Annotated in this window: 50 protein-coding genes and 5 pseudogenes (2 of these 55 only partly in view); 30 read left to right on the top strand and 25 right to left on the bottom strand. The window is 61.4% G+C overall.

Annotated elements, in window-relative coordinates; genetic code table 11:
* Both RMET_RS30495 and RMET_RS30490 read left to right on the top strand, forming a co-directional pair.
* Positions 1-911: the 3' portion of an efflux RND transporter periplasmic adaptor subunit gene (locus RMET_RS30495; protein ID WP_011229392.1), read on the top strand. It extends 655 nt beyond the left edge of the window; the window shows 911 of its 1,566 coding nt (coding positions 656-1,566); the start codon falls outside the window, past its left edge; it ends in the stop codon at positions 909-911.
* Positions 908-4,078, top strand: a complete 3,171-nt coding sequence (locus RMET_RS30490; protein WP_011229391.1) for an efflux RND transporter permease subunit — start codon at positions 908-910, stop codon at positions 4,076-4,078. The genes RMET_RS30495 and RMET_RS30490 overlap by 4 nt, the downstream gene beginning before the upstream one ends.
* Positions 4,079-4,814: 736 nt before the next feature.
* Here the strand turns inward: RMET_RS30490 and RMET_RS30480 are convergent.
* On the bottom strand, positions 4,815-5,657 hold the full coding sequence (locus RMET_RS30480) for a class I SAM-dependent methyltransferase (RefSeq protein ID WP_223277385.1): 843 nt from the start codon (positions 5,655-5,657) through the stop codon (positions 4,815-4,817).
* Positions 5,658-6,170: 513 nt separating this feature from the next.
* On the opposite strand from RMET_RS30480, the gene RMET_RS30475 reads away from it, so the two are divergent.
* A complete protein-coding gene (locus RMET_RS30475) occupies positions 6,171-7,451 on the top strand; it encodes an MFS transporter (protein ID WP_008642705.1) in 1,281 nt (426 codons plus the stop codon).
* A 96-nt stretch (positions 7,452-7,547) separates the two neighbouring features.
* On the opposite strand, the gene RMET_RS30470 is transcribed toward RMET_RS30475, so the two are convergent.
* From RMET_RS30470 to flgB, 3 genes are all read right to left on the bottom strand, one after another.
* On the bottom strand, positions 7,548-9,665 hold the full coding sequence (locus RMET_RS30470) for a putative bifunctional diguanylate cyclase/phosphodiesterase (RefSeq protein WP_011229389.1): 2,118 nt from the start codon (positions 9,663-9,665) through the stop codon (positions 7,548-7,550).
* A 9-nt stretch (positions 9,666-9,674) separates the two neighbouring features.
* The gene (locus RMET_RS30465) at positions 9,675-10,010 is read right to left on the bottom strand and encodes a hypothetical protein (RefSeq protein WP_008642702.1); all 336 of its coding nucleotides are present in this window, start codon (positions 10,008-10,010) and stop codon (positions 9,675-9,677) included.
* Positions 10,011-10,204: 194 nt separating this feature from the next.
* Positions 10,205-10,627, bottom strand: coding sequence for a flagellar basal body rod protein FlgB (gene flgB / locus RMET_RS30460; protein ID WP_008642701.1), 423 nt, complete (start codon positions 10,625-10,627; stop codon positions 10,205-10,207).
* Between the two features lie 272 nt (positions 10,628-10,899).
* Between flgB and RMET_RS30455 the strand changes: the two genes are divergently transcribed.
* Positions 10,900-11,145 (top strand): hypothetical protein, encoded by a 246-nt coding sequence (locus RMET_RS30455; protein ID WP_008642700.1) that lies wholly within the window; start codon positions 10,900-10,902, stop codon positions 11,143-11,145.
* Between the two features lie 652 nt (positions 11,146-11,797).
* On the opposite strand, the gene RMET_RS30450 is transcribed toward RMET_RS30455, so the two are convergent.
* From RMET_RS30450 to RMET_RS30430, 6 genes and pseudogenes are all read right to left on the bottom strand, one after another.
* Entirely contained in the window at positions 11,798-13,024 is a 1,227-nt protein-coding gene (locus tag RMET_RS30450) for an MFS transporter (protein ID WP_008642699.1), read from the bottom strand.
* A gap of 8 nt (positions 13,025-13,032) precedes the next feature.
* Entirely contained in the window at positions 13,033-16,263 is a 3,231-nt protein-coding gene (locus RMET_RS30445) for a CusA/CzcA family heavy metal efflux RND transporter (RefSeq protein WP_008642698.1), read from the bottom strand.
* Positions 16,260-17,150: pseudogene (locus tag RMET_RS30440) on the bottom strand (efflux RND transporter periplasmic adaptor subunit); the annotation flags it as partial. The gene RMET_RS30445 and the pseudogene RMET_RS30440, both read right to left, overlap by 4 nt.
* A gap of 21 nt (positions 17,151-17,171) precedes the next feature.
* Positions 17,172-17,453, bottom strand: coding sequence for a hypothetical protein (locus RMET_RS34480; RefSeq protein ID WP_051069083.1), 282 nt, complete (start codon positions 17,451-17,453; stop codon positions 17,172-17,174).
* Positions 17,450-18,706, bottom strand: a complete 1,257-nt coding sequence (locus RMET_RS30435) for a TolC family protein (protein WP_011229386.1) — start codon at positions 18,704-18,706, stop codon at positions 17,450-17,452. Before RMET_RS30435 ends, RMET_RS34480 begins: the two co-directional genes overlap by 4 nt.
* A gap of 120 nt (positions 18,707-18,826) precedes the next feature.
* On the bottom strand, positions 18,827-19,825 hold the full coding sequence (locus RMET_RS30430; protein WP_198162177.1) for a tripartite tricarboxylate transporter substrate binding protein: 999 nt from the start codon (positions 19,823-19,825) through the stop codon (positions 18,827-18,829).
* Between the two features lie 362 nt (positions 19,826-20,187).
* Between RMET_RS30430 and RMET_RS30425 the strand changes: the two genes are divergently transcribed.
* The 3 genes and pseudogenes from RMET_RS30425 to RMET_RS30420 all read left to right on the top strand — a co-directional run bounded on the left by RMET_RS30425 (position 20,188) and on the right by RMET_RS30420 (position 23,391).
* Positions 20,188-21,066: an alpha/beta fold hydrolase gene (locus RMET_RS30425; protein ID WP_011229384.1), complete on the top strand. Its 879-nt coding sequence runs from the start codon at positions 20,188-20,190 to the stop codon at positions 21,064-21,066.
* Between the two features lie 717 nt (positions 21,067-21,783).
* A pseudogene (locus RMET_RS34335) lies at positions 21,784-21,983 on the top strand (WYL domain-containing protein); the annotation flags it as partial.
* A 130-nt stretch (positions 21,984-22,113) separates the two neighbouring features.
* The gene (locus RMET_RS30420) at positions 22,114-23,391 is read left to right on the top strand and encodes a P-loop ATPase, Sll1717 family (RefSeq protein WP_231138523.1); all 1,278 of its coding nucleotides are present in this window, start codon (positions 22,114-22,116) and stop codon (positions 23,389-23,391) included.
* Positions 23,392-23,399: 8 nt separating this feature from the next.
* On the opposite strand, the pseudogene RMET_RS30415 reads toward RMET_RS30420, so the two are convergent.
* Together RMET_RS30415 and RMET_RS34620 are read right to left on the bottom strand one after the other, a co-directional pair.
* Positions 23,400-23,921, bottom strand: a pseudogene (locus tag RMET_RS30415) (IS3 family transposase); the annotation flags it as partial.
* On the bottom strand, positions 23,810-24,136 hold the full coding sequence (locus RMET_RS34620; RefSeq protein ID WP_011229381.1) for a hypothetical protein: 327 nt from the start codon (positions 24,134-24,136) through the stop codon (positions 23,810-23,812). The pseudogene RMET_RS30415 and the gene RMET_RS34620, both read right to left, overlap by 112 nt.
* A gap of 311 nt (positions 24,137-24,447) precedes the next feature.
* Here RMET_RS34620 and RMET_RS30405 point away from each other — a divergent pair, with 311 nt between their 5' ends.
* Together RMET_RS30405 and RMET_RS30400 are read left to right on the top strand one after the other, a co-directional pair.
* Positions 24,448-24,852 (top strand): hypothetical protein, encoded by a 405-nt coding sequence (locus tag RMET_RS30405; RefSeq protein WP_227874024.1) that lies wholly within the window; start codon positions 24,448-24,450, stop codon positions 24,850-24,852.
* A 120-nt stretch (positions 24,853-24,972) separates the two neighbouring features.
* Complete coding sequence (locus tag RMET_RS30400; protein WP_017513085.1) at positions 24,973-25,284, top strand: hypothetical protein; 312 nt, start codon at positions 24,973-24,975, stop codon at positions 25,282-25,284.
* A 423-nt stretch (positions 25,285-25,707) separates the two neighbouring features.
* Here RMET_RS30400 and RMET_RS33300 read toward each other — a convergent pair whose 3' ends face one another.
* A complete protein-coding gene (locus tag RMET_RS33300) occupies positions 25,708-26,016 on the bottom strand; it encodes a helix-turn-helix domain-containing protein (protein WP_104669951.1) in 309 nt (102 codons plus the stop codon).
* Positions 26,017-26,103: 87 nt separating this feature from the next.
* Here RMET_RS33300 and RMET_RS33295 point away from each other — a divergent pair, with 87 nt between their 5' ends.
* The 3 genes from RMET_RS33295 to RMET_RS30390 all read left to right on the top strand — a co-directional run bounded on the left by RMET_RS33295 (position 26,104) and on the right by RMET_RS30390 (position 28,906).
* On the top strand, positions 26,104-26,544 hold the full coding sequence (locus RMET_RS33295) for a hypothetical protein (RefSeq protein WP_128646586.1): 441 nt from the start codon (positions 26,104-26,106) through the stop codon (positions 26,542-26,544).
* 1,502 nt (positions 26,545-28,046) lie between these two features.
* Positions 28,047-28,244, top strand: coding sequence for a type II toxin-antitoxin system VapB family antitoxin (locus RMET_RS30395; RefSeq protein ID WP_011229380.1), 198 nt, complete (start codon positions 28,047-28,049; stop codon positions 28,242-28,244).
* 404 nt (positions 28,245-28,648) lie between these two features.
* Entirely contained in the window at positions 28,649-28,906 is a 258-nt protein-coding gene (locus RMET_RS30390) for a type II toxin-antitoxin system Phd/YefM family antitoxin (protein WP_011229379.1), read from the top strand.
* A gap of 185 nt (positions 28,907-29,091) precedes the next feature.
* Here the strand turns inward: RMET_RS30390 and RMET_RS33860 are convergent, their stop codons facing one another.
* On the bottom strand, positions 29,092-29,244 hold the full coding sequence (locus RMET_RS33860) for a hypothetical protein (protein WP_011229378.1): 153 nt from the start codon (positions 29,242-29,244) through the stop codon (positions 29,092-29,094).
* Positions 29,245-29,781: 537 nt separating this feature from the next.
* Here RMET_RS33860 and RMET_RS30385 point away from each other — a divergent pair.
* Entirely contained in the window at positions 29,782-30,405 is a 624-nt protein-coding gene (locus RMET_RS30385) for a helix-turn-helix domain-containing protein (protein WP_011514827.1), read from the top strand.
* A gap of 57 nt (positions 30,406-30,462) precedes the next feature.
* Here RMET_RS30385 and RMET_RS30380 read toward each other — a convergent pair whose 3' ends face one another.
* Entirely contained in the window at positions 30,463-31,530 is a 1,068-nt protein-coding gene (locus tag RMET_RS30380; RefSeq protein ID WP_011229377.1) for a DUF3150 domain-containing protein, read from the bottom strand.
* A 228-nt stretch (positions 31,531-31,758) separates the two neighbouring features.
* Here RMET_RS30380 and RMET_RS30375 point away from each other — a divergent pair, with 228 nt between their 5' ends.
* Positions 31,759-32,205 carry a hypothetical protein gene (locus RMET_RS30375; RefSeq protein ID WP_049799862.1) on the top strand — a complete coding sequence of 149 codons (447 nt, stop codon included), beginning with the start codon at positions 31,759-31,761 and terminating at the stop codon, positions 32,203-32,205.
* Positions 32,174-32,422 carry a hypothetical protein gene (locus RMET_RS33855; protein WP_017512257.1) on the top strand — a complete coding sequence of 83 codons (249 nt, stop codon included), beginning with the start codon at positions 32,174-32,176 and terminating at the stop codon, positions 32,420-32,422. Before RMET_RS30375 ends, RMET_RS33855 begins: the two co-directional genes overlap by 32 nt.
* Before the next feature lie 77 nt (positions 32,423-32,499).
* On the opposite strand, the gene RMET_RS30370 is transcribed toward RMET_RS33855, so the two are convergent.
* The 5 genes from RMET_RS30370 to RMET_RS30350 all read right to left on the bottom strand — a co-directional run bounded on the left by RMET_RS30370 (position 32,500) and on the right by RMET_RS30350 (position 36,543).
* A complete protein-coding gene (locus RMET_RS30370) occupies positions 32,500-33,273 on the bottom strand; it encodes a hypothetical protein (RefSeq protein ID WP_011229376.1) in 774 nt (257 codons plus the stop codon).
* A 103-nt stretch (positions 33,274-33,376) separates the two neighbouring features.
* The gene (gene trbC / locus RMET_RS30365; RefSeq protein ID WP_011514826.1) at positions 33,377-33,994 is read right to left on the bottom strand and encodes a type-F conjugative transfer system pilin assembly protein TrbC; all 618 of its coding nucleotides are present in this window, start codon (positions 33,992-33,994) and stop codon (positions 33,377-33,379) included.
* 67 nt (positions 33,995-34,061) lie between these two features.
* Positions 34,062-35,096, bottom strand: coding sequence for a TraU family protein (locus tag RMET_RS30360; protein ID WP_011229374.1), 1,035 nt, complete (start codon positions 35,094-35,096; stop codon positions 34,062-34,064).
* A complete protein-coding gene (gene traW / locus RMET_RS30355; RefSeq protein ID WP_011229373.1) occupies positions 35,093-35,725 on the bottom strand; it encodes a type-F conjugative transfer system protein TraW in 633 nt (210 codons plus the stop codon). Before traW ends, RMET_RS30360 begins: the two co-directional genes overlap by 4 nt.
* Before the next feature lie 101 nt (positions 35,726-35,826).
* Positions 35,827-36,543, bottom strand: coding sequence for a DsbC family protein (locus tag RMET_RS30350; RefSeq protein ID WP_011229372.1), 717 nt, complete (start codon positions 36,541-36,543; stop codon positions 35,827-35,829).
* 358 nt (positions 36,544-36,901) lie between these two features.
* On the opposite strand from RMET_RS30350, the gene RMET_RS31930 reads away from it, so the two are divergent.
* Entirely contained in the window at positions 36,902-37,555 is a 654-nt protein-coding gene (locus RMET_RS31930; RefSeq protein ID WP_049799861.1) for a hypothetical protein, read from the top strand.
* Here the strand turns inward: RMET_RS31930 and RMET_RS30340 are convergent.
* Complete coding sequence (locus tag RMET_RS30340) at positions 37,552-37,986, bottom strand: mercury resistance transcriptional regulator MerR (protein WP_003131969.1); 435 nt, start codon at positions 37,984-37,986, stop codon at positions 37,552-37,554. The genes RMET_RS31930 and RMET_RS30340 overlap by 4 nt on opposite strands.
* 71 nt (positions 37,987-38,057) lie before the next feature.
* Between RMET_RS30340 and merT the strand changes: the two genes are divergently transcribed.
* The 8 genes from merT (at position 38,058) to RMET_RS30300 (ending at position 45,511) form a co-directional block, all read left to right on the top strand.
* The gene (merT, locus tag RMET_RS30335) at positions 38,058-38,408 is read left to right on the top strand and encodes a mercuric ion transporter MerT (protein ID WP_006224622.1); all 351 of its coding nucleotides are present in this window, start codon (positions 38,058-38,060) and stop codon (positions 38,406-38,408) included.
* 12 nt (positions 38,409-38,420) lie between these two features.
* The gene (gene merP, locus RMET_RS30330; RefSeq protein ID WP_003131987.1) at positions 38,421-38,696 is read left to right on the top strand and encodes a mercury resistance system periplasmic binding protein MerP; all 276 of its coding nucleotides are present in this window, start codon (positions 38,421-38,423) and stop codon (positions 38,694-38,696) included.
* A 71-nt stretch (positions 38,697-38,767) separates the two neighbouring features.
* On the top strand, positions 38,768-40,453 hold the full coding sequence (gene merA, locus RMET_RS30325) for a mercury(II) reductase (protein WP_011514825.1): 1,686 nt from the start codon (positions 38,768-38,770) through the stop codon (positions 40,451-40,453).
* 17 nt (positions 40,454-40,470) lie between these two features.
* Positions 40,471-40,836 (top strand): mercury resistance co-regulator MerD, encoded by a 366-nt coding sequence (merD, locus tag RMET_RS30320; protein ID WP_000995360.1) that lies wholly within the window; start codon positions 40,471-40,473, stop codon positions 40,834-40,836.
* Positions 40,833-41,069, top strand: coding sequence for a broad-spectrum mercury transporter MerE (gene merE / locus RMET_RS30315; RefSeq protein WP_003132004.1), 237 nt, complete (start codon positions 40,833-40,835; stop codon positions 41,067-41,069). Before merD ends, merE begins: the two co-directional genes overlap by 4 nt.
* On the top strand, positions 41,066-42,067 hold the full coding sequence (locus RMET_RS30310; protein WP_008652068.1) for a DUF3330 domain-containing protein: 1,002 nt from the start codon (positions 41,066-41,068) through the stop codon (positions 42,065-42,067). Before merE ends, RMET_RS30310 begins: the two co-directional genes overlap by 4 nt.
* Positions 41,973-42,542, top strand: a complete 570-nt coding sequence (locus RMET_RS30305) for a recombinase family protein (protein ID WP_027982055.1) — start codon at positions 41,973-41,975, stop codon at positions 42,540-42,542. Before RMET_RS30310 ends, RMET_RS30305 begins: the two co-directional genes overlap by 95 nt.
* A 2-nt stretch (positions 42,543-42,544) precedes the next feature.
* Positions 42,545-45,511, top strand: a complete 2,967-nt coding sequence (locus RMET_RS30300; protein WP_001138070.1) for a Tn3 family transposase — start codon at positions 42,545-42,547, stop codon at positions 45,509-45,511.
* Positions 45,512-45,921: 410 nt separating this feature from the next.
* On the opposite strand, the pseudogene RMET_RS30295 reads toward RMET_RS30300, so the two are convergent.
* Positions 45,922-46,323: pseudogene (locus RMET_RS30295) on the bottom strand (MFS transporter); the annotation flags it as partial.
* A 135-nt stretch (positions 46,324-46,458) separates the two neighbouring features.
* Between RMET_RS30295 and RMET_RS33275 the strand changes: the two are divergent.
* The 4 genes from RMET_RS33275 (at position 46,459) to RMET_RS30275 (ending at position 49,654) form a co-directional block, all read left to right on the top strand.
* Positions 46,459-47,004 (top strand): transposase, encoded by a 546-nt coding sequence (locus tag RMET_RS33275; RefSeq protein ID WP_124682078.1) that lies wholly within the window; start codon positions 46,459-46,461, stop codon positions 47,002-47,004.
* Positions 47,005-47,115: 111 nt separating this feature from the next.
* A complete protein-coding gene (locus RMET_RS30285) occupies positions 47,116-48,555 on the top strand; it encodes an IS481 family transposase (protein ID WP_008651549.1) in 1,440 nt (479 codons plus the stop codon).
* Positions 48,552-49,385 (top strand): ExeA family protein, encoded by an 834-nt coding sequence (locus RMET_RS30280; RefSeq protein ID WP_008651548.1) that lies wholly within the window; start codon positions 48,552-48,554, stop codon positions 49,383-49,385. The genes RMET_RS30285 and RMET_RS30280 overlap by 4 nt, the downstream gene beginning before the upstream one ends.
* A gap of 53 nt (positions 49,386-49,438) precedes the next feature.
* Positions 49,439-49,654, top strand: a complete 216-nt coding sequence (locus RMET_RS30275) for a hypothetical protein (protein ID WP_011229369.1) — start codon at positions 49,439-49,441, stop codon at positions 49,652-49,654.
* Positions 49,655-49,837: 183 nt separating this feature from the next.
* On the opposite strand, the pseudogene RMET_RS30270 reads toward RMET_RS30275, so the two are convergent.
* The 3 genes and pseudogenes from RMET_RS30270 to cadR all read right to left on the bottom strand — a co-directional run.
* A pseudogene (locus tag RMET_RS30270) lies at positions 49,838-50,623 on the bottom strand (MFS transporter); the annotation flags it as partial.
* A gap of 298 nt (positions 50,624-50,921) precedes the next feature.
* Positions 50,922-52,850: an FTR1 family protein gene (locus RMET_RS30265; protein ID WP_008645747.1), complete on the bottom strand. Its 1,929-nt coding sequence runs from the start codon at positions 52,848-52,850 to the stop codon at positions 50,922-50,924.
* 121 nt (positions 52,851-52,971) lie between these two features.
* Entirely contained in the window at positions 52,972-53,409 is a 438-nt protein-coding gene (gene cadR, locus RMET_RS30260; protein ID WP_008645748.1) for a Cd(II)/Pb(II)-responsive transcriptional regulator, read from the bottom strand.
* 86 nt (positions 53,410-53,495) lie between these two features.
* On the opposite strand from cadR, the gene RMET_RS30255 reads away from it, so the two are divergent.
* Positions 53,496-55,895: a heavy metal translocating P-type ATPase gene (locus RMET_RS30255; protein ID WP_011229367.1), complete on the top strand. Its 2,400-nt coding sequence runs from the start codon at positions 53,496-53,498 to the stop codon at positions 55,893-55,895.
* On the top strand, positions 55,892-56,719 hold the 5' portion of the coding sequence (lspA, locus tag RMET_RS30250) for a signal peptidase II (protein WP_011229366.1). 249 nt of this gene lie beyond the right edge of the window; 828 of the gene's 1,077 nt are visible here — the first part of the coding sequence; its start codon is at positions 55,892-55,894; its stop codon lies off the right edge, out of view. The genes RMET_RS30255 and lspA overlap by 4 nt, the downstream gene beginning before the upstream one ends.

The following is a 56,719-nucleotide window of genomic DNA, read 5'->3' as shown; positions in this document are numbered from 1 at the left end:
TGCAGGCAAGCGGCAAGCTCCAACCGCGGCTCACGGTCAATAGCGCGGTCGACGGCATTGTCACTGAGGTCGGCGCTCGGGACGGCATGACCGTTCCCCCTGGCATGACGCTCTTTCGCATCGCCAGCCTGGCAACGGTGTGGGTGCTCGCCGAAGTGCCTGAAAGCCAGGCGGCTGCCCTGCGGCCTGGCCAGGCGGTAATGGCAAGCACCACGGCGCTGCCGAATCTGGCGCTGCCCGGCAAGGTGGACACGATCTTGCCGGACGTCAGCGCCGGTACGCGCACGATCAAGGTACGGATCGAACTGCAGAACAAGGACAGGAAACTGTTGCCGGGCATGTTCGTGTCGGTACGCATGGTGCCGGCGGGCGCAACAGAACGGCTGCTCGTGCCCAGCGAGGCACTAATCCGGACCGGAGCGCGCACCATTGCCATGGTGGCCAAAGGCGAAGGTGGATTTGATCCGGTAGAAGTCAAGGCGGGCGCAACCGCCGGTGGCCAGAGCGAGATCCTCGAGGGCCTGAAGGCGGGCCAGCAAGTCGTGGTTTCCGGACAGTTCCTCATTGATTCAGAAGCGAGCCTGCGCGGGACCGTCGCACGCATGCAGGAAACTACTTCCGGCCCCCCGGTTGACAGCGCCGCCTCCGAGGCGTCGGCCGCTGGCCCCGAGCATCGTGCAGTAGGGCGCATCCAGTCCATCGGCGAGCGCAGCCTGATCATCGCTCACGAGGCCATCCCGTCAGCCCAGTGGGGCGCCATGACAATGGAGTTTGCCGCGCCACCTGCCGGCCTTCCGCAGGGACTGAAAGCGGGCGATCGCGTCGCGTTCAGCTTCCGGTTGGATCCCCACGGCATGGCGACGCTCGTCACCGTCGCGCCGCAAGTCCAGACCGCGGGAGCCAAGCCATGATCGCCAGTCTGATCCTTGCGTCCATCCGCAACCGCTTCCTGGTCCTTCTTGCCACGGTGATGCTGACCGCGTGGGGGCTTTGGGCCGTGCGAAGTACGCCACTGGATGCCCTGCCCGACCTCTCCGACGTGCAGGTCATCATTCGCACCCCATTCCCTGGGCAGGCTCCCCAGATTGTGGAGAACCAGGTCACCTATCCGCTGACCACCACGATGCTGTCGGTGCCCGGCGCGAAGACCGTGCGCGGATACTCGTTCTTCGGCGACTCCTATGTCTACGTATTGTTCGAGGACGGCACCGACCTGTACTGGGCCCGTTCACGCGTTCTTGAGTACTTGAACCAGGTCCAGTCCCGGCTGCCGGCCGCCGCCAAGCCTGCGCTTGGTCCCGACGCTACCGGCGTGGGTTGGGTCTATGAGTACGCGCTCGTGGACAAGAGCGGACAGCATGACCTGTCACAGCTGCGCGCCCTTCAGGACTGGTTCTTGCGATTTGAGCTCAAGTCCTTGCCCAATGTCGCAGAGGTTGCCTCGTTGGGCGGGATGGTCAAGCAGTTCCAAATTGTGCTGTTGCCCGACCGGCTTCGCGCCTACAACCTGTCACAAGGGAAGGTGCTGGCCGCACTCAAGGGGGCCAATCAGGAAACCGGGGGCTCAGTATTGGAACTGGGTGAAGCCGAATACATGGTGCGCGCTACCGGGTACCTGAAGACGCTGGATGACTTTCGGCAGGTGCCGATCGTGACGAGCGACGCCGGTATTCCGGTCAGACTGGGCGATGTCGCCGTGATTCAACTGGGCCCAGAGATGCGCCGCGGCATCGCGGAGCTCAACGGCCAAGGCGAAGTCGCGGGCGGGGTCATTATCCTGCGATCGGGGAAGAACGCGCTGGAGACGATCAACGCCGTCAAGGCCAAACTGCAGACCTTGCAGAAAAGCCTGCCTGACGGCGTCGAGGTCGTCACCGTCTACGACCGGTCGGCGCTGATCAGTCGCGCAGTCGACAACCTCACCACCAAGCTGCTGGAGGAGTTTGCGGTCGTCGCAGTGGTCTGCCTGCTCTTTCTCTTTCACTTGCGCTCGGCACTGGTCGCCATCATCTCGTTGCCGCTTGGCGTGCTGGCGGCATTCCTTGTCATGCGCTATCAGGGCGTGAACGCCAACATCATGTCACTGGGGGGTATTGCAATCGCAGTCGGCGCGATGGTCGACGCCGCGGTCGTCATGATCGAGAACGCCCATAAGCACCTGGAACACTGGCACGTCAAGCATCCACAGCAAGAACTTGAGGCGCAAGAGCGATGGCGCCTTATCGGTGAGTCGGCCGCAGAGGTCGGTCCTGCCCTGTTCGTCTCATTGCTGATCATCACCCTGTCGTTCATTCCAGTCTTTACCCTGGAGGCACAGGAGGGCAGGTTGTTCTCGCCATTGGCGTTCACCAAAACCTACTCCATGGCGGCGGCGGCGGGTCTCTCCGTCACATTGATCCCCGTGCTAATGGGCTATATGATTCGTGGCAAGATCCCTTCCGAGCAAGCCAATCCTCTCAACCGCCTGCTGATCCGCGCTTATCACCCGCTGCTCAACAAGGTGCTCAGGTACCCCAAGACCACCGTGGCGCTGGCGGGCGTGCTCCTGGTTGCGACCGCCTGGCCCATCATGCGCACTGGCGGGGAATTCATGCCACCGCTGGACGAAGGCGATCTGCTCTACATGCCCTCCGCTCTGCCAGGGCTTGCGGCCGGCAAGGCGTCGCAGTTGCTGCAACAGACCGACCGGCTGATCAAGACGGTCCCTGAAGTGGCGTCCGTGTTTGGCAAAGCCGGCCGCGCCGACAGTGCGACGGACCCCGCGCCGATTGAGATGTTCGAGACGACCATTCGCTTTAAGCCGAAGGATCAGTGGCGTCCCGGCATGACAACCGACAAGCTGGTCGAAGAATTGGACCGCATTGTCAAGGTACCGGGCCTGTCCAATATCTGGGTACCGCCGATCCGCAATCGCATTGACATGCTCGCGACCGGCATCAAGAGTCCCGTGGGTATCAAGGTCGCCGGCACGGACCTCAAGGAGATCGACAGACTCGCCACACGTATTGAAGAGGCCGTCAAGACAGTCCCCGGCGTGACATCTGCGCTGGCCGAACGGCTCACGGGCGGGCGCTACATCGATGTCGACATCGACCGCGCGGCAGCAGGCCGCTACGGTCTGAACATCGAGGACGTCCAATCGATTGTTTCCTCGGCCATCGGGGGTGAAACCGTTGGTGAGGTGGTCGATGGACTCGCACGATTCCCCATCAACGTTCGGTATCCGCGCGACGATCGGGACTCCATCGATGCACTGCGGCGCCTGCCAATTGTGACCGACAGCGGCTTACAGATTGCGCTGGCCGATGTGGCCCGCATTACTGTCATGCAGGGCCCACCGATGTTGCGCAGTGAGAACGCACGTCTTTCCGGTTGGGTATATGTTGACATTCGCGGCAGAGATCTTCGGTCCACCGTGCGTGACATGCAGGCCGCCGTGGCGAAGGCCGTACCAATGCCCGCCGGGTATGCCCTCAGTTGGTCAGGCCAGTTCGAGTATCTGGAGCGTGCTACGGCCAAACTCAAGGTCGTCGTCCCCTTTACCTTGCTGATCATCTTCGTACTGCTCTATCTAGTTTTCGGCCGGCTGGATGAAGCCATGCTGATCATGGGCACGCTCCCCTTGGCCCTAATAGGCGGCTTCTGGCTGCTGTATCTGTTGCGCTACAACCTCTCTGTGGCTGGGATAGTTGGGTTCATCGCGCTTGCGGGTGTGGCCGCAGAGTTCGGCGTCATCATGCTGCTGTATCTCAAGCACGCGTGGCACGACCGGTTGGCGCGCGGTGAAGATACGCTAGATGCGTTGCTCGACGCCATCCAGGAGGGTGCGGTATTGCGCGTCCGGCCGAAGGCGATGACGGTGGCGGTCATCCTGGCGGGCCTGATTCCGATCATGTGGTCACATGGCACAGGGTCTGAGGTCATGCAACGGATTGCTGCGCCAATGGTGGGTGGCATGGTGACAGCGCCGCTGCTATCGATGTTCGTCGTGCCCGCCGTATATCTGTTGCTGCGCCGGCGCTTGTTGCCCTCGCCCTCCACCACCGCCAAGCAGGCAGAACTGGAGCGGGCCGTGTAGCAACTGTGCCTGGCGAGTCCCGGGGGCCGCCAGGCCAGTCTTCAGTGCATTGGGAACGTTCACCAGTGCGGCGCGCATCCATGAGAGGGCACCCGCCCTACGGCACTTCCCGGGCGTTTGCTCGAGGTGCCGCCACAATATCAAGACACCGCGCTGGTGAGCTCCCGCAACACGTAGGGCACCCTCCGTCGGCAAATCGCCGCGACCCACCTTCTGGACAGCTAGCACACCAGGCCCGAAAATCCCCGTATGCGTCCGCCTCCCATCCTGCATCTGCCGCCCGCGGTCGTCGCGGTAATTCTGGTCGGGCTGGTGACCATCCTCAGCTTGATTGTCCTGCTAGCCCGGCACCTGCATCGCAGCCAACCGCCGCCTCGCAAGCACCGCAGCAAGAGTCCCAAACCAGGGCGCTTGCGCAAATGACCTTGCGGACAGTGCTGCGGCCCAACAGCGGCGACGCCAAGTTGTACGAACGCGGGTAGGCCGCCGTTATTTCCGACGGCCAGAGCGAGGGCTCTTTCGGGGCCGGCCCCGGCGCGGCAGCCGCGGGCGCCCGCGACCATAGGTGCGATTCAGATAGATGACAAATGCCAGGAACGCAATGATGCAGAGCACGGCAACCAGCAATAGCGAGGACAGCACGCCATGCGGCAAATCGAAGACGTAATATCGGTTCAAGTTTCCAATCGCCCTGTGTGGCAGGCCGCCTCTCGTGCGTACTCAGTGAACGCCATCCTCAAGCGAATCGGCGCACGGCGACGATCAGCGCACCATCGCCATTGGCGAACCGCACGCCGCCCTTCTCCAATTGCCTCTCGATCATGCAGAGTCCGCCAAACATGTCATTCAGGATGGGACCACGGCGTCGATGGTCGCCAACCGCCATGGGGAACGGACGCGTCCTTTGCTTGCTCATGCTCAGCGTCATAAGCGGCAATGCCAACGTGCAGAATGTCTGGCTGTGTACGACAGTGAAACCTGCGGCATTGACCTTGCGAATCAGTGCGGGAAGCGTGTAGCGCGCTTCTGGCGCCCTCGGGGCATTGCCGCGCAGTCGTCGCGTTCGTTGATGCGGTACGGTCACGACAATACCGCCACCCTGGCGACAAGCCTTACGCAACTGGTCAAGCACTATCCCGTCTGACGCGGCATGCTGCAGGACGTCGAACGCCCCGATGACGTCAAAGGCGTCCGCGAACGGCAGGTGCATAGGATCCATCTGCAAACAGGAAAAGCCATATTCCCGGCGCACCTCGCGTAGTGCATCCACGCAACGGTCGGCCGCGACCAGCGTGGCGGCCGGATAGCATGTCCGGAAATCATCCAGGAATTTTCCCGCACCGCAGCTCAGATCCAAGAATGACTCAATCTGCGGGAACCACCGAGACAAGGCCTCGATGATCAGTCGGCGGCGATATGCAAACCAGAAGTTCCGGTCTTCAACGTGCGCAAATTCCCGCAACAGCGACGCTTGATTCCCATCGTGATCCCCGATCAGTTCGGGTGCGAGGCACACAATGCCTGATGTCGACGGCGGCTGCCAGTCGCAGGACCAGCAATGCCACCCCTGCGTGGACAATGCATTGCCACATCTCACGCACGATCGCATCGCCGGCCTCAGATTGAAATCGGAGGCCCTCCCGCAAGGGGCCCTCCATCGCTTTGCAGAATCCTCGTACTCACCCAGGCTGGCGTTGAGCCCACGCGCGATGCGGCGGCGTGCTGGCGAAGTCGTCTGGACGCGTATCCGACTCACACATCCATGCGCGCGGTCAGAAGGCTGACATTCGATTTTATGGAGATGACCTGTCGCAAACATGACGGGGAAATTACCAGGCGCCGCACCCGTTGCTATCTGCGGCAACATCGGACAACATGCACGGCGGCGCGGCCTTTTTCCAACAGATGCGAACGATGTCATGGATTCGACGCCGACAATCCACACCGCGCCTGTGGCGACTTGTGATTGCAGACTTTAGGGATTTCCTGGACAGCGCCGCGCCAGACCAGTGCGCTCAGCGTTTTCGTCAGCCCGGCCTTGGCCAACTTTGGTTTCGATCGTCGTGGGCAATGCGCCCGATCGCGAGACAGCATGACAGATTCAAAGGACACCGCACCGCTGTCGAATGACAAGCCCCCGGCAGCCCCCGTGCCGCTGCAGCGAGAATGGCTGAATCGCACCGTTGTCGGTGCCGGGCTCACGAGTGCACTAGGCGATTTCTGCTACGAGACCACCACCGTCATCCTGCCCGGCTTCCTGGCAATACTCGGGATCCCGGCGGCGGTTCTGGGACTTATCGAAGGCCTGGCCGATGCGGTGGCGAGCTTTACCAAGATGATTTCGGGTTACGTCGCCGACAAGCTCGGACATCGAAAGCTTCTGGTGCTGGTCGGCTACGCCCTGACGCCTGCGGGTCAGATCGCAATCGCATTGGCCACGGCGTGGCCAATGCTACTTGTGGGGCGAATCATTTCCTGGTTCGGAAAAGGGCTGCGCGGCCCGCTTCGCGACGCGATTGTCATCCAGGCAATCCCGCCGCGCGCGCGAGGCCGTGCCTTCGGGTTTCATCGGGCTATGGATACGATTGGCGCAGTAGTCGGACCGCTGCTTGGTGTCGCATTGCTTGGCTGGGCCCAAAGCCATCATGGGTGGAACGACCCCATCGGTCCGTTCCGTCTGGTCCTATGGCTAAGTGTCATCCCGGGGGTTCTGGCCGTCCTGGCTTTCCTCGGCTTCGTCAAGGATCCGGCATTTTCCCCAAATCCCGGGCTGCGATTTTTCCGGGCCTTGCGCGGCCTTCCGCCAAAATTCAAGCGCTATCTCGGCGCCGTCGGGTTGTTTGGCATGGGTGATTTCTCCCACAGCCTGTTGATCCTCGGCGCCACGAAATTGCTGACCCCCGCACTCGGCATCGTGCAGGCCGCGCAAATCGCCGGTGGCCTCTACGTCTGGCGAAACGTCGTGCAATCGGCGGCGTCATTTCCAGTCGGCATGCTGGCGGATCGCGTCGGTGCGCTGCGCATTCTCGTGCTTGGCTATGCGCTAGGCGCGATGACCGGCCTGCTCATGGCCATCACGTTCTGGCTCCACGTCAACACCCTCGCACTGCTCGCGGCCGTCTTCCTGCTTGCGGGCCTGTACACGGCCGTCCAGGAAGCCCTGGAGCCGACGGTGATCGCCGAGATGGTGTCGGCTGACACCTTGGCCATGAGCATCGGCGCGCTCGGCACCACGAACGGCACGGCGAAGTTCATCTCGAGCGCCGGCGTCGGTCTCATCTGGTCGGCGCTATCACCTGTCCTCGGCTTCGCATTCGCCACCATCACCATGGCGGCCGGCACAGTCATGCTGGCGAGATTACGGCACATCTAAATCTCGCCACATCGCCCGGAGATCGAGCGCAGTGCGGGAGTCCCCGCCACGAGCCATCCGCGCGGTCGTGCCGACCGTCGGGACGCCAAAGATCGCCTAGCCGTCGGCAAGCATCGCCTGTACGTCGACGGCGGGCGCATCGAGTAGCTTGACCAGCGCGTCAAAGTCGATCGGCCGGCTGAACAGGTAGCCTTGCCCCACCTCGCAGCCAAACTCCCGCAACACCGACACTTGCCAAACGTACTCGACCCCTTCGGCCACGACGCGCAGCCCAAGCATATGCGCCATGCTAATCATGGCCTGCACGATTTGCCTGTCGCTGTGCGAGCCTTGCATGTCATGGATAAAGGCGCGATCAATCTTGAGTTCGGTGACCGGTAAGTGCTTCAGACTGGACAGATTGCTGTATCCAGTCCCGAAATCGTCGATGGCAATTCCGACGCCCGCGGCGCCCAGCTCCCGCACAAATTCTAGCAGCCCTTCCTCGTGCACGAACAACGCGTTCTCCGTCAGCTCAATCTTGAAGCGCCGACAATCAACGCCAAACTGCGCGATAGTCTGCAGCACAGGCTCCTGCCTGTGCCAACTCAGTTGCAAGGGCGAGAAGTTCACCGCCACCCTGAATTCCGGATCGATCGCCAGTGCCTCGAGCTTCGCGACGTATCGACAGGATTCGCGCAATACCCAATCCCCGATCGCGCCGATTACCCCGGTCTCTTCGGCTACCGGAATGAATTCGGCCGGCGAGACGGGAACGCTGCCATCTCGCATCCAGCGGAGCAAGACTTCCGCACCGATGACCTTGCCCGTGGTGAGCGACACCTGGGGTTGCCAGGCCAGCGAAAATTCGTTGGCCTCGAGCGCGCGGTGCAGCGCGTTGGAGATGTCGAGGCGCTTGAGCACCTTCGTATGCAGGCCGCGAGAAAAAAAATGACAAGCGCCGATGCCATCCTCCTTGGCGCGGTACATCGCCGCATCGGCATTCATGATCAGCGCTTCTGCGGTCGTGCCATCGGCGGGAAATCGGCTGACCCCAATGCTCGCGGAGACGTAGCTTTGCGTACCGTTCAGGACAATCGGCTTGGCCAGTTCATCGAAGATCCGCCGCGCGATCGACTCGACCTGAGCAGGATCCGCGGTGTCGTGCAGAATGAATGTGAATTCATCGCCGCCGATACGGCCGACAAAATCCGCTTCCTTCACCAGTCGCTTGAAGCGCTCCCCGACCACCTCGAGTAGCCGATCGCCAAACGAGTGGCCCAGTGTATCGTTCACGTCCTTGAACCGGTTGAGGTCAAGGAAAAGCAGGGAAAATTCCGTACCCTTGTTCGCCGAACGTTCGATCGCATGGCCAAGCCGGTCCTGGAACAAGCGTCGATTTGGCAGACCGGTCAGGCTGTCGTAGTAGGCAAGGTGCATGTACTGGGCGCGCAGGCTTTCGCGCTGCATGATGTCCGCGAACATCGCCACGAAACTGAACACTTCGCCATGCTCGTCGTGAACCGTCTTGATCGTTACCCAGTCGGGCGCGATCGAGCCGTCCGCCCGCAATAGCCAGACCTCCCCTTCCCAGCGTCCGCCATCGCGCAGGGTTGCAAATATCTCCGCGTAGAAGCCCCGTCCATGCCGGCCAGACCGTAAGAATCCGGCCGGCCGCCCGACAATATCCGCGCCGGGATAGCCCGTCGCGGCTGTGAAGGCACGATTGATGTACTGGATGCGCAAGCGAGCGTCCGTTACCAGCACCGCGTCACTAGTTGACTCGAGCACATTGGCCGATATCTTGCGGTTTTCCAGCTCAGTACGCAATTGGCTAACCAGCGCCTCGCGTTCACGACGATTGATGTCACTGCGACAAACGAACTCGGCCAGCAAGGACGCCATGGAGACAATGCCGATGTATCGCCCTTGCGCATCGAAGACGGGTAGGTGCTCACAAGCTTCCTTACGCATGCGCTTGAGCAACTGGATCGCGCTGGCATGCCCCTGCACGGGCTCGGGTGGACGTCGTGCGATCAGATCCGCGAAAATCCGTGCTGGAAAAAGCGTCGCCTGCCGGTCCGTCACGACACCGAGAAACGTGCCGTCGTCATCGAAGACCGAGAAGACGTTCGTCGATGTCTGATTGACCCCGACCAGATCCCGATATCGCTGGTCGAGCGCAACGCGGCGTGCCGTCAGGTCGAGGCACTCCGAAACAAGCAATGTGTCCATCTGCAAGCCTTATCCCAGCTTTTGATCCACGAACAACTCGACTTCCAGCGCCAGGTGAAGGATTTCCTCGGCTCCCATGGCCGGTTTGATCTCATCCAGGATGAACGTCTTGAGCTCTGCGGCGGGGATCTTTCTGAGAATCGCCTTTCGAATGAGGATGTCAGAAATCACGTCGTCGTCGATTTCTATATGCTCGAAGGCCGTGGTTGACAGCAAACTGAGTGCTCGCCCGACCGCAACGTGTCCAATTGGCGAGGCGCGCCCTAGCACGAGCCCATCGGTAATTGGCGGAAGGACAAACTCCTTGATGTGGGCGCGCAATCGCTTCTGACGACGTTTCTCCATTCCGACACTAACCTTTCCGATCCAAGATCGAACGCGCCAAGGAAGCACCGCACGCAAATCCGGCGCAGCACGACATCCTTCGCGGGCCGTTTGTACCAGACATTCCTGCCACCGACTACCCATCAAACGTGGGCCCGCAAGAGTTGCCATGCTTTGAGTTTCTACTCCTACTAGTGAGTATCCGTGGATACCGCCTAGGGACGCATATCCTGGTAGAGCTTGAGCATGTCCTTGTATTCACCCGCCGTCTTCTGAATGGAAAACCGCATACGCACCGCATTCTCCGCAAATGCCACGCGCTCGACGTCCATCTCGACCGTATTGCCATCGATGCCGGACTGCATCGGCACCCGGTAGAGCAATGCCTCCTCCGCCGCTGACGGACGGGACTCCAAATGCCGCCGCGAAGTCGTCGCCATGCCCACAAACGCATTGCCGCTTGCCATCGCCCGTTCCAATTCGGCGCCAAAGTCGATGTCCCGCGCCTTGTAGTTCGGGGTATCCGCGTTGGCGATATTGGCTGCCAGAAACTCCAGCCGGCGAGTGCGCAGCCTGAGCGCCAGTTCATGAGCGTTTTCCGCGCTACGCGCAGCATTCTGGATAAATGCGGTTTCCATCTCGCCTCTCCAACGCATTCGGAAGAGGGCAGACTAGCCTACCCCACTCCGCGTCATTGCGAGGATAAGCGATCAATTTATCAACGTTTCAAATGACCAAGTTGCAATGATCTTGACACCGTTGTGCCGTACAGAATTCGCCTGCTTTGGACGCATTTCCCTCAGATGACCGGTTCGTAATATTCGAGTCATTCGACTGATCGTGTCGGGCCGATAGACTGTGCACACGGTGAGCGAGACAGACTCGCCAACATGACTCCGGAGAACTTTCCATGAAGAAGCTTCACACTGCCATTCTTACCGCCGCACTCTCGATCCTCGCAGGCACTGCCGTGGCCGCTCCCGCCGAGGGGCAGGTCCATCGCCCTCGCGATCCCTTCACGGACGGCGCACGCGCCGGAGCCTCAGCCAGCGACGTGTACGCCGGCGGCGCGCGCATCGACAAGCGTGACGTTTTCACCGACGGAGCACGTATTGGGGCGCGAGACGTCTTCACCGACGGCGCTCACGGGCTCTGACAGGTTGACGCCCATGCCAGTTTGACACTTGCACAAGTGTGAGGGGAGCCAGTCATCCGTCCAGGTTGACTGGCTTCCGGTGCTGCTCTTTTGCCTCTACCGTGGCACGAAGAGCTTGTGGCTTGCCTCCTACGGAGGCAAGCCATTTTCTTGGGTGCGCGTCTGGGCTAGCGCCATGCTAACGGCCATGCGGCGCATCAGAACTTGAACGGAAAGGTGCCCCCACCCACACTGTCCGGAACGACCAGTCCGGTGGAAACGCACTCCGTTCTACCGGAACGAATTTCGTCGGAACCACAGCGGGCGGCGAAGTGCTTTTCCTGGCCCCCCGTAGTGCCCCACGCGGATGCCCAGATGACTGGCTCGCTGTCAATTCTGTCGAGGTAGATTTTCCGGCGTAAGCACCGGCGTGTTGCAACTGGAACGCATCGGCAATGTGCTGCTGCGGAATCACCTGATAGATGACCCGTTTGGCATGGATGGCCGCCAGGCCGCACGAACTCTGGTTGATCATTGCGGCTGCCCCCGACCAGTCCCAGCACGCGCTGCTGACGTACGAAAAGTCTGGCCGTTGGTTCTGGACCTGCGCCACCGGTCAGCACGTCAATCATGGCAATTTTCTCGCCAACCCTTCACGCCGCGAGGGATTGTGTCAGCGCACCGGGACCGTATCCTCATGATTTGCTGCTGGCCACACGCGCCAGGCAGCGAGAAATCCGACAACAGAAACGCACGCAAGCACCACAAATGCTGCACGCATCCCGTATCGCGCCCCCACCTGCCCCGCGAGCGGATAGGCAATCAGCCAGCACGCATGCGAGAGGGAGAATTGCGCAGCAAACACTGCAGGGCGATCGGCTGAAGCCGCCGAGCGTTTCAGCAGACGTCCGCTTGGCGTCAACGTCATCGAGTACCCGATGCCGGTGGCAAACCACGTCAGCAGAAGCATGGGCCATTCGATGACTTGCCCGAACCCGGTCAGTGCTACTCCAAAAGCGAGACTGGCTGACATAAGGATGGCGCCGCCCAGCATGGCTGGACGATCAGGACGATTCGCCAACAGCCTCGGCAGTAACAGTGCCACAAGCATCGATCCGCAGCCGAAGGCCGCCAGAGCGAATGGGACATCAGACGCCGGACGCTGCAGCTTGCTTTGCACATAGACGACCGTGTTCACGATGACCATCGAGCTGGCGGCGGCCGCGGCGAGGTTCAGGGCCAGAAGCCCTCGCAAGCGGTGCGTCCGAAGGTAGATCGACATACCCCGAAACGTTTTGGCATACAGGCTCTCCTTGCGAGCTATCGCCTTGGATTGCGGCAAACGCACCGAAACGACGAACGCAGCCGACACCAGGAAGCCCACGACAGTGCCGCCGAACAGCCAGTGAAAGCCGATGACCGATAGCAACGCGGCGGCCAGCATCGGACTCACCAGACTCTCCATGTCATACGCCAGGCGCGACAGGGATAAGGCATTCGTATAGGCCTTCTCTTCAGGAAGGACGTCCGGGATGGTCGCCTGAAAAGTTGGCGTGAACGCCGCCGATGCCGACTGCAACAGGAAAATCAGGATGTAGATCTGCCAGATCTGCGTCACGAACGGCAGAGAAATTGCCACCAGCGCCCGCACGAGGTCCATCGCAACAAGGAATGCGCGACGCGGAAGCCTGTTGGCGAACGCACCCACAACCGGGGCAATGCCCACATAGGCAACCATCTTGATTGCCAGCGCGGTTCCCAGGACGCTACCCGCGTTCGCACCAGCCAGATCATAGGCGAGCAGACCCAGCGCGACCGTCGCAAGCCCGGTGCCAATCAGCGCGATCACCTGCGCACCGAACAGGTGCCGATAGGTTCGGTTCCGCAATACGTCCAGCATGCAACCTCCTAAGCTTCAGCGAGTTCGTCGCGACCCACGCCCGCGCCCCGTTTCCGGCGCACCACCATGCCGCATATCGCGGGCAACACGAAGAGCGTGAGCACGGTGGCCGTGATCAATCCACCGATCACGACCGTTGCCAGTGGCTTTTGCACCTCCGCACCCGTCCCCGTTGCGAGGGCCATGGGCACGAAGCCCAGAGATGCCACCAAGGCAGTCATGAGCACCGGTCGCACCCGTTCCATCGCGCCATCGATCACGGCCGCGTCCGGCGCCACCCCGTCTTCCAGCCGTTTGCGGATGGCCGATATCAGGACGAGACCATTGAGAACGGCCACGCCCGAGACAGCAATGAAACCCACTGCTGCGGAGATGGAGAACGGGATGCCGCGCAGCAGTAGTGCGAACACGCCTCCCGCCAGCGCCAGGGGCACAGCCGTCAGAACTGTCGCGGTCAGCATTGCATTGCCGATCGCCATATACAGCGCCGCGGCGATCAGCACGAAGCAGGCGGGCACAATCATGGCGAGTCGCTTGGTCGCGGCTTGCAGGTTCTGGAACTGGCCGCCCCATTCGATGTACATGCCGGGAGGCAACTTGACGTCCCGCGCGATCCGCGCAGCAGCATCGTCTACAAAGCTGCCGAGGTCACGCCCGCCCACATTGGCTTCCACGTACACGCGACGCTTGCCGTTGTCGCGGCTCACTTCGTTCAGGCCCTGTGTGAATCGGAACTCGACAAGCTGCCGCAATGGCACGGAAACCCGCGCCTGGTCCGAGGCGGCTGGCAGCATCACGGGCAGCGCGCCAAGCACATCGAGGTTCTCCCGCTGATTGCCTGGCAGGCGGATGACAATATCGTAGCGCCGATCGCCATCGAATATCTGGCCTGCCGGGCGGCCCGCCATCGCTGCCGAGACGGTATCGGCCACTTCCTTCACCGTCAGCCCATACCGCGCGATAGCGGCGCGATCGAATACGATGTCGAAGGTGGGAAACCCGCTGGTCAGCGGTACGCGCACATCCGTTGCTCCGGGTGTCTTGCGCAAGACGGCGGCAATGCGTTGCCCAGTGGCGGTCAGGTCGTCGAGATTCTCGCCATAGATCTTTACGGCGACATCGCTGCGCACGCCACCGATCAGTTCATTGAAGCGCATCTCAATGGGTTGGGTGACGTCGTAATTGTTGCCCACCATCGGTGCCGTCTTCTCCCGGATACGCTCGATCACCTGTTCCTTGGTGGTTACGCCATCCGGCCATTCACTCTTCGGCTTGAGGATGATGTAGTTGTCGGAGGCGTTGGGCGGCATGGGGTCAGCCGCCAGGCTGGCGGTACCCGCCTTGGAGTACACAGTCTTCACCTCAGGGAGCGAGAGCACGGCGCGTTCCAGCGGCAAATCAATCGCCACCGACTGATCGATCGATGTCGATGGAATGCGAACGGAGGACAGGTTAAGGTTCTGTTCGTCAAGCGTTGGCATGAACTCGCGACCGACAAAGGCGAACGCAACTGCAGCCAGTGCCAGCACCAGCAAGCCGGCGCCGACAAACGGAATCGGTCGCGCCACCGCCCGCTCCAGCCACGGGCGGTACCACTGCTTGGTCGCGACGATCACCCGTACTTCCTTTTCGGAAACTTCCTTGCGTAGCAGCACAGCCAGCATCGCAGGCACGAAGGTCAGGGACAGCACGAATGCGGACGCCAGCGCCAGCATGAGCGTCATCACCATCGGCGAGAACATTTTTCCCTCCACGCCCTGGAATGTCAGGCACGGCAGGAATACCAGGAAGATCACGAGTTGCCCATAGATCGTGGGGCGAAGCATTTCCCGTGACGACAGCAACACTTCGTCCAGGCGTTCCCTCAGCGTCAGTAGACGACCTTCCTGATGCTGACGCTGCGCCAATCGCCGCAGGGTATTCTCGACGATGATCACCGCACCATCGATGATCAGGCCGAAGTCCAGCGCACCCAGACTCATCAGGTTGCCGGAGATCCCAAGCTGATTCATGCCGATAGCACTGACCAGCATCGACAATGGGATGACCAGCGCTGCAATGACGGCAGCGCGCCAGTTGCCCAGCAGCAGGAACAGGATTACCACCACCAGCAAGGCGCCTTCCACCAGATTCTTGGCGACTGTCTCGATGGTGGCGGTCACCAGTTGCGATCGGTTAAGCGTAGGAACGATGACTACACCCGGCGGCAGCGTCTTCGAGATTTGTTCCAGCTTGTCGCCAACATCCTGCGCCACGGTACGGCTGTTCGCGCCAACCAGCATCAGCGCGCTGCCTATCACCGTTTCCTGGCCATTGCGGCTGGCCGCACCGGAGCGAAGTTCTCCGCCAATCTTGACGGACGCCACCTGGCCGACCGTGATCGGCACGTTCTGGCGATGGGCGATCACGGCGCGCGAGATCTCGTCCGCCGACTTGATGCGCGCATCGGCACGCACCAGGTACGATTCACCCGAACGGCGCATGAAGTTCGCACCCACCGAAAGATTGGCATCCTCCAGAGCCTGTGCGAGGTCGCCATATGAGATGCCGTAGGCGGCCATTTTTGCAGCATCAGGCTCGACCACGAACTGCTTGACATAGCCACCCAAGGAATCCACGTCGGCCACACCAGCCGTTGTCCTCAACTGAGGGCGAATGATCCAGTCCTGCACGGTTCGCAGGTATGCAAGCTTCGACACACGGTCATCAAGCCGTTCCCCGCGCTCGGTCAAGAAACTTCCATCGCGTTGCCAGCCCGGCGCCCCGTCCTTGAGCGGTGCGCCCTTGCCATCAGGGTATTGATACTCCACGCTGTAGTGGAATACCTCGCCCAGACCAGTGGAAACCGGACCCATCTGCGGCTCGGCGCCTGCGGGCAGGCTGGGACGTGCCTGCACGAGTCGCTCCGATACCTGCTGGCGCATGAAGTAGAGGTTGGCGCTCTCCTTGAAGATGACGGTGACCTGGCTGAACCCGTTGCGGGACATCGACCGCGTGTTCTCGACGCCGTTCAACCCTGAAATAGCGGTTTCGATCGGATACGTCACGCGCTTCTCGACCTCCACGGGGCTTAGGGTTGGCACCACCGTGTTGATCTGCACCTGCTTGTTCGTGATATCGGGCGTGACATCGATCGGCAGCAGCTTGAGCTGCCAGGCGCCGATTGCGGCAATCACGACCGTCAGGAACAGAACAAGCCATCGGTAGTGAATCGATCCACTGAGGACATTGCCAATCATTCGTCGTCCCCAGCTGCCTTGTTCATCTCGGCCTTCACCAGAAAGGCATTACGCGTTGCCACCTGCTCCCCGGCGCGCACACCGGAGAGAATCTGCGCCATGCCGCCACTGCGCGTACCGACCAGAACCGGCTGCGCACGGAATCCATTTTCCGTGCGCACGAATAACGCATCGGTGCCATCAATGTTCTGTACGGCATCTTCGGGAACCGACAACTCGCCATTGTTGTTTGCCTTGGCGCGCAAGCGAACCTGGACACCTTCGCCTACCACCAGGCGGTCCGAAGGTTGCTCCGGTCTCACGACGACCGTGGCCGCGCGTGCACTGCCCGATACGGTTGGCGTGACAGCCTGGATCTTCGCCGGCAACGGCGATCCGTTGGAAAGCAGAATCGCGGCTTGGCCACCCGGTGAAATACGGCCCAGATCCCCTGCAGTGACGGCGGCCTCGACCTGCACGGCGCCCAGGCCAGCCACACGGAACAGATCGGCCTGCTGCGCGACATACGCGCCCAGCGTCACCGATTGGGCAGTAATCTTGCCGGCGATGGGGCTGACCACCGCGACCGCCCGGCCATCGCTTGTCAGGTGCGCAGCCTCGGCAACCGTTGTGGCGCGCTGCGCCTCGGCCTGCGCGACCTCCAGTGCCGCTTTGGCTGATTCCATTTCCTGGCGCGGTGTCACGCCTTGCTGAAACAGACTGGCTTCACGTTCATACGTCCTGCGGGAGAGATCCGCCCTGGCTTGTGCTACCCTGCGTTCCGAAGCCATCGCTGCAGCCTCCGGACTTTCGACGGTGGCCAGCACATCACCGGCGCGCACACCCTCGCCAAGGCGACGTTGAACCCGCAGCACCGTGCCCGCCGCACGGGACACAATCACAGCCTCGCCTCCCGGTACTGCGGCGACTCAGGCAGGCGCCAGAATCTCCGAACCCACCCCAACACTGGCGACCGGCTCGACGGCGATGTTTGCCGCCGCCAGATACTGGGTCGGAATTCGAACCTCTCGTGGGCCTGCCGGTTTGGCTGCCGCTGCTTCCGATGCGGCTTGCGCGTCGGCTGCCTTCGCGGGAACGGGCCCATTCCCCGGCAACAGCACGCGCGCGACGCCGAATCCCATCAACGCTGCTACCGCAGCAACGCCTGCAACCACCGGCCAGCTTGCAGGCTGACGCTTGTTCTTCATCATTTGGTGTCCTCGAATGCCAGGTGGCCGTCCGCCTGGGCAAGCACCGCCAGTGCGCGCACGCGCGCCAGACGCGCGTCAATGGTGAGTTGCCTGGCCTCCAGCAAGGCACGCCGGACGGCAAGCAATTCCATCAGCGGCGTCTTGCCGGCGTTATAACCGACGCGGCCCATTCGATAGGCCTCTGCCGCCGCCCTTTCACCCTCCTCGGCCGCGGTGATCTGGCGATCCGTTGCGCTGACCTGCGAGATGGCGGATCGGCGCGCCGCTACGGCTTCCAGTCGCATGTTGTCGAGCCTGGCCTGCGCGGCCGCGACGCGCTCCACGGCCGCATTGATGCCGCTGCGGTTTTGATCGAACAGGGGAATCGATGCCGTCACCCCGACAACATATCCGCTGGCGTTCGTCCATCCGTATCGACGCACGCCGGCACTTACGCCCACGTCCGGAATCCAGCGCTTTCTTTCCACGCCAACTTGTGCATCCAGCGCATTGCGCTCGGCCTCTGCCGCAGCGACGGTCGGGGCCTCCTGTCCGGGGAGTGCCGCGGTCGGCACGGTGCCTTGTGTCGTTAGCAGGGAACTGGACACCGCGGTGTACGGTTCGGCAGCTCCCGTCATGGCCGACAGCCGCGCCAGTGCATGCGTGGCGTCATTGTCGGCGGCGGCCTGCGCAGCCTGAGCGGCCGCCACACTTGCCTGCGCTTGCGCGCTGCGCAGCGCTGCTTCCTTTCCGGACTGCACTAGCGCACGCGCAGCAGTGAACTCCTCGTTCGCACGTGCCAGGTTTTCCGTCGCCAGCGCCATCCGGGCGGCCATGGCCTCCGCGGCGGCATAGGCAACCGCTAGTTCTGCCGCGTAAGCAACCCGTGCCAGGCGCTCACGCGCTTGCGCTGCGGCATAGTTGCGGTCCCCCACTTCGATTCGTGCGCCCCGCTTGCCACCAACCTCAAATGGCTGGGTAATCGAGTAGGTGTTCTGGCGCTGGCTCGTGCCGTCGCTTGACGGTGCGCCGAGGTTCTCCAGGACCGTATCGATCCGTGGATTCAGCCAGGCACGTGCTTGATTGGCATCGGCATCTGCGGCGCGGACGGTGGCGGCCTGCGCCATCATCGCCGGGGCACTTGCCATCGATTGCTGCAACAGGACACTATAGGGCGGGGCTTCCGCCGCGACCCCTCGCACCGAAGCCAGGAGCCATAAGACGGCACCGATGTAGTGCACTTTGGCTGGCGTGAACAAGGTTACCTGGGTCATCTGAGAGTCGTAAGCTTTGCTACTTCTATCAATACGCGGCGCGAACGGATACACAAGTCGTCGGCACGTCGAAATCGCTCGTCGGCACATGACAGGGGCGCTGCGAGCGCCCTTTCTTCGTCAGTCGACCTTGAGCCGCCCTTTTGCTGCCAGCTTCTTCCATCCCGCCACCTCGCGAGCGATCCGTTCCTGCAGCAAGGAAGGTGTTCCGCCAGCGGCCGAAACACCATCGCGTTGCAGGTGCTCGTTGGCATCAGGCGCTTTCAGAAAGGCATTGACGGCCGAGTTCACCTTTGCGACCACCTCTTGCGAGAGGCCCTTCGGTCCGATCAGACCATGCCAGTGGGGTACGTCGAAACCGGGTATCCCCGACTCGGCAACCGTCGGAACGTTCGGCAGGGCGTTAAGGCGGGTTGGCGTTGTGACCGCTACAGCAACAAGCTTGCCGGCGCGAATGTGCGGCAAGGCAATTGCAACACTGCTGAAGTAGACGTCGCATGTGCCTGCAAGAGTGTCGGACATTGCAGGCGCGGCGCCCTTGTAGGGGATGTGCGTCATTCTGATGCCTACGCGATCCATGAAGAGTTCCGTCGCAGCGTGAGCAACCCCGCCCGCGCCGGAGGTCGCATAGTTGATCTTGTCCGGGTTGGTCTTGGCCTTCTGAATCAGGTCACCGATCGTCTTGATGTTGGTCTTCGGGTTAGCGACGATGAGCAGCGGGCCATTCGAGATCTGGACGATGGGCGTCATGTCTGCCACAGGATCGAACCCAAGGTTGTAGACCGCAGCGTTCACGCTGTAGCTCGAAGCGATGAGGGTCAGCGTGTAGCCATCGGGCGCTGAGTGCAATCCCTGCTCCGTGCCAAGGTTACCGCCTGCTCCTGGCCTGTTGTCGACCACGAACGGCTGCTTCAACGCGGCGTTGAGCCTGGAGGCGGTAAAGCGCGCGATGGCATCCGAGCCGCCTCCGGCCGCAAACGGCACGACGATTCTCACAGGCCTTGACGGCCAAGCACCTTGCGCAGGCGCAGGGAGGGCAGCCGCTGCAACCGCGGCCGCAGCTCCGCGCAGAACTGCTCGCCGGCTCAGGCAAAACTCGCTCCTATCTACTTGCGTCAACGTCGTCTCCTTTGAAAACAAGCAATGGTCCTTCGGCGACGCATGGGCGTCTATCGCAAAATCTTCAGCGATTCTTGATCGTTGTGCATGTATCAGGCTTTGGGCGGCCGACCGTTACCTTTGTCGCAGCGACAGAGCTGATGAACTGCCGAATCTAAGAGTCGAATTCGAAGCGGCCGACAGCACGTGTGAAACTCTCGGTACATTCCCCGAGATGGAGGCCGACAAGGGGCCGGCCTCCATCAAGGCAGCGGGGACTGACCGAGAGCGAGCTTATCGGTGGAGGGCGTCGTCAATCCGTGGTGGTCGCCCGTGGTAGGGTAGGGTGTTTTGACTTTGGAACCCTGGCGTTCCATATCTCCATGTCAACAGCTTGCACGCTTCCCACCGCCGTCGTTACCCTGGCCGATGCGGCGGCGCTCGATGCGGCGTCGAGTCGCTTTGTGGTGCCCTGCGGCGACGGTGACATCCTTGTGCGTGCCTGGGGCCTGCCTGGGGGGCGGCCTACGGTACTGCTGCACGGCGGCTCGGGTAGTTGGGTCCACTGGGCGCGCAACATCAGCGCGCTCGTCAGTGCCGGCCGGCGCGTCTGGGTGCCCGACCTGCCCGGTTTCGGTGACTCTGCGCGGCCGCCTTTGGGCACCGATGCTGACGCGCTGCCTGAACCTGTCGAGCGGGCACTCGACCAACTGCTGGACGGCGCCGCGTACGATCTGGTCGCCTTTTCGTTCGGCACCATGGTCGCCAGCTTCATCGCCGCGCGTTGGCCTCATCGCGTAAGACGGCTGGTGCTGGTCGGTGCGCCTGCGCTCGGCATCGGGCCGGCGAATCCGCTGGGCCTGCGTGCGTGGATGCATCTGTCTCCCGGGCCCGAGCGTGACGATGTCATGCACGCCAATATGCGCGCGCTGATGCTCGCGCGCGAGGCGACGACAGATGACGACAGCCTTGCCTTCCATCTCTACCGCGCTGACCTGCTGCGCGACCGCATGCCCAAGCGTCGTCTGCACCAGACGGACGTCATCCAGCGTACCCTGCCTGCCGTGCGGTGCCCGCTCTTCGGCATCTGGGGCGAACAGGATGCGCTCTATCGGGGGCGCACGGACCTGATCGCCGGTGCGCTGAGCAAGGCACCGGCATTCAGGTGGCTGCGCATCATCCCCAACGCGGGCCACTGGGTGCAGTTCGAGGAAGCCGCGGCATTCGATAAGGTGTTGGACCAGGCTTTGACCGAAAGCTGAACGGTGGTCACCTGAAGCACCTGTTTCGGACTGGCCCGAACGCCTACCGCGCTGACCGCGCGCGCGACAGGTAAGGGAACCGACTCGCGACGCCGTGCGTCCGCTATCTGTCCGACCGACACGAGAACGGCGCTTCCTCGTTAAGCACCATCAGGTGCATTCTGCGCCAGGTGATCGCGTTTCGCGATCGCCCGCCACGACATGATCTGACCGGGGTGCTAGGCCCCGGCGGGACGCCGGGCAAGACAGGTTTCGCAACGCCTGCGTGCCGGCGCCGATGCAGCCAACGGTACAGCGCTGACGACTCGGGGGCCGACCTTGACCGCACTCATTGACCGACATGCTTCCGGGTCTTGCTGAAGATGCGCCATCCCTTGACGCGGCTGATATGCCTGCTGGCCGACTTAGTAAGGCGAACGACTGCTCTACAACTGGGAGCTTCCGCTGATGATGCGTAGGCCCCAGTGGCCGAAATGGGTCGGGAACGGAAGTCCACGGTTCCGGCGGGCCTTGGCGACCGACGAACTTCCGCGTTCGGCCAGGAACGGTCACTGCGAACGTACCCCCCAAAACGGGCATTCAGTTCTCGGGTACTATCGACGTGCCCGATTGCAGGGCTCCCGTTCCCCCGCCGGAAGCCGTTACAGAGGCAGTTCCGCATCCGGTGGTCTTGCAGCTTGCTTGGACTACGACACGCCGGAGGGGGTACGCAAGGTGAAAGTACGGGCTGCAAATGCTGGCTACATGCTAAGACGCTAGAATGTCGACTGCTCACCGGACCACAGTCTACGGGTCCACAATTCGCGCTCTGGCTTGCTGATCCGCTAGCGTTGTATGGCGCCGACAGCGCCCCACTCGCGCCTGGTTACGTAAACCCGAAGGCGGACGGGAAGCAGCGGACAGTGAAGGCAATGTAAGCAGTAATCGCGGATAATTGCACGATCATCCTCGCCTTCATAACTGCCGGCAAAAATACGCATCCCATCGAACAAATAGAACGGGGGTCACATGAAGTATGTTTTTCGCAGAAACAGCTCAGTGGGGGCCATGGACGCCGAGTCCGACGAGCAGTTCTTGCGCGACTGCTTTCTCGACACGGGAGACTTGGAGTCTTTGATTGACTCCGACAACCCCAAACGTATTGTCGTTGGCCGTGTTGGCGCAGGGAAAAGCGCTCTACTTGCGCGGCTCCTGGAGACCCAGTCGAATGCCTTCGAGCTTCGCGCGGAGACACTATCGCTGAGCTATGTGGCGAACTCCGACATCATCCAGTTCTTCGAGTCCGCCGGCGTCAAGCTTGACCTCTTCTACCAGTTACTGTGGAAGCATGTTTTCGTGGTGGAACTACTTCGGCGGCGTTACAAGATTACCGAGCATGAACCCTGGGGCTTTTTGGATAATTTCCGGGATCTCTTCCAGAAAGACCAGGCAAAGAAACGCGCCGTGGAGTATCTCCGCCAGTGGAACGACCAATTCTGGCAGGACACGGAGACACGCGTCAAAGAGTTCACCACCAAACTCGAGCGCAAGCTTGCCGGTACGCTGGATGCAAAGGTTCATGGCTTCTCACTAAATGCTTCAGCGGCGAAAAACCTTACTGACGAGGTAAAGGCAGAAGTCATCCATAAGGCCCAGTCCGTCGTCAACGAGAATCAGGTTCGGGAGCTTGGAGAGATCATTACGCTCTTGGCGGATGAGATCTTCACCGACCCCAAAAATAGGTTTTACATCGTCATCGACAGGCTAGACGAGTCTTGGGTTGACGATCGCATCCGATACAAGCTGATTCGAGCTCTCGTTGAGACAATCAGGGCATTCCAGCGCGTCAGGTCAGTCAAGGTCGTTATAGCGGTTTGGGAAGACCTGCTGCGGACGGTCTTCGAGTCAACTCGCGAGGCAGGCTTCCAGGAAGAAAAATTCGAAAGCCTTATCCTCCGCCTGAGGTGGAGCAAAGCCCAGCTTAGGCAGCTCCTGGACCTTCGTATCGAGAAGCTCATCAGAGAACAGTTCACGCAGAGGAAGGTCACATTCGACGACGTTTTCCGGGGCGCAGTTCGAAACGAATCCGCCATCGACTACCTTCTCAGCAGAACTTTATTCAGACCACGCGACGCCATCTCGTTCGTCAACTGCTGCATTGAGCTTTGCGAGGGAAAGGAGGCGGTCCCACCTTCCGTCGTTCAAGACGCAGAGCGCAAGTACTCTATGGGGCGATTGCGATCTCTCCGTGACGAGTGGAGTGGCCACTATTCTTCGCTCAACGCATGCGCTGAACTCATCCGTGAACCGCCCCGGTTTTCGAGGAGGCCGATTGGTTTAAGTTGAGGCCGCCACAGCGCCTCGCTGGCGAGTTGCCGCCAGTAGTTTGCCTCAGCTTCAGCCGGAGGGATGTACCCGATGGGCTCAAGCAGTCGGATGTGGTTGAGCCAGCGCACCCATTGCAGGGTGGCCAGTTCCACGGATTCCCTGGACTTTCAGGGCGCTCGGCGGTGAATCAATTCGGCTTTGTACAGCCCATTGATGGTCTCGGCCAGCGCGTTGTCGTAGCTGTCGCCACGACTGCCGACCGAGGGTTCGATGCCAGCCTCGGCCAGGCGCTCGGTGTAGCGAATGGACAGGTATTGGGAGCCTCTGTCGGAATGATGAACCAAGGCATCGGAGCTGGCCGGTTGGCGGTCATACAGAGCCTGTTCCAGGGCATCCAGCACGAAGTCCGTACGCATGGTGCTGTTCACGCGCCAGCCTACGATTCGCCGCGCAAATACGTCGATGACGAACGCCACATACAGCCAACCCTGCCAGGTCGAGACATAGGTGAAGTCCGACACCCATAGTTGATTGGGCCGCTCGGCTTGAGGCGTTCGCGCTTGCTGCTGGTCAGGCCCTCGCGTTGCCCGCTGTCGACCTCCTCACGCTTGACCCAGTCCAGCAGCGTCTGCGATACGCAGCCAATCTTGGGCGCGATGGATTCAACGGCTGCCCATAGCGAGGGGTATTCGCCTCGATGCTCCTGCACCATGCGCACGGCACGCTCGCGCACCTCGGGTGAGAACTTGTTCGTCTTGTTCATGGCTCCATTCTCTCAAGAGTTGGAGCCTCCTCAAGCCAAATCCCGGGGCGGTTCAGGGGGATATCGAAGCCCTCGTTATCCAGCAAATACAAGAGGCGCTGAAAACAAAGCGCTGAGGGCATTCTCCCGGTCTAATGGATATCACTCTCTGGCCCATCCCAATGACCGCTCAGCGTCGCGAGCCGCCGATGGAGCCGGGCCTGGCCTGTGACTGGGGCGGACGACGGGGACCGGCCAGAAGCGGCCAGTCGACAACCACCACCACATTGCACACAATACGTAGTCTGGTCCTCAAAGGCATCCACCGCACCATGCAACGACACACCCTGTATGCGTATGTAGATGGGACTGACCTCGACGACGTTGCAGTGGCTATCGAGCGGGAGCTCGTCGCACTTGCAGACTCGTCAGGCTGGGTCGCTTCGCGCCCAATTGTGGTGAACCAGAAGAGCATGCACGCTGGTAGCCGACCAGATGACTTGCCGGACTGGGACCTAGGAGTCAACTTGACCCTGCCCGAGCCTGAATTCGAGCCAACTGATTGGTTTGCTGACATCGAACGAGTTGTGGCGCGCTTGGCCCAACTGCATTCGAAATTCGGGCGCGATTTCGTCATTGGCATTGCGGATAACGCAAGCGGCGTGGCCGACGACCTTTTTCACATCGAATCAGAGACCACAGACTTAGGTAAGCTGCGTATGCTCATCGGGGCTTAGGCTGTCCAACGTCGTGATGGAGAAGTGTTTTGCTGCGGCTACCGCCTATCGGCCAGCACCGGTCGCTCACTAGAGGCTGCTTCGCGTTGCACACGTACGACGACAGAGAATCGGATTTACATGAACCTCGCTTCCCTCATCGCGGACCTGGAGTCGGTCGATAACACACTCACCATCGTCGCAAAACGACCATGGACCGCAAACTCGGACGCACGGTTGGTTTCATTGACCGACGAGTACCGCATTCCTAGCAACGTACTGCAAGAGGGCTTTGAGTATTTTCTTGAGGTGTCAATAGCTCTCGATGAAGTACTAGGCGAACTCGCGAGCCAACTCTCACCGGCTCAACGGGTCGCAGCGATTGTCTACTACGCTGAAAATGACGCTTATCCAGATTGGCTCAATACGATAGCTCGGTCCTTGCGTGGATGACCGCTTCGCGGTGACCAGCGTGGCGAATTGGGTGTCTGCTCAGGGTCGGTAACCGCCGATTGGAGGCGATAGCGGCAGTACTTCTTGCGCATGCGTCACGCCGTGATTTCCTGACTGGCGCATTGGCTTTTGGCTTTTGGCTTTTGGCTTTTGGCTTTTGGCTTTTGGCTTTTGGCTTTTGGCTCTTGGCTCTTGGCTCTTGGCTCTTGGCACGCTGGCGACCTTCGGCAACCTTCGGCAACCGGAGCATTGCGAAGATTGAGTTGCCGCTTCTTCCTGAGCGTTAACATGAGATCGCCGCGTAGCGATGGCTGCGCGGCGATCCTGTCCTACGGTGCAAGTTTCGGGCGGAGGCGCCACACGGCGCCAGCCTACTCCCGAGCGTCGGAATCGCTAGCAAAAGGCATCTACTGCACGCGGACGCTAGGGCTCAGTCCGCTGCTTCTTCTCGAATTTAGACAACTCCTCGAGTTGCGATCGAACCTTCTCTAAGATGGCGCGTTGCTCAGATCGCGTACGCGACCGCAAATATGTGAGTGCCACCAATGTAAGTGGATGTACGTTGAGAGCCTCGGCAAGAGAATCAATTTTGTCCAGTGTCGGACTCTTTAACCCTCGCTCTAGGCTACTGACGTATGTCCGGCTGGAAACCACATCCAGCGCCTCTTGCGGAGCTTTCCGGAACCGCCGCACTGTACGCAACGCACCACCAAAGTTCTCTCTGAGCGTCATGGGAAGAGCTGAAGCAAATCCCATAATCTCGTCTTTATGAACACTATAGAGCTACAATCTATAGTGTTCATTACCTTGGAGAGAGTCGTGTTCTTAACGCAGGAAGCTTGGCGTCATCCCAATCCTTCATTACAAGCCCTGGTTGCACCCGCCCAAGCCTGGCAATGCGTTAGCGTTGACGAAATGCGCCCTAGCCTTCTGTTGGAGGTGAAGCACCTCGACCCCAGCGAACTGCCGAATTGGATTCTGTCCTCGTCAATGGAGGACGTGGTCGATATGCTTATTCATGCGCCAGAGCGAATCGGCGCCGTTCAAGCACTGGTGCCTAGCGGGCTGCACAAATCAGGAACCTGGCATTTGGAGCCAGTGGTCGGCATCGACGAATGGGTTCTGGGCAATCGCTCGGGACTTGAATGCCATACGGAATCGGGCGAGCGGTACGCATTTGTGCCGAGGCCAGCGAACTCGGAAACGCACCGTCAATGGAAACTTCCTGCTGCTGCGCTCTGCGATGGAATGACGACCTGAGCGGCAGTCCTGCCCGGCTGCCTAGCAACTTGTGCGACTGGACGTCAACCAGCTCGCGCCATTTAGTGCACGCGGCCGCGCCTGACTTGGCCGCCATTGTTCGGCAACGACACAGCAATGCATAGGAAATGTGAGGCCCAAACACATGCGAACGGTGAGCCAATTAGATCAGCTTCGAAACCACGTACCGATTGGCCAGGATCGCCTTGGCGCGTTTGTCGCGCTTGCCTCGATTCCACAACCATACATTCGCGAACTGATGCAGTTGATTCAGCGGGAGATGGTCCCCATCTTCCATCACGAATCGGCAGGTGACTGCATATATCCTTGGGATTGGTACGCGTGGCTGGAGAATGCACTCTTTTGCCCATTTTGAACGCGAAAGAAACTGCCACTGCTGATATGGCTAACACAAGCAAGCCGAGTGAAAAGCTGCGGGCAGACGTTGTTGCCCTGCAAAAACGAAGTGTCCAGGTTGGCTGGCCCTGGCAGAGATTTCGGACAACGCCAAGTCGCACAGGCCCGTTCGTAGTGCCTATAAGGGGAAACTTCGCGTATCGCTGACAGGGCTCTAAGCGATCATTGACTGCTGCAACCGGCGCAAACTTCGGAAAGTGCCCAGTCGCGCTGATGGCGCTAATGTTGGCACTCGACCATGCCGGTGCAGCACGCCCGGTTAGCCGCATACCCCGTGATCCCTTGCTTTGGGCGGAAGGCTAATTCTTGCCCTACAACTACTGCGTCCACGTCTCCGCACGCCGGTTAGGGCGCCACAAGCGGGTCGGCCGAGCCACTATCCGAACGCCATGCGCCACAGCCACCACGTGACGGCACCCTCCCCATCCTGAACGACGAGCTGGCCTCTCTACCCCTTCTGACGCGAACTGGAATCAAGTGTGAAGGTTCAGGCGCAATCCGCTGCAAGCTCAGTAATATTAGCCGCGGTGATTCCGAAAAGAGTACAGTTGATCGCATGCCGCGTCCGCACGGCAAACGGTCCGCATCACGCTTTGATGATGTCAGGACTCGAATGCACCAATCTGTGCGAACAATGACAAGTCGAATTTCTGTCATTTTTGTCGTTATCCGTGGCAAATAATCGGCAACAACAAATGGAGAAGGTCGGTACGGCCGCCTCCAGCAAGGCTTTGGGGCGATTGAAAGCCCCGCGTACCGACCTTAATGGCGCGACGTACCGACCTTAATGGCGCGACACAACACAAAATGCCCAAGACTTCTGCTCAAACAAAGTGCATTGATTATCCCAATACTCAGTCCAGCGGCGATACGGCTGTGTGCTAAGGCGAACGTTACCGCAGCCAGGACCTGCACCGCGGGTGTACTCCTAAATGAACGCCGCACGCTCGGTGGCAATTGGCCGGTCTCAAGTTCCACGAACTGTCCTATTGGTGTGACATGCCGCCCGCGTTCCGAATGACAAGACGCACCATTTTAGGCATCAATAGATGCTATAAGTCCTGCTTGTACTCGCGGAGGTTCCCATGCGTACGACTATTGCGCTTGACGACGAATTGTTAGCCAAGGCGCAAGCCTATACGGGCCTGTCGGAGAAAACGGCAATTGTGCGCGAAGCGCTAAAGGCCTTGATCCAGCGTGAAGCGGCCAAACGACTCGCGAACCTTGGCGGAAGCCAACCGGGCATCCAAGGGGCGGCGCGGCGCCGGCAGGACATCGAATGATTCCTGTCGACAGGTCGATGTGGATTGATCACATCAACACACACCCCGCAGAAGGGCAAAGCACCCCTGTGCAGGCGAGAGCGCGTAATGCGCGTCAGGGACGGGGCATCGATCCGAATTGGAGCAAGTCTGCTAGTCGAGAAGCGCCCCGTTCTCCTCCCGGCCTCCTCGTCCTGCACATCCTTCGCAGGGAGCCGCGTCAAGGAGGCGTCAGAGTAAGCTCCATTGCCCTTTTTAATCGGATCCTCGTTGCGCAGATCATGCCGATCGTCGTCGCGCGCCACATCGGAAGCCACATACGGACCGAACTAGAGTTTCAAGGGACTGGAGGAAATTCTTGTTATCGTCTGGACTGGTAGACCACAGCCGGACCGACGCACGCCCACTTGAGCAGGATTGACCCAATGAAATCAATGGCCCTTAGTGTAGTGCGAGCAGATTTTGAGAAGACGATAGTCTCAGTCTGCAAGAACAGCGAGCCACTCGTCATCAAGAGACGGCGTGGCGCACCTGTGGTGCTCATGTCGCTTCAGGCCTACGAGAGCATCCAGGAGACGCTGCACCTGTTGGGGACCGAGAAGAACGCGACCCGGTTGCGTGAGTCCATTACGGAGTTTCGTGCGAGCCAGCCCCGGCGCAAGGGCACCAGACAGTACCCGTAAGCCTCCCCGTTAGACCAGACAATGTCCGCCATTTTGGGAGGGCGGAGCTAGTCCGTTTTGGCCGAATAGCTATTTCGGAGGGCTGAAAATGCAAACGGTACGGGCCCAGCCCTCCTCCCTCTCGGGATGAAGCATAGGTAGCCGTACCAAATTTATTTTAGTTTCGTACCGGTACTATTTTCGCCCTACAAACATCTGCTGAACGGCCCCGCCCCTCGCCTCAGATGCTGAAATAGGTTCATCTCCTGAATCTGCATGAACAATCGCTGCACGCCCTGCAGTGCGGCCCACAGCCGGTCGCATTCGAGGATCGTCAGCGCGTGGTGCAGTTGCTTCATGCGCCCTCTGACGAGCGGGCCACCAACACTGACGACCTTGTTCGCAAACGGAAGGTACCAGTGTCGATCGACTACTTCAGCCCGTTGATCGCGCTCTGCCACGGGAGGCACGCACGGGACTGACCGGCGATCGCTGGGACACCACCTTTGCGCACACGCCAGGAATGCAAAACCACGGTGGGGCGGCAGATCAATCCACCCTACATGGATGTACCGCCACGGAAGCCCCTCGCCGGATATGCGCACGCGGGCCGTACGTCCTCGCCCTCCATGCCTAGGCCCTTCTAGCCAGCACCACGCACGCCCGCCGCTCCCAATTATGAGCACTAAGTCTGAGAATCTTTGCAAGGTACTTTGAGAATTTGGGCCTTACTCTGAGAATGGACAGTTGTCTTGTTGTCTCGATGGCATAAGAGACTTGAATCTTGTTGTTATGTGTGTAGAATCAGATTGCTAAGACAATAAGGCAAGACGAGCCCTGCGCGTCGATTGCCTCTCCCGATTACTGACCTGTTAGCCACGTCGGAGAACGAAGCTATGACAAAGTCCGCGCCTGCACACGGTGGTGGATCGCATGCGGCAGCACCGACGCGGCGAGTTTCCGCAAAATCGCGAAAGACGACCGAAGTGACCGCCAAAATGACTACGCACGAACAGCACGGCGCTGAAAGCACTGCGTCTGAGCACGAGGCTGAGGCCTCGGGCAAGCGCCATGTTGATGGTATTCGCCTGATCAACCTGATCAGGAAGACTCTGATTGACCGCGGGCTTCCGCAGCGGACGATCTCCGACATCCTCGGAGTCACCCCGGTGTACTGGAACTCGATCATGAGCGGTAACCGCTCTATCAAATCGCTTGGTAAGGATCGGTTCGACACGATTGCGGAATGGCTCGGCATCCCGACCGTACAGGTACTCAATCAGGCCGACTATCTCTCGATCGAAGACTTCTATTCCAAGAAAGACCTGCACGAGCAACTGTGGCTGGCCATCGTAAAAATGGCTAACGACCCACAGTGGATGGCCTACGCCCCTACCCGCGAAGAATGGGATGTACTCCCTCTGCGTGTCCAGATCGGATATGCAGCGCTGTATGAGCGCGACTATGGACGTGTACTGACGGCGAAGGCTCAGATTGAAGTCCCTGATCTAGTCAGCTAAGCCGCCGGCCATCCCCGCCAAGAAAAGACGCCCCAGATCGAATCTGGGGCGTTTTCGTTACAGGACCAATTCCAGCGTGTCATCCTGGGTCGAGGCCACGGGTTCAGCGGCGCTCGGCAGGATTGCAGTAGGGAGTGGGCTCGAAGGTTGAGGCGATTCGTCGAAGGCTGGGGCCGTGTCGCCGATGGCGAGGTCGGGTTGAGACTGCATTGGCACGTTGGCGGCCGGAGGCTGGACACCAGGCGTGACCGCCGGCGCCGCTGATTCCACATCGAGCGGATCAAACTTTACCGAGTCTTCGGAGAGAATGTTTTCCGCCTTCATGCACCTGGACAGGAGCGATGACACCATTAGGAACTGAACGCCTTCAATGTTCTGCCCCTCCGGAACTGCGCCCAGGACCTTGTCGCATACTTCGGCCAGTCGACTGAACTTCATCGACAGGACGCCCATCGCTTCCGCCTTGTTGCGAACACGGCGAATCAATCCCAGGACGCGGCTGCTCGTGCGCCCCGCGGCCGGCCCTTTCCAGGACTTTCGCACGTCTTCCGCAATCTCGAGCGCCGCCTGGCCAACTAAGCCTTTGACTTCTGCGTGGAGCGCGTCGTCCTCGCCAAAGAAACTGGTGGACTGGATGCCTGTGGCGGAAATGTCAAAGGAGAGCATGCGGTCCATGTCGTCCGTCTTTGGCGCGTGCAGGCGAATGAGATCCGCTCGCGACTTGCCATTGTTGGTCGAACTGGCATTGACCGGGGCATTCGCCCACTCATCAACGATCCTCGGGAGGTTGGCCAGGAACTCGGCCTTCTCCTTCATGAATCGCGCCTTGATGTCCGTCATCTTGCTGGAGAGCCCGGCGGCTTCGCTCAGCGGTACGAAGTAGCCACGCACACGGTTGTGAATGCGGCGAGCGACGCCAACTTTCAGGATCTCTCGCTTCGCTTCCGAACGGTATTTCGAAACCCACGAAAAAGAACCTCGCGGGAGCATCTTGCCGACCTCACGGATGAAATCATCCGCCTCGACCGTTTTCTCTCCGGTGCTGCCTCCGATGATGAAGTCAAACAGGACGACATCTTTCAGAATCGCCATCTGGCTGCTAGCCACCGTCGTTGCTTGGTTCATGTGTATCTCCTGAAGTTAGACGAAACAGGCCCCTTGCACAGGCCTGGCTCTTCGATATGCCGGACAGGGGGAAGTAACTGACGGTCGCAACTAGCGAGGGTTTGTTGTCGATGGTCGTTGCAGGTGGTGGGGGGGTAGGAGGACGTTTCTGGCCAGACGAATCGCGTTCTAGAGCCGTGTTACGCATTCCCGGACATCAGTAACTCTTCACATTTCAAAGGAGAAACCATGGACGAATGCGCTCGCACAGCTACGCAGCAGAAGGCCGGCATGGGTGGCCCCTCCCCTGCCCTTGACTTGAATGGACGCCAATACGGTGCGTTGCAGGCCGAGCCCGTCGCGGGCCAGGCTGGTTTCTATCAGCGGAGGCCGAACGGCATCCTGTTGTTAGGCATTGATCGCCAGCCGTTCGCGTTTGTTGTAACGGATGAAAGGCAAGGGCAGTTCTTCGTGTCCTGCTTCAAGCACGGGAGCGAGATCCGGTACATGTTCAGTACAACGAGTGCTGGCGAGCAGCGCTTGGGCATTGCGGGGATCAGTATGGCCAGCGAAGCGGAACTTGTTCGATCTCTGGTCCATCAACTGGCGGCCGAAACAACGCGAGTCGACACGCGCGGGGCCAACCAATGTCCGGAGTATCGTCATGCAAGTTCAAGAGCAAGAGGTGAAGTTTGAGTCGCTGGAATTGTGCCTGGGTCGTAATGGAGAGGTCAAAACAAGCGGCCTTCTGATCCGGGACCTCGACGGCTACATTGAAATGCAGCCTTTGACGTCGCGCGGGGTGCCTGCACGATGCCTCATGCAGATTCCCAGCGATCAGCGCGTGCTCAATCAAATGGCCGAGGTGTTCACACGCCTGGCCGCGCGAGCTGCTGAGTCGCGTGGAACATAGAAATAAAGGCGGCCCGGATACCGGTGCCGCCTTTTTACTTTCGCCCTCCAGGTGCGCTCGAGTGGTGGTCGTCGGAACTAGATCGCGGTACTGCAGGCCGCCGGCGTGGAGCCAACGATACGGACACTTACCGAGTTCGGCTCGACCTTGTCGATCGCGAGATGGGTGCCGGCCATCGAAATCAGCCGCAGATCATTCATGTATGCCAAGTCGCGCGAGCCGCGGATTCGGCCGGAAGCATCGGTCCGAAGGACGCGGTACTTCGCCACGCCGTCGTTGGCGCCAAGGAATACGGTTGAGATGCCGCAGAGTGCTGGCCCGCTCGTCCGAGACTTGGTGATCACCATGTCGCCCGGGGTGATCGAGACAGGTTCCTGCATCTCGTAGGTATCTCCCGTCGCCTTCAGTGCGTTCTCGAGTACTGCGCCGGTGTCCGTAATGGCGAAGTAGCGATTCCGGGCGAAGAGCGAGCTGCTCTCAGGGGCGGCCTTGACCAGATAGAAGGTCCTCCCCTCCTTGTCGACGATCTTTGCCGCCGGCGCAACGCGGGCGCCAGCCTTGAGGGACAGGGAAGCGTCGCCGGCCTCGAGCTTCACCTCTCGGACAACCTCCAGGAGCGGCGTGGTCGTCTTGGTCGAGACCGTGAACTCCATGAGCTTTGCACCTGGTGCGGCGGTACGTGTGTCGCCGGGTTTGACCCCGTCGGCGCCATTGATGCGCTCGACCGCCGGGCGAACCTGCTCGACAGGTACAACGTTCGGGAAAGTCGATTTCACCGTCGTAGTACCGCCGGCGATCGCGGAGAGGGATAGGGTCGACATGGCCACGGCCATGCCAAGCATTTTCTGCATAATTTTCTCCTTGGTAACCACAAGAACCGGGTTTGGAGGCTGATGTCCTGGGCTCAAGCCCCGCTGGCGGTCGGACCGGTGCCGTCCCGCCAGCAAGGCCCGTTCATCGCAATGTGCCGGGCTGATTCTTGGCTCGGATGGCCGCGAGGCGGTTCTCAGCGAGCTTTGCGATCGTTGGCTGCGCCCGCCGGCGGATCGTGTCCAGGGCTAGCTCGACGGACATGTTGCCGGCCACCGCCGAGTAGGCTGTCTCCGGCGAGCAGCCGTCGTCAAGCACGGATTCGGCCTCCGCACTCGCAACCACAAACGTCGGCACTGCGGTTACCTTGAACGCCTTGAAGAGGTCCGGATGGATCTCCCATGGGGCGCCCGCTCGGTTGACTTCGAGCGCGGCGAGCTTGGTTGCTTTGAGCGACCCGTCCTTGAAACCGCGGACCACCATAACGGCGCCCGTCTCCTTGGCCTGTCGAGCCAGCTCAGTAAGGACGGGCTTTGGCATCGAGAACGAGACAAAGATGATGAGGTCGTTCGCCCCCTGCTTTGCCGGCGCCGGGCCACCCTTCTTGGCCTCTGCATACTGCTGCATGATGTCGTCCAGACTCTGCGTTCGCACTGGCGGCGGCGCCTTAATCGTGGGGACCTCGACCTTGAACGTACCCGGCTTCACCGGCTTGATGTTCTGTCCAAGGACTGCTGCCGCCTCTTCTCGGTGCTTGGCCATTTCTGTCTGGATCTCGGCTTCGGGTGGTAGCGAGAGCGACTGAGCGATGGCCGTGCCAGCCCAGCCATTAGCCAGGAGAAGCGCCGCTGCAGCAATCACGTTTGCGGAATATCGCATAGCCAAAGTCCCTCCAGCCCGGCATGGGCAATTCAGTGTTTGTTTGGGTAAGAATGGGCGATCGCCCGATCGGGTCGCAGCATTTGCCGGCGATCTTGACGGTCTGCGGAATTGGGTACAGGCGCGTGAACTTGTACTGCCGCTTATCCATGATGATCTGCGGGTAGTAGCCGCACATGGCATCGCTGCCGAACGCTGACCACTGCGTTCCGGCGGCATGGAGTTTGGCCAGAACGCGCGTCGTCTGGAGCCGCGCAGTCTGCTCCATGCTCAGGTGAGCCTCATTATTCCCTGTCAGGGGATACATGTGCCCGTAGGCGCCCGCGGCCCAGAAGATCTCTGGGATCGGAAAGCCTGCAGTAGCCGCCACTGCATCGGCTGACATTGCGCCGATGGCAACCATCCCTCCGAACGGGAACGCGTAAGGCGCGATGATGCCGGCGAGCTCATCATCGTTGTGCGTCGGGTCGGCGAAGGACACCCAAGGGATGTCAATGCCCCGCTGGTCCAGACAGGAATCGTCCAGAATCGCGCCCATGACGTACAGTGCCGGATTGATGTAGAGGTTCACCTGCATGAACGACGTCCGGGTAGACCCGATCTCCCCCGACTGGTCATCAGAGATCTGGCCGAAGGCATCGGCATTCACGCCAGTGTTCACCCTCACCCCACCGAGCAGCGGGAAGCAGCCTGGAACGGCAGTCACATCCGTCATCATGTCGAACTCCCAGAATGACGTCGGGATGCCGACTTTCGGCGGGTTCTGGCAAAAGCAGATCGGGTTCACGGGGCCAGAATCGAAGTCGTCCTGGCCGCCCCCGAGAAGAGTCGCGGTGCCGAACAACTTGATCGGCATCATGCATGACCAGCACACGTCGGAGATCAGGTTGGGAAACTTGCCCGTGCAAAGCGCGTCGGCGTTCGCAGTGCCAGAACCGAAGAGTGCACCGGCGAGCAGGAGGGCCGCTGAGATGAGTTTCTTCATGGCGCGAACTCCTCGACCTGCAGCATTTTCCCCTTCTGGGAAAGCACTGCCGGGACCCGCTTGATGCCAAAGTGCTGAGTCAAAATGCCCTGCTGGTCAAAGTAGACCGGTCGCTTCCATTCGCGATCTAGTTTCAGGAAAGAGCCCGCGACGAGAACGACCTTGTCGCGGGGATTCTCGTCGATGCGCTTCTTGGCGTACTGGACTTGCTTCGGGTCGCGGCCGTCGATGAACACGATGGCCTTCGACAGAGCAGTGAAATCGAGCGGATTGAGTTTGGTCCCCGCGGGAACGAGAACATTGCCCAGGTGATCCTTCACGTTGTCAGGGTAGGTATAGGTAGGATCGAACGTCCACACCTTTGGACCGGTTGCGGTCGATATACCCGGAACTGGAGGGGGATTTTCCAGGTTGGAGAGCTGCTTGTTCCTGTAGTCTTCCCAGAACTTCTTCAGCTGGCCCTGCTTCTCCATGTTGGTCAACCGACCTTTGATCATGTCGACAGCGTCCTGCTCCTGGATGTCCCAGGTATTGCCGTATCGGCCGAGAGACTCGGCAAACGACGCGCAGGCGATGGTAGAGAGTGCCAAGCCAAGGAAGAGCGCTGTAGTGCGGCGGCTTACCTTCATATGGGCTCCGATCAACGAAGTAGATAGCACAAAACCGCGACCTTGGCCGCGGCTTTCGATGCGCCACTCACCGTGAAGGCGAGTGGTTGGGAGACACCTGATTACTTCGCACCATTGAGCCACGCGTCGATTCGCGCAGCGTCAGCGGCGCCCGGCAAGATGCGGCCATCGGCGCTGAACAGGGTCGGGGTGCCCCGCACGCCGAGGCCGTCGCCCAGTGCAGCAATACGCTTGATCGGGTTGTCGCACTTCGCCGCCGGCGCCGGGACGTTCTGGGTGACGAGCTTGTCCCACGCAGCAGCGCGTTGTGCGGCCGGCAGGCACCAGATCGACTCCGACTTGGCACTCGCCTGCGGGTGCAGTGAGTCGAGCGGGAACATGAACGTATAGATGGTCACGTCATCCAGCTGTGGGAACGCTTGCGCTTCGAGCTGCTTGCAATACGGGCAGTCGGGGTCAGAGAAGAGGTAGAGCTTGCGCGTGCCCTTGCCTTTCACGCGCACGATCGCGTCCTGAATGGGCAGCTTGCTGACGTCGATCTTGTTGGCGGCTTCGCGTTTCGAGGCGGTGAGATCCTGGCGCTTCTCCATGTCGTACATGCTGCCGAAGAGGAAGTAGTGCCCTTCCTTGTCGGTGTACGCGATGTTCTTGCCCATGGTGAGCTCGTAGATCCCCGGAATCGGGGTGGCCTCGACGCTGGTGAAGTTCGTGTTGGGATACTTGATCTTCAGTGTCGCCATCACGCTGTCGGTCTCAGGCGAAGCATGGGCAGCGATGGACATGGCGGCAAAGGCCAGAGCAGCAGCAATCTTTTTCATTCGTGTTCCCTCAGGTTCAGTTGTCGGAAGGGGTATCCAAATACGATCGGATCTTCGGTTGCCCGCGTCCTGCGATCAATGAAGATTCATCACACGTAACTATACACGTTATGTATTGAATTGGCGTCTTCTGTATAATTTGACGTCGTGGAGGGCGCGGGTGTGGCGAATGAGCCACATCGGCATGGCGCTTGGTGGATGCAAATCTGGCCGGCGCGGCTGAATTGGCGTGAAATCTCCTTTTGCTCGCCGGAGCGTCCCCTGCCCTCCACAAGGCATCATCTTGGATAGAGCAGCTTCACCCTGGCCCCCCGCCGGGAGAACTGCATTCACTGGCTACGGATTTGAGGGACAGCACGTGACTGAAGGGCGTACGGAATTGCTCTATGCGGCGTTTAGAGAGAGGGTTGAGTATCACCTTCTGTCGGCTCTGGTTCGCGGCAAGGCGACGCTGGGGCGCGACGATGTGTCCGCACAGAATGCACTTGCCCAACTTGAGGCCAGGCTGAAAGCCGTGGGCCGGTGGATTCGAGTTCATGGTTTCGTCGATGTCGCCACATTTGGGCAGCACTCGAGCGCGGCCAACCTTTCGCGCAAGGCAAGGGCCTTGATCAGTGTTCCGGGTGCGACATTGGAGTCAGCGCGGCGAGTCCTGACGGCCGAGCGGGTCGAGTTTCTGTGGGCTGAGCATCTCGCCGCAACGCTTGACGAGGACGAGACTGCAGGGGCGATCGACTGGGTTGAACTCGTGGATGCGCAGGGCAGAATCATTGGCACCGGCAGACCGCGACATGGCTCGCTGGTTTGGGAGCTCGTCGAGCACCTCGCAGAGGAAGAATGTGCCGCTCGCACTGTGTCTGCCGCAGCAATGGATGCGGATGCTACCCATGCACGGCATGAAGCCCCCGATCGCGCAGCGGCGCTGGTTGCGGAAGCGAGCTATCAACGTTCAATCGTCGCTGCGGCGTCCTTCTGGGGGTCGTCTCAGAAAACGGAAAATAAAGCACGCTAAGGCATAGCCGAACCTGCCAAGCTTGCTCCACCCTGTAGTGACGCGATCAGCGGGCAGGAAACGTTCCCCCTTCGCGCATGGCAGGCGCACACCAACTCAGACAGCACGGCCTCCATGCGCGCCAGGTCAGCCATTTTCTCGCGCACGTCCTTGAGCTTGTGCTCGGCCAGACTGCTGGCTTCCTCGCAATGGGTGCCATCCTCCAGCCGCAGCAGCTCGGCGATCTCATCCAGGCTGAAGCCCAGCCGCTGGGCTGATTTCACGAAGCGCACCCGCGTTACATCCGCCTCGCCATAGCGGCGGATGCTGCCATAGGGCTTGTCAGGCTCCAGCAACAAGCCCTTGCGCTGATAGAAACGGATGGTCTCCACATTGACCCCGGCCGCCTTGGCGAAAACGCCAATGGTCAGGTTCTCCAAATTGTTTTCCATATCGCTTGACTCCGTACATGAGTACGGAAGTAAGGTTACGCTATCCAATTTCAATTCGAAAGGACAAGCGCATGTCTGAACCAAAAACCGGGCGCGGCGCGCTCTTCACTGGAGGGCTTGCCGCCATCCTCGCCTCGGCTTGCTGCCTCGGGCCGTTGGTTCTGATCGCCTTGGGGTTCAGCGGCGCTTGGATCGGCAACTTGGCGGTGTTGGATCCCTATCGCCCCATCTTTATCGGCGTGGCGCTGGTGGCGTTGTTCTTCGCCTGGCGGCGCATCTACCGGCAGGCAGCGGCCTGCAAACCGGGTGAGGTCTGCGCGATTCCCCAAGTGCGAGCTACTTACAAGCTCATTTTCTGGATCGTGGCCGCGCTGGTTCTGGTCGCGCTCGGATTTCCCTACGTCATGCCATTTTTCTACTGATCGGAGTTCACCATGAAGAAACTGTTTGCCTCCCTCGCCCTCGCCGCCGTTGTTGCCCCCGTCTGGGCCGCCACCCAGACCGTCACGCTGTCCGTACCGGGCATGACCTGCTCCGCCTGCCCGATCACTGTCAAGAAGGCGATTTCCAAGGTCGAAGGCGTCAGCAAAGTTGACGTGACTTTCGAGACACGCCAAGCGGTCGTCACCTTCGACGATGCCAAGACCAGCGTGCAGAAGCTGACCAAGGCAACCGCAGACGCGGGCTATCCGTCCAGCGTCAAGCAGTGAGTCACTGAAAACGGCACCGCAGCACAACGGACGTCATTGTCTGGCGCCACAAACGATAAAGGATCTGTTGCATGACCCATCTAAAAATCACCGGCATGACTTGCGACTCGTGCGCGGCGCACGTCAAGGAAGCGCTGGAAAAAGTGCCAGGCGTGCAGTCGGCGCTGGTGTCCTATCCGAAGGGCACAGCGCAACTCGCCATCGTGCCGGGCACATCGCCGGACGCGCTGACTGCCGCCGTGGCCGGACTGGGCTACAAGGCAACGCTAGCCGATGCGCCACTGGCGGACAACCGCGTCGGACTGCTCGACAAGGTGCGGGGATGGATGGCCGCCGCCGAAAAGCACAGTGGCAACGAGCCCCCGGTGCAGGTAGCGGTCATTGGCAGCGGTGGAGCCGCGATGGCGGCGGCGCTGAAGGCCGTCGAGCAAGGCGCGCAGGTCACGCTGATCGAGCGCGGCACCATCGGCGGCACCTGCGTCAATGTCGGCTGTGTGCCGTCCAAGATCATGATCCGCGCCGCCCACATCGCCCATCTGCGCCGGGAAAGCCCGTTCGATGGCGGTATTGCGGCAACTGTGCCTACGATTGACCGCAGTAAGCTGCTGGCCCAGCAGCAGGCCCGCGTCGACGAACTGCGGCACGCCAAGTACGAAGGCATCCTGGGCGGTAATCCGGCCATCACCGTTGTGCACGGTGAGGCGCGCTTCAAGGACGACCAGAGCCTTACCGTCCGTTTGAACGAGGGTGGCGAGCGCGTCGTGATGTTCGACCGCTGCCTGGTCGCCGCGGGTGCCAGCCCGGCGGTCCCGCCGATTCCGGGCTTGAAAGAGTCACCCTACTGGACTTCCACCGAGGCCCTGGCGAGCGACACCATTCCCGAACGCCTTGCCGTAATCGGCTCGTCGGTGGTGGCGCTGGAGCTGGCGCAAGCCTTTGCCCGGCTGGGCAGCAAGGTCACGGTCCTGGCGCGCAATACCTTGTTCTTCCGTGAAGACCCGGCCATCGGCGAGGCGGTGACAGCCGCTTTCCGTGCCGAGGGCATCGAGGTGCTGGAGCACACGCAAGCCAGCCAGGTCGCCCATATGGACGGTGAATTCGTGCTGACCACCACGCACGGTGAATTGCGCGCCGACAAACTGCTGGTTGCCACCGGTCGGACACCGAACACGCGCAGCCTCGCGCTGGACGCAGCGGGGGTCACTGTCAATGCGCAAGGTGCCATCGTCATCGACCAAGGCATGCGCACGAGCAACCCGAACATCTACGCGGCCGGCGACTGCACCGACCAGCCGCAGTTCGTCTATGTGGCGGCAGCGGCCGGCACCCGTGCCGCGATCAACATGACCGGCGGCGATGCGGCGCTCGACCTGACCGCAATGCCGGCCGTGGTGTTCACCGATCCGCAAGTGGCGACCGTGGGCTACAGCGAGGCGGAAGCCCACCACGACGGGATCGAGACCGACAGCCGCACCTTGACCTTGGACAACGTGCCGCGTGCGCTCGCCAACTTCGACACACGCGGCTTCATCAAGTTGGTTATCGAGGAAGGCAGCCATCGGCTGATCGGCGTACAAGCGGTCGCGCCGGAAGCGGGTGAACTGATCCAGACGGCGGCTCTGGCCATTCGCAACCGCATGACGGTGCAGGAACTGGCCGACCAGTTGTTCCCCTACCTGACGATGGTCGAGGGGTTGAAGCTCGCGGCGCAGACCTTCAACAAGGATGTGAAGCAGCTTTCCTGCTGCGCCGGGTGAGAAAAAGGAGGTGTTCAATGAACGCCTACACGGTGTCCCGGCTGGCTCTTGATGCCGGGGTGAGCGTGCATATCGTGCGCGACTACCTGCTGCGCGGATTGCTGCGCCCGGTGGCGTGCACACCAGGCGGCTACGGCTTGTTCGATGACGCCGCCTTGCAACGGCTGTGCTTCGTGCGGGCGGCCTTCGAGGCGGGCATCGGCCTCGACGCGCTGGCGCGGCTGTGCCGGGCGCTGGATGCGGCGGACGGCGACGAAGCGGCCGCGCAGCTTGCCCTGCTGCGTCAGTTCGTCGAGCGTCGGCGCGAAGCGTTGGCCGATCTGGAAGTGCAGTTGGCCACCCTGCCGACCGAGCCGGCACAGCACGCGGAGAGTCTGCCATGAACAACCCCGAGCGCTTGCCGTCCGAGACGCACAAACCGATCACCGGCTACCTGTGGGGCGGACTGGCTGTGCTGACTTGCCCCTGCCACCTGCCCATCCTCGCTGTCGTGCTGGCCGGCACAACCGCCGGTGCTTTCCTCGGCGAGCATTGGGTCATCGCGGCGCTCGGTTTGACCGGCCTGTTCCTTCTGTCCCTGTCGCGGGCGTTGCGGGCATTCAGGGAAAGAGAATGAGCGCTTTCCGGCCGGATGGATGGACGACGCCGGAACTGGCCCAAGCGGTCGAGCGCGGGCAGCTTGAACTGCACTACCAGCCCGTCGTCGATCTGCGCAGTGGTGGGATTGTCGGCGCGGAAGCCCTGTTGCGCTGGCGTCATCCGACGCTTGGACTATTGCCACCGGGCCAGTTCCTGCCCGTGGTCGAATCGTCCGGCCTGATGCCTGAAATCGGCGCTTGGGTGCTGGGCGAAGCCTGCCGCCAGATGCGTGACTGGCGAATGCTGGCATGGCGACCGTTCCGGCTGGCCGTCAATGTTTCGGCGAGCCAAGTGGGACCGGACTTCGACGGGTGGGTAAAGGGCGTGCTGGCTGATGCCGAGTTGCCCGCCGAGTATCTCGAAATCGAGCTGACCGAATCGGTCGCGTTTGGTGATCCGGCGATCTTCCCCGCCCTGGACGCCTTGCGGCAGATCGGTGTGCGCTTCGCCGCCGATGACTTCGGGACGGGGTATTCCTGTCTGCAACATCTGAAGTGCTGCCCAATCAGCACGCTCAAGATCGACCAATCGTTTGTCGCCGGGCTCGCCAACGACCGCCGCGACCAAACCATCGTGCACACCGTGATTCAGCTTGCGCACGGGCTGGGCATGGATGTGGTGGCTGAAGGCGTGGAAACATCGGCGAGTCTTGATCTATTGCGACAAGCGGACTGCGACACAGGACAAGGCTTCCTGTTCGCGAAGCCAATGCCGGCGGCGGCATTCGCCGTCTTCGTCAGTCAATGGAGGGGTGCCACCATGAATGCAAGTGACTCGACCACCACCAGTTGCTGCGTGTGCTGCAAGGAAATCCCGCTCGATGCCGCCTTCACCCCGGAAGGCGCGGAATACGTCGAGCACTTCTGCGGGTTGGAGTGTTATCAACGCTTCGAAGCGCAAGCGCATCGGTTACGTCCGCGTCAGCAGCTTCGACCAGAACCCAGAACGGCAGCTCGAACAGATCCAGGTGGATAAAGTGTTCACCGACAAGGCGTCGGGCAAGGACACACGGCGGCCCGAACTGGAACGGCTGCTCGCCTTCGTGCGCGAAGGCGACACGGTCGTGGTGCACAGCATGGATCGTCTGGCGCGCAACCTCGACGACCTGCGCCGCCTGGTGCAGGGCCTCACCCAGCGCGGCGTACGCATCGAGTTCCTTAAGGAGCATTTGACCTTCACCGGCGAGGACTCGCCGATGGCGAACCTGATGCTGTCGGTAATGGGCGCGTTCGCCGAGTTCGAACGCGCCTTGATCCGCGAGCGGCAGCGCGAGGGCATCGCGCTCGCCAAGCAGCGCGGGGCCTACCGTGGCAGGAAGAAATCCCTGTCGTCTGAGCGTATTGCCGAACTGCGCCAACGTGTCGAGGCTGGCGAGCAAAAGACCAAGCTGGCTCGTGAATTCGGAATCAGTCGCGAAACCCTGTATCAATACTTGAGAACGGATCAGTAAATATGCCACGTCGTTCAATCCTGTCCGCCGCCGAGCGCGAAAGCCTGCTGGCGTTGCCGGACACCAAGGATGAGTTGATCCGTCACTACACGTTCAGCGAAACCGACCTCTCCATCATCCGGCAGCGGCGCGGCCCGGCCAACCGGCTGGGCTTCGCCGTGCAGCTCTGTTACCTGCGCTTTCCTGGTGTCATCCTGGGCGTCGATGAGCCGCCGTTTCCGCCCTTGTTGAAACTGGTCGCCGACCAGCTCAAGGTCAGCGTCGAAAGCTGGGACGAATACGGGCAGCGGGAGCAGACCCGGCGCGAGCACCTGGTCGAACTGCAAACGGTGTTCGGCTTCCAGCCCTTTACCATGGGCCACTACCGGCAGGCCGTCCAGTTGCTGACCGAGATGGCCTTGCAGACCGACAAGGGCATCGTGCTGGCCAGCACCTTGATCGAGCACCTGCGGCAGCAGTCGGTCATTCTGCCTGCCCTCAACGCCGTCGAGCGGGCGAGCGCCGAAGCAATCACCCGCGCCAACCGGCGCATCTACGATGCCTTGGCCGAACCGCTGTCGGACGCGCATCGCCGCCGCCTCGACGATCTGCTCAAGCGTCGGGACAACGGCAAAACGACCTGGCTGGCCTGGCTGCGCCAATCGCCCGTCAAACCGAATTCGCGGCACATGCTGGAACACATCGAACGCCTCAAAGCGTGGCAGGCGCTCGACCTGCCTTCTGGCATCGAGCGGTCGGTGCACCAGAACCGCCTGCTCAAGATCGCCCGTGAGGGTGGCCAGATGACGCCCGCCGACCTGGCCAAGTTCGAGGCGCAGCGACGCTATGCCACCCTGGTGGCGCTTGCCATCGAGGGCATGGCCACCGTCACCGACGAAATCATCGACCTGCACGACCGCATCCTGGGCAAGCTGTTCAACGCCGCCAAGAACAAGCATCAGCAGCAATTCCAGGCGTCCGGCAAGGCGATCAACGCCAAGGTGCGGCTGTTCGGCCGCATCGGCCAGGCGCTGATCGAGGCCAAGCAGGCGGGCCGCGATCCGTTCGCCGCCATCGAGGCCGTCATGTCCTGGGATGCCTTCGCCGAGAGCGTCACCGAAGCGCAGAAGCTTGCGCAGCCCGAGGACTTCGATTTCCTGCACCGCATCGGCGAAAGCTACGCCACGCTGCGCCGCTACGCGCCGGAATTCCTTGCCGTGCTCAAGCTGCGGGCCGCTCCCGCCGCGAAGGACGTGCTCGACGCCATCGAGGTGCTGCGCGGCATGAACAGCGACAACGCCCGCAAGGTGCCCGCCGACGCGCCGACCGAGTTCATCAAGCCGCGCTGGCAGAAGCTGGTCATGACCGACACCGGCATCGACCGGCGCTACTACGAACTGTGCGCGCTGTCGGAGATGAAGAACGCGTTGCGTTCCGGCGACATCTGGGTGCAGGGGTCGCGCCAGTTCAAGGACTTCGAGGACTACCTGGTGCCGCCCGCGAAATTCGCCAGCCTCAAGCAGGCCAGCGAATTGCCGCTGGCCGTGGCCACCGACTGCAACCGGTACCTGAACGACCGGCTGACGCTGCTGGAAACACAGCTTGCCACCGTCAACCGTATGGCGACGGCCAACGAGCTGCCGGACGCCATCATCACCGAGTCAGGCTTGAAGATCACGCCGCTCGACGCGGCGGTACCCGACACCGCCCAAGCGCTGATCGACCAGACGGCAATGATCCTGCCGCACGTCAAGATCACCGAACTGCTGCTGGAGGTGGACGAATGGACGGGCTTCACTCGGCATTTCGCGCATCTGAAATCGGGCGACCCGGCCAAAGACAAGAACCTGTTGCTGACCACGATCCTCGCCGACGCGATCAACCTGGGCCTGACCAAGATGGCGGAGTCTTGCCCCGGCACGACCTACGCCAAGCTGGCTTGGCTGCAAGCCTGGCACATCCGCGACGAAACCTACGGGGCGGCGCTGGCCGATCTGGTCAACGCACAGTTCCGCCATCCCTTCGCCGAGCACTGGGGCGACGGCACCACCTCATCGTCGGACGGCCAGAACTTCCGCACCGGCAGCAAGGCCGAGAGCACCGGCCACATCAACCCGAAATACGGGAGCAGCCCAGGGCGGACGTTCTACACCCACATTTCTGACCAGTACGCGCCATTTCACACCAAGGTCGTGAACGTCGGCGTGCGCGATTCGACCTACGTGCTCGACGGCCTGCTGTACCACGAGTCCGACTTGCGGATCGAGGAGCATTACACCGACACGGCGGGCTTCACCGATCACGTCTTCGCCCTGATGCACCTCCTGGGCTTCCGCTTCGCGCCGCGCATCCGCGACCTGGGCGACACCAAGCTCTACATCCCGAAGGGCGACGCCGCCTATGACGCGCTGAAACCCATGATCGGCGGCACGCTCAACATCAAGCACGTCCGCGCCCATTGGGACGAAATCCTGCGGCTGGCCACCTCGATCAAGCAGGGCACGGTGACGGCCTCCCTGATGCTCCGAAAGCTCGGCAGCTACCCACGCCAGAACGGCCTGGCCGTGGCGCTCCGCGAGCTGGGCCGCATCGAGCGCACGCTGTTCATCCTGGACTGGCTGCAAAGCGTGGAACTGCGCCGCCGCGTGCATGCCGGCCTGAACAAGGGCGAGGCGCGCAATGCGCTGGCCAGGGCAGTGTTTTTCAACCGCCTGGGTGAAATCCGCGACCGCAGTTTCGAGCAGCAGCGCTACCGGGCTAGCGGCCTCAATCTGGTAACGGCTGCCGTCGTGTTGTGGAACACGGTCTATCTGGAACGGGCTGCGCACGCGCTGCGTGGCAACGGCCATGCCGTTGATGACGCGCTGTTGCAGTACCTGTCGCCGCTCGGTTGGGAGCACATCAACCTCACCGGCGATTACCTCTGGCGCAGCAGCGCCAAGATCGGCGCGGGCAAGTTCAGGCCGCTACGACCGCTGCAACCGGCTTAGCGTGCTTTATTTTCCGTTTTCTGAGGCGACCCCATCTATGCGCTGCACGAATTCTCCGAGGCCGGCGCATTGCCGTTTGTCGATAATCGATACTGGCATGACATGACAGAACCGTACGGTCCCAACGGGATCTACGGTGCCTGGCTGAGCTACAGCCTGGTGCTTGCGCCGTTGGCCTTCCTTGGCTTTGCGTGGCTGTCAGGCCGAAGAGGTTCGGGGCCGCCCGAAAAAGTCTGAGCCGTGCGAGGTGCGGATAGCGCGAAGGCTGCCCGCTGCAGGCTGCGTCGACTGGTAGACGAAATCGCGGAGGGGCCACCGGACGCAGCCCGGTGGGCACGTGCGGGACGAAAGAAATCGCGGCAACCTGCCGGGCGTGAAGCGCGGAGAGGCGATCATGTGGATCGTGGTCATCAGCGGCCATGATCGCTGCCCGACCCTTGGCCTGCCACTTGCGGCGTGTCACGCTGAGCGACAAAGATCAGCGCAATGGTGACCGCGCAAAAAGCCGCACCTGCATAGAACGTGAAGGCTGCTCCGAGCCGGTCCCAAAGCAAGCCGGCCAACGCGCTGGCAATGAGAAGCGCCAGCCCGCTCGCCAGATTAAAGAAGCCGAACGCCGTGCCTCGCAGATCTTCGGGCGCGGTGTCGGCTACCATGGTGGCAAGCAGTCCCTGGGTCATGCCCATATGCAGCCCCCATAGCGCCACGCCGGCCAGCATTACCGCCCAGTACGCGCCTATCGCCAGCACGAGGTCGGCGAGAATAAGGGCCACCAGACCCCATGCCAACAGCGTGGTATGAGGCAGACTATCGTGTGCATAAGCAGCTTTCGTGATGCCGAAAGCGTGGGGATTTGAGCAAGAACGGTGATGGACGCTGGAGGGGTTCCCTCAGGGAGCGTGCATGCACGCGCCTGAGGGAAGATGTCGCCTTTATTGTGTCGAGCAATGAAGGAGACCTCAGCAGTGTGCCATGCCTTGCTACAAACGCCAGCGTTTTTTGCCCTGTTGCGCCGGATCGACGAAGACTTGATGAAGGTGGCGCGAGACAGGGGCTGCTGCCATTGCGGCTCTGTGCTGCACAGTGCCAACTATCCGCGTAAGCCGCGCGGATGCCCACCGGCAGCACACCCGGACTGCAATACGCGCCTGAGCCTGTGCTGTGCCGGATGCCGCAAACGCATGACGCCCGATTCGGTGCGCTTTCTCGGCCGGCGTGTCTGGCTGGCCATTGTCCTGGTACTGCGATCGAGCCGTGCCACTGGCGCCTGCCTGGACGGCCTGCCGGCGATCAGTTGGGCCACGCTCAAGCGCTGGCGTCAGTGGTGGACCGAGACCTTCCCCAAGACCCCCGTCGGTCGGTGGCTGCGTGGCCTCATCCCGCCAACGCCCGAGCCGTTCATCTATCCCGACTGCCTGCTGCAATCGGTCGAGCACGACAGCGAAGACGAGCGTCTGGCCGCGGTGTTGCTTCTGCTGCTGGGCCCGGCCTGACCACGCTGGCTGAGGGATGCGCCAGATAGGGGAATCTCCCGCAGAACATGTCGATGGCGGGTCACCCGCACTGCCCGTAGCCTGCTCCCGTTATCCCCCCAACGGAGAGTCATGTCACTATCGATTGATCATCGCAACCGATGGGCGCGCTTGCGCTTCTCGGTCATTGGCCCTTTGCTGGCTTCGCCGCCTGCCAAAGGAGAATTGCAGCAAGCGTTCCAGGCACTGGCCGCCAAGGTCTGGCGGCACCCCATCACCGGCGCCGACGTTCAGTTCGGCGCGTCTTCCATCGAACGCTGGTATTACCGGGCCCGTCACGTCCAGGATCCGGTCGATCAACTCAAGAACCGACTGCGCGACGATTGCGGCCACTTCGTCAGTCTGAGCCCAGCCATCATCGAAGCGCTGGTCGAGCAGTACCGTCAGCACCCCGGCTGGACCATGCAGTTGCATTACGACAACCTGCGCGTCGCGACCAAGGATGGCCCGGACACGCTGCCGTCCTACACCACGGTGTGCCGGTATCTGAAGGCGCAGGGTCTGGTGCGCAAGCCAACCCCGCGCTCGAGCACGGATGGGGCCATCGCTGCTGCGGCTCGCCGCGAGGCACGCGAGGTGCGTAGCTACGAGGTCGACCACGTGGCCGCGCTCTGGCACCTGGACTTCCACCATGGTTCGCGCAAGGTGCTCACCCCCGATGGGCAGTGGCACAAGCCGCTGCTGCTCTGCATTATGGACGACCATTCGCGGCTGGTCTGCCACCTGCAGTGGTTCCTCGACGAGACCACTGCCTCGCTGGTGCACGGCGTCTCGCAGGCGATCATGAAGCGAGGGCTGCCGCGGGCCATCATGACCGATAACGGCGCAGCCATGATGGCCGACGAGTTCGTCGAGGGGCTGGCCAGTCTGGGCATCCTGCACCAGACTACCTTGCCCTACAGCCCATACCAGAATGCCAAGCAGGAACGCTTCTGGGGACAGCTCGAGTCCCGGCTGATGGCCATGCTCGAAGGTGAGTCGCACCTCACCCTGGAGCAATTGAACCTCGCCACGCAGGCCTGGGTCGAGCAGGAATACCACCACAAGGAACACGCCGAACTCGAGGCGACGCCTCTGCAGCGCTACCTGTCCTGTGCCGACGTCTCGCGCCCCAGTCCCGAGGCGCTGGCCTTGCGCCGGGCCTTCCGTATCCGCCAGCATCGCCGCCAGCGCAGAACCGACGGCACCTTCACGTTGGACGGCGTGCGCTTCGAGATCCCCGGCGCTTACCGCCACCTCGAGCAAGTCTGCCTGAGCTACGCGCGCTGGGATCTCTCCCAAGTCGACCTGATCGATGCGCGCATCGGCGCGATCCTGGCCGCCGTGTTCCCGCTGGACAAGTCTGCCAATGCCGACGCACGGCGCGCGCATCTCACGGCCAAGGGTGCCTCGCCTGCTAACGAGGAACCCGCGCAGGCTGGCACTGCGCCGCTGCTGCGTCAGTTGCTCGCCGAACACGCCGCCACCGGCCTGCCGCCGGCCTATCTCCCACCCGCACCCACCAAGCTATGAATCAACCCAACCTGCTGGCCTTGTACGGTCTGAAGTTCAACCCCTTCGCCCAGGACATCCCCGTCGAGGCCGTGTTCGTGCCACCCAAGCTCGATCACTTCTGCTGGCGCATTGAGAACGGTATGGCCCGCGAAGGCGGCTTCGCCATGGTGCATGGCGACCCCGGTTGCGGCAAGAGCGTCACGCTGCGCCTGCTCCATCAGCGCCTCATGCGCGTCCCCGATCTGATGGTCGGCTCGATCGCTCACCCACAGAGCAATCTGGCGGACTTCTATCGCGAGCTCAGCGACATCTTTACCGTACCGCTCAAGCCCCACAATCGCTGGGGCGGCTTCAAGGCGCTGCGCGAGCGCTGGCTCACCCACATGGAGGCCAGCCGCCGCCGCTGCGTGCTGCTCATCGATGAAGCCCAGGAGATGGCGGTGCCAGCCCTCTCGGAACTGCGCCTGCTCGCACAGGCACGCTTCGACTCGCAATTGCTGCTGTGCGTGGTGCTTGCCGGCGACGCTCGCCTGCCGGAGAAGTTCAGCCGCGAGGACCTGATCCCGCTGGGCAGCCGCATCCGCTGCCGTCTGGCGCTGGAGAGTGCGAGCATCGACGAGCTGCAGGCCTGCCTGGACCACTTGCTGGCCGCCGCCGGCAACGCCACCCTGATGACCATGCCATTGCGCCAGACCCTGTGTGAGCACGCCGCCGGCAATTACCGCATCCTGATGAACCTGGCGGGCGAGCTTCTGGCCCAGGCCGCGCAGCGGGAGCTACCGCAGATCGACGAGAAGCTCTATCTGGAAACCTACAGCGCAACCCTGAACCGCCGCGCCAGGCGGTGAGTGGCGCCGTTGGCCATCGCCGCCACGTCCATCAACACAACGACGACATCACCATGACCTTCCACCAGCCATCCGGCATCGCCCAGGGGCTGCCCCTGCTCATTGATGCCAACTGGACGCCCGCGCAGGCCTGGGCTGTGATCGAATTGCTCGACGATCTGCGCGACCGTCTGCATGCTCACTATCAATTGGCCTTGGCCCAGTGGCTGGCCGAAGATCGGCAGGAGCATCCTGATGGCCTTGGCGATCTCGCAGATAACGACTTCTGATCCAGTAACAAGGGGCCCGCCGGGCCCCTTGTTACATCAGTGCCGCTGCTCCGCATCCGGTCCACCGCGATAGATCGCCACGTCCATCAGCGTTGCCCGACGGCACGCAACATTGGTGATGGACGGTGCCGCAGCCGACCATCAATTACCGTGCTCGCGCATCCATCGAATCTCGTGCTCACGCACACTATCGGACAGCTTGCCAAAGGGATAGGCCGACAGGGAATACACCACGTTCATCGCGACCAGCACGAGGGGCGCCAAGTACAGAGGCAAACCGACCTGTTGGGCGCGCAGCACCAGAAACGCCTCGCTGAACCGAGCCAGCATGAACAGCGCCCCAATCGCGACCACTTGCCAGTACGATCGTCCAAGACGAACAAGGTTTGCCCACTTGATGGGGTTGGTTCGCTTGGCGTCGACATGGGTGTGGGGCTCTCGCACCCCGAGCATCAGCAGCAAGACTGAGAGGATGCCTGGGATGACTGCCACCCAGAAGACGGCCCTGAAATTATTCGCCCACAGATACATCAGGCCGATAGCACTCAGCGGCCCGAGAAAGGCTCCCACGGTGTCCAGCGATTGTCTTAGGCCGAAGGCGGCGCCCCGGAGGTGCGGCGGTGCGATGTCCGCGACCAGCGCATCGCGAGGGGCGCCGCGAATGCCCTTGCCGATTCGGTCCGTGAGACGCGCCGCCAGTACGGTTCCCACGCCGGGCGCCAGTGCGAAGAATGGCTTGGACACCGCGCCAAGCGCATAGCCCAGTACCGCGAGCCATTTGCGCTTGCCGAGGTAGTCGCTGAACGCCCCCGAGAAGACCTTTACCATCAGGGCGGTCGCCTCGGCGAAGCCTTCAATGAGTCCAACGTCGAAGGCGCTGGCGCCAAGCGCCGTCACCATAAAGATGGGGAGCAGGCTATGTATGATCTCCGACGAAAGATCCATCAGCAGGCTGACAAAGCCCAACATCCAGATCGCAGGCGGGATCTGGCATAACGTGGTGCGATGGGATGCGGTCACGGCGATTTCTATGAGGCAAGGTTGACGCCGGGACGATGCTTGAGCCCATGCAAGACGCACGGGAGCCGCACGGTTAAATCGGGCGCTCGAATGAATTCACCCAGTTTAGGGGCACCTCGCGCTCGCTTGCTATCGGGGAGGCGCCAGAATTGGCGAGATGTTACGCCGGTGAGGCGCTCCACGGCCCACGGCAGGCAAGCCGAGCCGAGGAGACGGTTCTCCCCAGCGCGGAGCCGCATTGGCGGCGTTACACCTGGGTAGATGGCCGGTGCGACCGCAAATTGTAGACGACGCTTGCGGCGATAATGAGCAGAATCAGGACTTGCGCTACGACGGTCTGGACGGACGGATAAATGCCCAGGACGTCGATACGAGGCATGGAGATCGGCGTAACTTGTAGGAAGCCGACTTTCTGAAGCGCAGCTATGCCTTTACCAATCAGAACGACCGCCAACACGCCGACCAATGCTGAGCTGAAGGCAAAGAACTGACCAATCGGCAGGCGCGCCGTGGAGCGCAGGAGCACGATGGCGATCGCGGCCAGGATGGCGATACCCGACGCAAGTCCTGCGAGCAAAAATACACCGTTGCCCTCTGTCCACAGGGCAGCGTAAAAGAGGACTGTTTCAAACACTTCTCGATAGACGGTCACGAACGACAGCAGGAACAGCATCAGCGCTGATTTCTTGTTCAATGCCGAGGACAGCTTCGCCTTCACATAGGCCTGCCAGCGACCCGCAAGACTCTTCTGGTGCATCCACATGCCCACGCCAAGCAACACGATTGCGGCAAACACTGCGGAAAAACCTTCCGTCATCTCGCGACTGGCGCCACTCAGGTCGACGACATAGGTGGCTACCGCCCAGGTCAGCCCACCGGCCGCCAGCGCAGTAACCCAGCCTGCATGCACGTAGGGCAGGACATCGGTGCGATCCGCTTTCTTCAGGAACGCCATCATCGCGACGACCACCAACAGGGCTTCAAGCCCTTCTCGTAGCAGGATTGTCAGGGCGCCGAGGAAGGTCGATATGGCGTCATTGGTGCCGCCCAGCGCCTCCTGTGCGTCGTCAAGCTGCGATTGCAACTTCTGCGCAATTTCATGGGCGCGTTCCACCTGGCCCGCTGTCACAGCATTGCGATAGAGCCCCATCGTCTTCTCGATATCCTGGAACAGCGCCTGGTTCTTGGCAGCCAGCGCCGGCTCGACGGGCTCGAAGCCGTCGAGATAGGCAGACAACGCCAGCCGCGAAGCCAACTGCCTGTCGCCCTTGTCCAGGGTGGCCAAGCTTTCCTTCAGCTTGTCTCTGGCGATCATCAGGCTGTCGGTGCTTGACGCGGTGACCGAGCCCGGCGTGCTCCTGAGGTACGCGGTCAGTTGGCGAGCGGCATCCGCCCCGACGGTCTTGGCGAGCGCAGCCTCGGAGGTCTGGCTTAACAAGGCCAGCGTGGGCACGGCTGCGTGGAGAGCCGGTTGAGAGGTCCACAGCTTGGCGCCGGCCTGGCGGTCGGCATCCGAATACGAAAGGGTCGAGGCAAAATAGGCGAGCGCCCAGCGTTCCTCGTCCGAGAGTTGAGCAAATGCCGGCATCGACGTCCCTTCTACCCCGCGCGTGATGATTTGCTGTAGGGCAAAGACGCTGCGCTCCTGGGCGCGCTCGTGATCAGCCAGGGCGATCGGTGGCGGGCTCAGCTTTGCAGCTAGTGGGCCGTCCGCGTGCCCGGAAACGCCGTGGCACGAAGCACATTGGCTTTGATACAGCTTTGCCCCTTGTTGCAGATCGGGCAGCTTGCCGGGGGCCATCGGGACCGGATAGGCTGCGAGGAGTCCGCCGGCCAGTTTGCGAGCTTGCTCGCCGACTGATTCGGGCGGGGCCTTTTCTGCAATGGATGCGCGCAACGCCGCCGCTTCCTTGGCCAACTCTGGCGCGGCTGGCGTCGGCGGCAACTCGGTTAGCTGCCGTTCAGCGGCCTGCGCGAACTCCTGCATCTCGGCATACTCGGCTTCGTTGGCGACGTGGCCATCCTTGACGGACCGGCCATAGTCGACAGCAAGGTAGTCCAGTACTTGCCAGATTTGCTTGGCCTTGTCTTGCGTGGCGAGAGGATCTGCCTGTGCGGTCGAGACCGTCACGAACAGAGAGAGCAGAACAATCGAAAGGAGACGCAGGGCTTGCATGGGAGGCCTTACCGGCAGAACAGCGATTTCGCGTACAAATGCGAATGATTGTAATTCTATTTGCCGGCACGATGCCACTATCCAAATGCAGGAGACGAAGTACGGCGCCAGGGATGCCCACCTAGTCGCTTGGATGGGCGGTGGTCCCCCGCGTATCACACACGCAGTCCGACAGTCCCTGCAGAATCCCGCACGATTGGGCGGGCCTGGCACCAGAACAGGCTTCGCGCAGTTCCACCAAATGGTGCTTCAGTTCGAGCAAAGCTCCGATCCGAGATTCGACCTGACGGATGTGCTCATCCAAGAGCATATTGACTTCACCGCAATCCTGGTCGGGCCGCTTCCGGTAACTCAATAAGGTCCGTACGTCGCTCAACGGCATATCCAGAGACCGGCAGTGACGAATGAACTGCAAGCGCTCCACGTGCTCCTCGCCATACAGGCGAAAATTCCCCCGGCTGCGGCCCGGCGGCGGCAACAGCCCTTCTTGTTCGTAGAAGCGAATGGTCACCACCGGGCATGCGGTGCGCTTGGCAAGCTCGCCGATCTGGATATTCATGGCGTCGGATGGGAGATGTCTTGACTCTATAGTAACTAGAGGGTGTTAAATCGGCAACGCGAGATGAATACACACAAGGGGTTGCCATGAGCGAATGTGGCTCGAAGGGATGTGGCTGCGCTTCCGTTGCGACGCGCAACCCAGAACCGAGCACGGTTGGCGCGGGGCTGAAGCAGGCGCGCTACCGAATCGAAAACATGGACTGTCCGACCGAAGAGGCGCTGATTCGCGACAAGCTCGCGAAACTGCCCGGCGTGGGAGGACTTGAGTTCAATTTGATGCAGCGAACGCTAGCCGTTAGCCACCAGATGGCGTCACCGGGCCCTATCGAGGAGGCGCTATCGGCCATCGGGATGCGGGCGGTTCGCATGGACGAAGCAACGCCCCTGCAAAATACGGTACTGGCCATCCACCAGATGGATTGCCCGACCGAGGAGGCGCTGATTCGCAGCAAGCTTGCCGGCATACCTGGCGTCGCCAGCCTCGAGTTCAATCTGGTGCAGCGGACGCTGCACGTCTGGCATGCGGCTGACACGCTATCCCACGTGCTTACAGCCCTGAAATCACTCGGCTTCGACGCCGAAGTGCGCAGCGCCGGTGCCCCCGCAGCGGCCGAGGCACCGGGGCCCGCGCGCACGAACTGGTGGCCGCTTGCGGTGTCAGGGGTGGCCGCGACGCTGGCGGAGGTCGTGTACTGGCTCCATGGTGGCAACCATTGGGGCGTGGTCGCGCTGGCGCTGGCGGCCATCTTCACTGGTGGCCTCACCACCTATAAGAGGGGCTGGATCGCGCTCAGGAATCGCAACCTGAACATGAATGCGCTGATGTCCATTGCGGTCACTGGCGCCATGCTGATTGGTCATTGGCCCGAGGCGGCGATGGTGATGGTGCTTTTTGCGCTGGCCGAAGTCATCGAGGCCAAGTCGCTGGATCGCGCCCGCAACGCCATTCGCGGCCTGATGGATCTCGCACCGGATACCGCACTGATTCAGCAAGCTGACGGCAGTTGGGCCGAGGTGGATGCCAAGGCCGTCGCAGTTGGTAGCCGGATTCGAGTCAAACCTGGTGAACGCATCGCCCTCGACGGTCAGGTCATTGAGGGGCGCTCCACCGTCAACCAGGCACCGATTACCGGCGAGAGCCTGCCGGTCGAAAAGATCGAGGGCGATCCTGTGTTCGCTGGCACGATCAACGAGTCCGGCTCATTCGAATTCCGCGTCACGGCGGCAGCCAACGCGTCAACATTGGCGCGCATCATTCACGCCGTCGAAGCGGCCCAGGGAAGCCGCGCACCGACGCAGCGCTTCGTCGACCAGTTTGCCCGCCTCTACACACCCGTCGTATTCGCCGTGGCCTTGGCGGTGGCGGTTCTACCCCCGTTGGTGTTCGGTGGACCGTGGCTGGACTGGATCTACAAGGCCCTGGTCCTGCTGGTGATCGCCTGCCCCTGCGCTCTGGTGATTTCCACGCCGGTGAGCATTGTCAGCGGCCTGGCCGCGGCCGCGCGGCATGGCATCCTCATCAAAGGCGGCGTCTATCTGGAAGAGGGGCGCAAGCTGAAGTGGTTGGCCTTGGACAAGACTGGCACCATCACGCACGGCAAGCCCGCCCTGACCGATTTCGTGGTGTGGGGCGACGCCAATCCGGCCACATCCAGGCTGCTGGCTGCGAGCCTGGCTGCCCGCTCGGATCACCCAGTGTCCCTGGCGGTGGCGCGCGCCGCCGAAGGTGAAGGATTGATACCTTGCGACGTCGCCGATTTCGCGGCATTGCCTGGCCGTGGGGTGCGTGGCAGCGTCGATGACCACTCCTACCATCTGGGCAACCACCGGCTGGTCGAGGAACTGGGCGTCTGTTCGCCAGAACTCGAATCGCGGCTCGCTGCGCTTGAGGCCGAAGGCAAGACCGTTGTAATGCTGGTCGGACCAGAGGGGGTGCAGGCGTTGTTCGCAGTGGCCGACACAGTGAAGGAGAATAGCCGTCAAGCCATTGCCGATTTGCACACCTTGGGTGTCAAAACGATGATGCTGACGGGCGACAATCCGCATACCGCCACGGCAATTGCTGGCCAGGTCGGCATTGACCGCAGTCGGGGCAATCTGCTGCCCGAAGACAAGCTGCGGGAAGTCGAACAACTGTCAACGGACGGGAAGACTGGCATGGTGGGCGACGGCATTAACGATGCGCCGGCGTTGGCGCGAGCGGACATTGGCTTTGCGATGGGCGCGGCAGGAACCGACACGGCGATCGAAACTGCCGACGTGGCGTTGATGGACGACGATCTGCGCAAGCTGCCGACGTTCGTGCGGCTGTCCCGTGCCACCGCCAGCGTCCTGAAGCAGAACATCGCTCTGGCGCTCGGCATCAAGGCGGTGTTCCTGGTGCTCACCTTCACTGGCCAGGCCACGATGTGGATGGCCGTGTTCGCCGACATGGGCGCCAGCCTGCTGGTGGTCGGCAATGGATTGAGGCTGTTGCGTCGATGAGCTGGAAGGCCATTTTTTACGACTGGGGCGGCTTGAACGGTGCACTCTTTCAGCTTATCAACGCGGCCACGCCGGCGTTCCTGATGCCGCTTGCCTGGCTCTTCAGCAATGTCCTGGGCAACTACTGGACAGCGCCCGTGGTCGTGCTTGGGCTGTGGGCATGGTCAAGTTCAACGGCAGAGGCTAGGCGCACCATGGCGATTCGCTGTCAGCTTCTTCAATTTGTAGTCGGCTTCGGGATCGCATTTGCAATCGCCTCATGCTTGAAGCTCGGGCTCGATTTCCCGCGCCCGGCGGCAGTGTTTGGCCAGTTGGATCATGTGCTCGGCACGGTGGAGGAGCGCTACAGCCTACCGAGCGGCCACTCCACGTACGCCGCACTGGTTGCCGGGGCGTTGTGGCCGCTGCTGGGCATTCGCCGGAGACTGGCTTTGATTGTCTATGTCGTGCTGGTCGGCTGGTCGCGCATTGCTGCAGGCATGCACTTCCCCGCCGATGTGCTGGCCGGCTGGGGGATCGCCACCGTTAGCCTGATGCTCGCTGGCTTCCTGGTGAGGATGCTGCCGGGCGCAATCAGGACAATGGCGACGCGTGCAAGCGGTGCCTGGTACGCCTTGGCAGCCGCGGTGCTACTAGGCGATCAACTTGCAAAGACCGTCATCTCACAGCTCTTTGGGTATGGCGAGCAAGTCGGCATTACCCCATTTTTCAATCTTGTGCATGTCAGGAACAACGGTGCGGCGTTTAGCCTGCTGGCGGGCGCTGGCGTCTGGGCGCGTGTCGGTTTTGCCGCGCTTGCGATGTGCATTTCGCTGTGGCTAATT

Origin of the sequence: Cupriavidus metallidurans CH34 (assembly GCF_000196015.1) — a bacterium.
GTDB lineage: Bacteria > Pseudomonadota > Gammaproteobacteria > Burkholderiales > Burkholderiaceae > Cupriavidus > Cupriavidus metallidurans.
Note: the sequence above shows the minus strand (reverse complement) of the source record. Positions and strands in the feature narration are given on the sequence as shown.

What these genes read in the sequence shown, in the direction of transcription:
- RMET_RS33275 (WP_124682078.1), top strand. Translation starts at nt 46,459, where the DNA reads ATGAAGGAGACCTCAGCAGTGTGCCATGCCTTGCTACAAACGCCAGCG.
- merE (WP_003132004.1), top strand. Translation starts at nt 40,833, where the DNA reads ATGAACAACCCCGAGCGCTTGCCGTCCGAGACGCACAAACCGATCACC.
- RMET_RS33860 (WP_011229378.1), bottom strand. Translation starts at nt 29,244, where the DNA reads ATGAAGCAACTGCACCACGCGCTGACGATCCTCGAATGCGACCGGCTG.
- RMET_RS30400 (WP_017513085.1), top strand. Translation starts at nt 24,973, where the DNA reads ATGAACCTCGCTTCCCTCATCGCGGACCTGGAGTCGGTCGATAACACA.
- RMET_RS30255 (WP_011229367.1), top strand. Translation starts at nt 53,496, where the DNA reads ATGAGCGAATGTGGCTCGAAGGGATGTGGCTGCGCTTCCGTTGCGACG.
- merA (WP_011514825.1), top strand. Translation starts at nt 38,768, where the DNA reads ATGACCCATCTAAAAATCACCGGCATGACTTGCGACTCGTGCGCGGCG.
- RMET_RS30375 (WP_049799862.1), top strand. Translation starts at nt 31,759, where the DNA reads ATGGACGAATGCGCTCGCACAGCTACGCAGCAGAAGGCCGGCATGGGT.
- RMET_RS33300 (WP_104669951.1), bottom strand. Translation starts at nt 26,016, where the DNA reads ATGACGCTCAGAGAGAACTTTGGTGGTGCGTTGCGTACAGTGCGGCGG.
- RMET_RS30475 (WP_008642705.1), top strand. Translation starts at nt 6,171, where the DNA reads ATGACAGATTCAAAGGACACCGCACCGCTGTCGAATGACAAGCCCCCG.
- RMET_RS30280 (WP_008651548.1), top strand. Translation starts at nt 48,552, where the DNA reads ATGAATCAACCCAACCTGCTGGCCTTGTACGGTCTGAAGTTCAACCCC.
- merT (WP_006224622.1), top strand. Translation starts at nt 38,058, where the DNA reads ATGTCTGAACCAAAAACCGGGCGCGGCGCGCTCTTCACTGGAGGGCTT.
- cadR (WP_008645748.1), bottom strand. Translation starts at nt 53,409, where the DNA reads ATGAATATCCAGATCGGCGAGCTTGCCAAGCGCACCGCATGCCCGGTG.
- RMET_RS33855 (WP_017512257.1), top strand. Translation starts at nt 32,174, where the DNA reads ATGCAAGTTCAAGAGCAAGAGGTGAAGTTTGAGTCGCTGGAATTGTGC.
- RMET_RS30445 (WP_008642698.1), bottom strand. Translation starts at nt 16,263, where the DNA reads ATGATTGGCAATGTCCTCAGTGGATCGATTCACTACCGATGGCTTGTT.
- RMET_RS30425 (WP_011229384.1), top strand. Translation starts at nt 20,188, where the DNA reads ATGTCAACAGCTTGCACGCTTCCCACCGCCGTCGTTACCCTGGCCGAT.
- RMET_RS30350 (WP_011229372.1), bottom strand. Translation starts at nt 36,543, where the DNA reads ATGAAAAAGATTGCTGCTGCTCTGGCCTTTGCCGCCATGTCCATCGCT.
- RMET_RS34620 (WP_011229381.1), bottom strand. Translation starts at nt 24,136, where the DNA reads ATGAACAAGACGAACAAGTTCTCACCCGAGGTGCGCGAGCGTGCCGTG.
- RMET_RS30380 (WP_011229377.1), bottom strand. Translation starts at nt 31,530, where the DNA reads ATGAACCAAGCAACGACGGTGGCTAGCAGCCAGATGGCGATTCTGAAA.
- flgB (WP_008642701.1), bottom strand. Translation starts at nt 10,627, where the DNA reads ATGGAAACCGCATTTATCCAGAATGCTGCGCGTAGCGCGGAAAACGCT.
- RMET_RS30370 (WP_011229376.1), bottom strand. Translation starts at nt 33,273, where the DNA reads ATGCAGAAAATGCTTGGCATGGCCGTGGCCATGTCGACCCTATCCCTC.
- traW (WP_011229373.1), bottom strand. Translation starts at nt 35,725, where the DNA reads ATGAAGGTAAGCCGCCGCACTACAGCGCTCTTCCTTGGCTTGGCACTC.
- RMET_RS30340 (WP_003131969.1), bottom strand. Translation starts at nt 37,986, where the DNA reads ATGGAAAACAATTTGGAGAACCTGACCATTGGCGTTTTCGCCAAGGCG.
- RMET_RS30420 (WP_231138523.1), top strand. Translation starts at nt 22,114, where the DNA reads ATGGACGCCGAGTCCGACGAGCAGTTCTTGCGCGACTGCTTTCTCGAC.
- RMET_RS30405 (WP_227874024.1), top strand. Translation starts at nt 24,448, where the DNA reads ATGCAACGACACACCCTGTATGCGTATGTAGATGGGACTGACCTCGAC.
- RMET_RS30275 (WP_011229369.1), top strand. Translation starts at nt 49,439, where the DNA reads ATGACCTTCCACCAGCCATCCGGCATCGCCCAGGGGCTGCCCCTGCTC.
- RMET_RS30310 (WP_008652068.1), top strand. Translation starts at nt 41,066, where the DNA reads ATGAGCGCTTTCCGGCCGGATGGATGGACGACGCCGGAACTGGCCCAA.
- RMET_RS30285 (WP_008651549.1), top strand. Translation starts at nt 47,116, where the DNA reads ATGTCACTATCGATTGATCATCGCAACCGATGGGCGCGCTTGCGCTTC.
- RMET_RS30265 (WP_008645747.1), bottom strand. Translation starts at nt 52,850, where the DNA reads ATGCAAGCCCTGCGTCTCCTTTCGATTGTTCTGCTCTCTCTGTTCGTG.
- trbC (WP_011514826.1), bottom strand. Translation starts at nt 33,994, where the DNA reads ATGGCCAAGCACCGAGAAGAGGCGGCAGCAGTCCTTGGACAGAACATC.
- RMET_RS30455 (WP_008642700.1), top strand. Translation starts at nt 10,900, where the DNA reads ATGAAGAAGCTTCACACTGCCATTCTTACCGCCGCACTCTCGATCCTC.
- RMET_RS30300 (WP_001138070.1), top strand. Translation starts at nt 42,545, where the DNA reads ATGCCACGTCGTTCAATCCTGTCCGCCGCCGAGCGCGAAAGCCTGCTG.
- RMET_RS30385 (WP_011514827.1), top strand. Translation starts at nt 29,782, where the DNA reads ATGACAAAGTCCGCGCCTGCACACGGTGGTGGATCGCATGCGGCAGCA.
- RMET_RS30395 (WP_011229380.1), top strand. Translation starts at nt 28,047, where the DNA reads ATGCGTACGACTATTGCGCTTGACGACGAATTGTTAGCCAAGGCGCAA.
- RMET_RS30450 (WP_008642699.1), bottom strand. Translation starts at nt 13,024, where the DNA reads ATGCTGGACGTATTGCGGAACCGAACCTATCGGCACCTGTTCGGTGCG.
- RMET_RS30465 (WP_008642702.1), bottom strand. Translation starts at nt 10,010, where the DNA reads ATGGAGAAACGTCGTCAGAAGCGATTGCGCGCCCACATCAAGGAGTTT.
- RMET_RS30470 (WP_011229389.1), bottom strand. Translation starts at nt 9,665, where the DNA reads ATGGACACATTGCTTGTTTCGGAGTGCCTCGACCTGACGGCACGCCGC.
- merP (WP_003131987.1), top strand. Translation starts at nt 38,421, where the DNA reads ATGAAGAAACTGTTTGCCTCCCTCGCCCTCGCCGCCGTTGTTGCCCCC.
- merD (WP_000995360.1), top strand. Translation starts at nt 40,471, where the DNA reads ATGAACGCCTACACGGTGTCCCGGCTGGCTCTTGATGCCGGGGTGAGC.
- RMET_RS34480 (WP_051069083.1), bottom strand. Translation starts at nt 17,453, where the DNA reads ATGATGAAGAACAAGCGTCAGCCTGCAAGCTGGCCGGTGGTTGCAGGC.
- RMET_RS30360 (WP_011229374.1), bottom strand. Translation starts at nt 35,096, where the DNA reads ATGAAGAAACTCATCTCAGCGGCCCTCCTGCTCGCCGGTGCACTCTTC.
- RMET_RS30490 (WP_011229391.1), top strand. Translation starts at nt 908, where the DNA reads ATGATCGCCAGTCTGATCCTTGCGTCCATCCGCAACCGCTTCCTGGTC.
- RMET_RS30435 (WP_011229386.1), bottom strand. Translation starts at nt 18,706, where the DNA reads ATGACCCAGGTAACCTTGTTCACGCCAGCCAAAGTGCACTACATCGGT.
- RMET_RS30390 (WP_011229379.1), top strand. Translation starts at nt 28,649, where the DNA reads ATGAAATCAATGGCCCTTAGTGTAGTGCGAGCAGATTTTGAGAAGACG.